Source organism: Cypionkella sp., from assembly GCF_028290025.1.
Taxonomy (GTDB): domain Bacteria; phylum Pseudomonadota; class Alphaproteobacteria; order Rhodobacterales; family Rhodobacteraceae; genus Cypionkella.
The window spans coordinates 1-56,314 of the sequence record NZ_JAQGKQ010000090.1; the positions used below are offsets into that span (position 1 = coordinate 1).

Consider the following 56,314-nt stretch of genomic DNA (forward strand, 5'->3'; position numbering starts at 1 on the left):
ATCAACCCGGCCATCGTCTCATCAAACAGCTTGTTCCAGGCGCTCGCGCCGACCACCGAAGCGTCGTGCAAGTATTTCTCCAGCTCATCCGACAACTGATGCGGGCGCATCGCGCGCATCCGTTCAAACACCGGATTGTAGCGGGCAAGGTCGGCGTTGGACGCTATCAGGCTTGCAAGCGCCCCATCTTCCAAGCGGTTGAATTCAAGGCTAAAAAACACCAAAGGCGTGGTGAAATTGGTAATGCTGTCCTGCACGTCGGCCATGAATTTGGCGCGCTCGGAATCCATGGTGTTTTGGTAATAGCGCAGCCCGGCATACGACCCGATCCGGCCTGCGATGATGTCGATTTTTTCGTAGTCATGCACGCAAATCAGCATCTCCGCCGCTGACAAGCCAACCAGTTTGCCCTCGTATTTGGTGGCAAAATCGGCGCAGGCGGTTTCGAGCCAAGCCATGTCGCGCTGCAACTCTGGCGCGTCTGGGCTGGGATAAAGATCGCTCAGATCCCAGTCGGGAAGATCGCCGAAGCTGTTCGATCCGATACGGGCGTCAAACACCGGGCGTTGTTGGCCGGGGCGGGGCAGGGCAAGCGACATAGCGACCTCATTGATTGTTATACGCATCTAGGGGTCAAAGCCGGGCTTGTGCAAGGTCACCCGCGTAAAGTTGTCCAAGGCGCTTTGCTTAATAATTAAGCGGCAAATCGCAGGCGAACCGAGCGGATGTGCGAAAATCTAAGCGCTTTCAATCTTCTGCCCTTTACGGCGCACATTCGGCAGCCTTTACTCACAGCAATCAGAGTAAAAAGGCGGCAAGGCATGACCCCTTATTTCAACGAAATGTTCCAGAATAACGCGGTGCGACCGCCCTATGCGGGGTTGGAGGGCTGGAGCGCGGACATGCCCGCCGATATCCGGTTGGCGAAACAGGCCGAGGCCGAAGCGTTGTTTCGCCGCATCGGTATCACCTTTGCGGTCTATGGTGAGGGCGGCGACCCGGACCGTTTGATCCCGTTCGATATGTTTCCGCGCGTGTTCACCGCCAATGAATGGGCCAAGCTGGAGCGTGGCATCAAACAGCGTGCCCGGGCGTTGAACTCGTTTCTGGTCGATGTTTATGGTCGCGGCGAGATCGTCCGCGCTGGCCTTATCCCCGCCAAACTGGTCTACCAAAACGACGCCTATGAGAAATCCGTCTGCGGTTTCATCCCACCGAAAGGCGTCTATTCGCATATCGTTGGCATTGATATCGTCCGCACCGGGCCGAGCGATTTTTACGTGCTGGAGGATAACTGCCGCACGCCTTCGGGCGTCAGCTATATGCTCGAATCGCGCGAGATGATGATGCGGATGTTCCCCGATCTGTTCCGCGAGAACCGCATTGAGCCGATCGACAGCTACCCCGACAAACTCCGCCGCACTCTGGCCTCGGTAGCCCCCGCGAAATGTGACCGCGAGCCGACCGTGGTGATCCTCACCCCCGGCCATTTCAACTCGGCGTATTACGAGCATTCGTTCCTCGCCGATCTGATGGGCGTCGAACTGGTTGAGGGGCAGGATTTGTTCGTCGATGGTGCCTTTGTCTACATGCGCACCACCGAAGGCCCGAAGCGCGTCGATGTGATCTACCGCCGTCTCGATGACGACTACATCGACCCTTTGTGCTTCCGCCCCGATTCAATGCTGGGCGTCGCGGGGCTGATGGATGTCTACCGTTCTGGCGGTGTCTCAATCTGCTCGGCTCCGGGCGCGGGCGTGGCCGATGATAAGGCGGTCTACACCTATGTGCCCGAGATGATCCGGTTTTACCTTGGCGAGGAACCGATCCTGAAGAACGTCCCCACTTGGAAATGCGGTGACGCGTCGGATCTGAAATATGTCAGCGAGAACTTGGCAGACCTCGTGGTGAAAGAAGTCCACGGCTCGGGCGGTTACGGTATGCTCGTCGGCCCGAAATCGACCAAGCAGCAGGTCGAAGATTTCCGCGCGCTGATCATGGCCGACCCGAACAACTACATCGCGCAGCCGACCTTGGCTTTGTCCACCACACCGACCTTTGTCGAAGAAGGCATCGCGCCGCGCCACGTCGATCTGCGGCCCTATTGCCTCGTCGGCGAACGTATCGAACTTGTCCCCGGTGGCCTGACCCGGGTGGCTTTGCGCGAGGGCTCTTTGGTGGTGAACTCAAGCCAAGGCGGCGGCGTCAAAGACACTTGGGTATTGGCGGAGTAAATCATGCTTTCAAGAACCGCCGACAACCTCTACTGGATCGCCCGCAATATGGAGCGTGCTGAAACCGCTGCCCGCCTGCTTGAAGTCGGGGCGCGGATATCGCTGCTGCCCTCGGCGCAAGGCTATCGCAACGATTGGGACAGCCTTTTGCGCGCCTCTGGCAATGCCAACGGCTATGTCGCGAAATACGGCGCGCCGATGCAATCCAAGATCGAATCCTATCTGTTTTTCGACCGCGATAACCCGAACTCGGTGGCGTCCTGCATCGTCAACGCCCGCGAAAACGCGCGCATCGTGCGCACGGCTTTGACCACGCAAGTTTGGGATGCGCTGAACACCGCGTTTCAGGAACTCCGCCAGATTGAGGCGCAAACCGGCTACCGCGAACTCTCGCGGCTGACCGATTGGGTGATGCGGCATACCGCGATGGTGCGCGGCGCTATTGATGCGACGCTGCTGCGCAATGACGGCTATAACGTGCTGAACATCGGCTATTATCTGGAGCGTGGCGACAGCACCGCCCGGCTGATGGATGTGAAATACTACGTGCTGCTGCCGCGCGCCGATTATGTTGGAAGCGGCCTAGACAACGATCAATGGATGATGCTGTTGCGCGCCATGTCGGCCAATCGGGCGTTCCACTGGGCTTATGGCGGTGAAATCACCTCGGGCAAAATCGCGCATTTCCTGATTTTGAACCCGCAATGCCCGCGCAGTTTGATCACTTGTGTTGCCGGGATGAACAACCATTTGATCCGGCTGGCAAAACATTACGGTCGTGAAACAGAGGCGCAGCCGGCAGCGGCCAAGTTGCTGACCGATCTGGAGAATCAGTCCACCGACCAGATTTTCGAGGAAGGTCTGCACGAGTTTCTCACCCGTTTTATTGGTGAAACCGCGACTTTGGGCGCGATCATCCACAACTCTTATCTTTCGGGGGACATGCAGTAATGTTGCTCAGTGTCGAACACGTTACGATGTATCGCTACGACCGCCCGGTGCGCGGCGTGGTGCAAAGCCATCGCTTGACGCCGTCGAAGTTTGACGGCCAGCAAACCCTGGATTGGTCGGTGACGATGACCGGAGGCACGCTTGGCAGCGCGTTTCGCGATGGTGCCGGCGATTGGGTGCAGGGCTGGACAGTCGCTGGCCCGGTCGATGAGATCGAGGTGCGGGTATCGGGCCGGGTGCTGACCACCGATCTCGCCGGTGTCTTGCGCGGCCACAAGGAACTGGTGCCACCGCAAGCCTATCTGCGCGACACCGAAGCCACCGAGGCCGATGCGGCTTTGCTGGAACTGGCGCAGATCGTGCTGACCGCCGAGTCGCCACTGTCGGGCTGTCACAACCTGTGCGACGCAATTTCCGATGCGATCGTTTACAGACCCGGCTCGACCAAGCCGCGCACCACCGCCGCACAGGCTTTGGCGCAGGGCGAGGGGGTTTGTCAGGACCACGCGCAGGCGCTTATCTCGGCAGCGAGGGCAGGCGGTATTCCCGCGCGCTATGTCTCGGGCTATCTGCAATCGGGCCAAGACGGCATGGACCACGAGGCCGCCCACGCTTGGGGAGAGCTTTATATCGCGGGTATCGGCTGGATTGGATTTGATCCGGCGAACCGCTGCTGCCCGGATGATCGCTATATTCGGATCGGATCGGGCCTTGATGCACAAGATGCAGCGCCGATTCGCGGCATTTCTCGCGGCTCGGGCTCGGAAATCTTGTCGGTCACGGTTGCGGTTCAGACTCAGGAGCAATAGACTCTTCGGACTGTGAATCGGAGTGAACCATGACCTATTGCGTCGGACTTTTGTTGAATGCAGGCATGGTGCTGCTGTCGGATACCCGCACCAATGCCGGGCTTGATAACATAGCAACCTATCGCAAAATGTTCCACTTTGAAGAACCGGGCGAACGGGTGATCTCTCTGACCACGGCGGGCTCTTTGTCGGTGACGCAAACCACCATCGCGCGGCTGCGTGAGGCGATTGACGATCCTGATGCGACCGAGGCGACCTCTATCATGAAAGCGCCGACCATGCTGAAGGTCGCGCTGATCATCGGCGATATGCTTTCAACGGTGCGTCAAGAGATTGATGAAAAGTTGTCAACGATGAAGCAGAGCGCATCTGCCAGCATGATTGTAGCGGCACAGCGGCGCGGCGGCCCGATGCGGCTGTTTCTGATCTACCCCGAAGGCAACTTTATTGAAGCCACCGAAGACACGCCATTTCTGCAAATTGGCGAACATAAATATGGCAAACCGATTCTGGACCGGGTGGTTAACCCCAACACGTCGCTGGCTGATGCCGAAAAGGCCGTGCTGCTGTCGATGGATTCGACTTTGCGCTCTAACCTGTCGGTGGGAATGCCGCTGGATTTGTGCGTCATTGAAAAAGACGCCTGCCGGGTCAGCCGCAAGCGCCGGATTGAGGCTGGCGATGATAGCTTCCGTCTGATGTCTGAAGCATGGTCAAAGGCATTGCGCGACGCATTCACCCAGATCACTTTGTAAAATTTGCAAATACGCAGTGAAAAAAACGCGGCAAATCAACTGGCCGCTTAATGGCTTATAAATGGCCGCTTTATGGGTCGTTCATTTCTGGTTAACTCTAGACTGGATCTGACCTCAGCGGTGCTTGGAAAACAGCGCCGCAGCCGTGTCAAAATACCGCCCCCGCGTCGCTGCACGCTCCATCATGACCTCATGCTCAGCACCGGGATACATGTCCAAAGTGCCGTTTTTCCAAACTGACATCCGGGCATGAATAGGCGCGGTATCAACGATTTTCTCTTGCGTTCCCAAGGCAGTAACCGCCGGAACCTCGGGCGAGGCCAGCAGCGTCAGCGCGTGACATTCCGTCAACGCCGCCTTCAACCAACCCAAACTCGGGCCGCCCAAACACAATTCAGGATGTGCCAAAGCCTGCTGGCGCATATAGCCCCACATCTCGGCATCGGTGGTCAGGGTGTTTGCGTTAAACGGAGCCGTTAAAACATAGGTCTTAGCCCCAGTTCCCGGCGCATATCGCCCATCAAACTTGAACCACCGCGACGCCGAAGTCAGCGCCGCAGCCATCGGGCGCATCCATGCGGCGATCAAAATTCCCCACATCGGCGCCGAAAAAGACGCCGCTTTTATCGGAGCCTTGTTGTTGATCAGCGCCCGCAATCCGATGCAGCCGCCCATCGAATGTGCCATCAGATAATACGGTTCCGGCAACCCCTTTGCGCGGGCGAAACCTACCATCTCATTGAAATCAAGCTGGTATTCGTCGAAGTGCCCAACATGCCCGCTCATCACATCGTCAAACACCCGATCAGCCAAACCCTGCCCACGCCAGTCAATCACCAACGTCGCAAAACCGCGCGCGCGCAGATCACCCGCCGCACGGCCATATTTCTCGACATATTCCGTCCGCCCCGGCAGCAGCAAAACCGTGCCCTGCGCGCCGTCATGGGTCCACACTCCAACCCGCAACCGCACACCATCCGCAGCCGTCAGCCAAAACGCCGCACCCCCCTCAGGCCCATCCGCAACGCTGTCGTAAAGCGGAGCGTCGTTCACGACATCGCCGCCCCAAGCTGCATCGCCAGCCCCATGCTACCGTCAACCGTCAGTTTTCCCGTCATAAAAGCGGTGGTCGGGTTCATGTCACCGGCCAACATCGCCTGAAAAACCTCAGGTTCTGCGGTCAATGTCACGTCAGAAGGCTCATCCCCCGCACGCACCCCATCCGGGTCCACCATGATTGAGCCTTCGCCCGTCAACACAAATTTCGCCACGCCATCAAAGCCGTTCGGCAGCTTTTTCGCCAAAGCCGCAACCGCCGTCGAGATCACATCGCTCATCATATTCTCCTTCGTGAACGGGCGGCACTGGAATTCCCCGCCCATTGCGTTACCCTACCTTTATGAAAGCGCATCATGGGTTACACAATCGTATCGTTGCGGCAATTCTGCTGGTTTTGCTGTCATGCCTGCCAGTCGCCGCCCAAACCGCCAAACTCGACGAGCTTTTTGCACGGTTGCAGAAGGCGGATGCGGCCGAGGCTGCGCAAATCGAATCTGATATCTGGATGGAGTGGTCGAAATCAGGCTCTCCGGCGATGGATTTGCTGTTGCAGCGTGGCAAAGACGCGATGGCGAACGGTCAACCCGATGTAGCGGTGGAGCATTTGACGGCTTTGATCGACCATGCGCCAGATTTCGCCGAAGCTTGGAATGCCCGCGCCACCGCTTATTATCAACTCGGTGAGTTTGGCCCGTCGCTTTCGGATTTGGGCCAAGTACTGACATTAAATCCGCGGCATTTTGGTGCGCTGTCTGGTTTGGGCTCCATCTTCGAGGAACTCGGCAAGCCCGCGCAGGCGCTTGAGGTTTACAAAGCGACGTTAAAGATTGACCCGCATGCGCCGGGGGTTGAGGAAGCTGTTTCTCGGCTCGAAACCGAGCTTCAGGGCAAAGACCTATAAGGCAGGGCCAGAGATATGACTGCTGCCGGACAGGTTACGGCGGTCCTTGGGCCGACGAATACCGGGAAAACTCATTACGCGATTGAGCGGATGCTGGGGCATCGCACCGGGGTAATTGGCCTGCCGCTGCGGCTGCTGGCGCGTGAGGTTTACGACCGGATCGTGGCGTCGCGCGGGCCATCGGTGGTGGCTTTGGTGACGGGTGAGGAGCGGATTGTGCCTGACCGCGCGCAGTATTGGGTCTGCACCGTGGAGGCGATGCCGCTGGATACCGGCGCGGATTTCGTCGCGGTGGATGAGATACAGCTTTGTGCGGACCCAGAGCGCGGGCATGTGTTTACCGACCGGCTTTTGCGCGCAAGGGGGCTGCATGAGACGCTGTTCATGGGAGCTGAAACCATGCGGCCTGCAATCGCGGGGCTGATCGAGGGCGTGCAGTTTATCAAGCGTGAGCGGTTTTCCGAACTGACTTACACTGGGTCAAAAAAGATCAGCCGGATGCCAGAACGCTCTGCAATCGTTGGGTTTTCAGTGGAGAACGTCTATGCGATTGCAGAGTTGATCCGTCGCACAAAGGGCGGTTGTGCGGTGGTGATGGGCGCGCTTAGCCCTCGGACGCGGAACGCTCAGGTGGCTTTGTATCAGAACGGCGATGTCGATTATCTGGTGGCGACCGATGCGATTGGCATGGGGCTAAACCTCGATATCAAGCACATCGCGTTTGCTGCGACCTCGAAGTTTGACGGGCGGCGGACGCGGGCTTTATATCCGCAGGAATTGGCGCAGATCGCGGGACGCGCGGGGCGCTATCAGGAAAACGGCACGTTTGGGGTGACGGGTGAGGTGCGGCCACTGGACGCGGAAACCGTCGAGGCGATCCAGGAACATCGCTTCGATCCGGTGCGCAAGCTGGAATGGCGCAATCACGATCTGGAGTTCGGCAGCGTCGATCGGCTGATCCGAAGTCTCGAGGCCCCGACGGAAAACAAATGGCTGGCCCGTGCGCGGGATGCTGACGATGTACTGGCGCTGAAATATCTGTCGGAACTGCCAGAGGTGAAGCAAAAGCTTAATACCCCGCAGCGCATCAAGCTTTTGTGGGAGGTTTGCCGTATCCCAGACTTTCGCAATGCGGCAGGCAATGAGCATTTCACCTTGCTGGCGCGGATTTTCGATTTCCTCACCGGTCGCGGTTTGGCGCAGACTCGCATCCCGTCGGATTGGCTGGAAAAAGCCATCGCGCGGATAGATAAAGCCGGCGGAAATATAGATACCATTTCGAAACGACTGGCCTATATCCGAACCTGGACCTATGTTGCGCAACGCAAAGGGTGGACCGATAACGAAAGCCATTGGCGCGCCGAGACGCGCGCTGTAGAAGACCGATTGTCAGACGCGCTACATGGCGCTTTGACGCAACGATTTGTTGACCGGCGCACGTCCGTGCTGTTGCGGCGGTTGAAGCAGAAGGAGACCCTCGTGGCCGAGGTGAATGACAAGGGCGAAGTGACGGTTGCAGGCGAGTTCGTCGGCCGTCTTGAGGGGTTCCGTTTCCGTCAGGATGCGACCACTTCCAATGAAGAGGCGGCAACGCTGCGGCAGGCTGCCTTCGCGGCGCTAAAGCCGGAATTCCATCTGCGGGCGGATCGTTTTTATAACGCACCGGACACCGAGCTGGACTTCACCGAGCAGGGGGGCCTGATGTGGGGCACTCAGGCGATGGGCAAGCTGATCAAGGGCGCTGAACCTGCGCGTCCCGGTGTTGAGGCGTTTGTCGATGAAGAAGCTGGGCCGGATGTCGCCGACAAAGTGCGCCGCCGCTTGCAGCATTTCATCGACCGTAAGGTCGCCGCGAACTTTGAGCCTTTGCTGGCGATGGGCCGCGATGAAACCCTGACCGGGTTGGCTCGCGGTTTTGCGTTCCGTCTGGCCGAAGGGCTGGGCGTGATCCCGCGTGAGAATATCGCCAATGAAGTCAAGGAATTGGATCAAGAAGCCCGTGGCGCGTTGCGCAAGCATGGCGTGCGGTTTGGTCAGTTCACCGTGTTCCTGCCTGCGCTGCTGAAGCCTGCGCCGACCCGATTGCGATTGGTCTTGTGGTCTTTGTGGAACGGCTTGGATGAGTTTCCTGAAAGCCCGCCTCCGGGTCTGGTGACAATTCCGAACCTGCCTGCTGTGCCGAAAATGCACTACACGCTGGCGGGCTATCACCCGGCAGGCGCGCGCGCGATCCGCATTGATATGCTGGAGCGTTTGGCGGACATTCTGCGCACCAAAGATAGTCGAGCAGGCTTTGAGGCGACGCCGGATATGCTGTCGATCACTGGCATGACGTTGGAGCAGTTCAACGATCTGATGGGTGGGTTAGGCTATAAAGGCGAGAAAGCTGAACGTCCCAAGGTTAAGGCGGCCCCGGTTCCGGTGGCGGTTGATCCTGACGCTCCTATTCAGCCTATCCCAGAGGGCGAATCGGCTTTTGTGCAGCCAGACCCGGTCGAGCCCGAAGCCGCGCCGGAGATGGAGTCGTTTTACACCTTCATTTGGGCACCAAAACCACGGCCGCGTCCAGAACGCCCGGCGCGCCCGGAACGTGCTCCTCGTCCAGATGCCCCGGCAGCAGAGCGTGGACCTCGTCCGGAACGTGGGCCTCGGCCTGATCGCGGCCCGAAGAAGGAAGGCGATGCTCCTGCCGCAGATCGTGGGCCTCGACCAGAACGCGCTCCGCGTGTTGAGGGTGACAAGCCAGCGCAGGCCGATCGTGGCCCGCGCCGCGAAGGAGAAAAGCGCGAAGGCTACAAGGGCAATAAACCGCATGGTGGCAAGCCCAATGACCGTGACAACAAGCCAAAAACCTACGAACAGCGGCCGCCGCGCGTTGAAAAGCCGATCGACCCCGACAATCCCTTCGCCGCTTTGATGGCGTTGAAGGCCAAGCTGTAGTCTTCGGGATCTGATTGGCCGGGCCGGGGGCAAAACCACAAAAAGATGTTCAGCCGAAACTTCGGCTGGACAAATGGCTTTTCGCGGCACGGTTTTTCAAAAACCGTGACCTCGCCGCCGAAGTGATCGAAAGCGGCCATCTGCGCTTGAACGGCCAACGCTGTCGCAAGCCGGGGCATAGCGTGATGGAAGGTGACACGCTGACCTTCTCGCAGGGCAGGGCGGTTCGGCTGATCCGTGTGCTGGCACTGTCTGAACGCCGTGGCCCAGCCCAAGAAGCGCAAACACTTTATCTCGATCTGGCACCAACTGCCGACGCCAATCTGAATGATCGGCTTGAATGATCGGCCCGGCTTTAGTACTCAGGCCACGCTGAATTAGGAGCGCCTGACCATGACCTATGTGGTGATCGACAACTGCATCGCCTGCAAATACACCGACTGCGTCGAAGTTTGCCCGGTGGACTGCTTCTACGAGGGCGAGAACATGCTGGTCATTCACCCCGATGAATGTATCGATTGTGGTGTGTGCGAGCCTGAATGTCCCGCCGATGCCATTCGCCCGGATACCGAGGCCGATATGGACGCTTGGGTGACGTTTAACCGCAAATACTCGGAAATGTGGCCGGTGATCGTCACCAAAAAAGATCCTTTGCCGGGCTACGAAGAACGTGACGGAGAAACTGGCAAGCGCGAGAAATATTTCTCGGAAGCGCCGGGGCAAGGGAACTAAAGCACTGGGTGATTCGAGCTGCTTCGATCACGAAACGGGTACAACACTGAATATTCAGCGATTCCATATGGTAATGCGCTTGGACTGGTCTGTTGTGACGGTTGGAATCAGTGCATTTTTGTGTTATACATAAGTTACAAATAAACACGGATGCCTGCATAATCCCAAAAGCTGACAGGTTGGGGTGAAATCTTGTAAGAAAACGAAGCCGTTTTGTCGGGGTGAATTCCCCGCGACGGTGGCTTTTTTCTACGGAACAGGGTCCTGCCGAGGAATCGACTGAATGACCAAATCCAAGAAGCCTGATTTTCGTCCTAACGAGTTCGTTGTCTACCCTGCGCATGGCGTTGGCAGGATTATCTCTATCGAAGAGCAAGAAATCGCCGGTTTTGTGTTGGAACTGTTCGTGATTTCGTTTGAGAAAGACAAGATGACGCTGCGGGTTCCGACCCATAAAGCGACCGATGTTGGCATGCGCTCGCTGTCGTCGCCGGATCTGGTGACCAAAGCCCTTGATACGCTCAAGGGTAAAGCGCGCGTTAAGCGGGCGATGTGGTCGCGTCGGGCACAGGAATATGAACAAAAGATCAACTCGGGCGATTTGATGGCGATTGCGGAAGTGGTGCGCGATTTGCATCGCAGCGATGACCAGCGCGAACAGTCCTATTCGGAACGTCAGCTTTATGAAGCGGCGTTGGAGCGTTTGACCCGTGAAGTTGCAGCCGTATCGGGTGTCGATGAAGCTGGCGCACAGAAAAAAGTTGGCGACGTTTTGGTTAGCCGCGCCGCCTGACGCTGCGCTTGTTCTGCGGCCAAATTTTAGCAAAAAGGCGGTCTTCGGGCCGCCTTTTCCATTGGTCGCTATTGGTCCGTTGGCTTAGCGGTAGGTTCTTCCATATCGGGAAACAGCATCGCTTGCAGCACCTCAGGCGGTTCCTCTGCAGCCATTGGCCTGACCTCGTGCAACTCCTCCATCATCGCGATTTCGAGATCACGGTCGAGTTGTTTGGCGCGCGCAATATAAGCGTCGTTCAGATGGGTGGGCTGACCCGGCACCCAAACTTCCGCCAAATCACGCATCGCTCCACGGTCAACGCGGAAATAGGCTTGGCTGACCTTGGCGGCCTCATACTCAGAAAACCCCATGTTTTCCAGTACATAGCGCCCGGCCCGGATGGAGCTGTCAAAGGTTTCGCGCACGATGTCATTGGCACCCGCCTGATACAACTCATAGACATGCACCCGGTCGCGGGCCCGCGCGACGATGTGAATATCCGGGCGCCGCGATCTGGCGTAGCGCACAATCCGCGTCGCAGTCTCGCGGTCATCCATCGCGATAACGATCACCTGCGCATCGGCCAAGCCCGCCGCATCCAACAGTTCTGGCCGCCCAGGATCGCCAAAAAAGCCCTTCACACCGAATTTTCGCATCGTTTCAATCGTGGTCATATCGTTGTCGAGCACCACCGTCGGGATGCCAGACGTGCGCACCAACCGATTGACCACCTGCCCAAACCGCCCGATTCCAGCGATGATTACCTGGCCCTTCTCGTCGATTTCATCGGGGGCATGATCGGGCGTACGATGGGCAAAGCGCGCGGTCAGCCAATCATAACCGATGAACAGCAATGGCGTCAGCAGCATCGACAGACTGATCACCAGCAGCCCCATTTGACCCGCCGCAAGCGGTAAGGCGCTTTCCGATCGCGCAATGCTGACGATCAGAAAACCAAACTCACCGCCCTGCGCCAAACTAAGCGCGAACAGCCAGCGATCATGCCGTTTTAGTTTGAACACCAAAGAAATCGCCAGCAGTATCAGCGCCTTCAGCAGCATCAGCCCCAGCGTTAGGCCCAGCACCAGCAGCGGCTCTCGCGCCAGCATTTTGAAGTTGATGCCGACTCCGACCGTCATAAAGAACAGCCCAAGCAGCAGGCCCTTGAACGGTTTGAGATCGGCCTCAAGCTGATGGCGAAACTCCGAGTTCGCCAGAACAACCCCCGCCACGAAGGTGCCCAAAGCTGGCGAGAGGCCGACCAGCATCATCAGAAAAGCGATACCCAGCACCATCAGAAGGCTGATGAACGTGCTCATTTCCGGCAGTTTCGCTGCATGGACAAAGCGGAATATCGGGCGGCTCAGATAATGACCCGCCAGTACAATGCCCGCGACAATCGCCAGCGTCAAAAGCCCGGCACCCCAGCCCGGCAACGATTGCACGGTGGTGATCAGCTGCGAAGTTGCGGCGTGTTCGACCACATCCTGCCTATTGATAACGCCGTAAACGTCGGAGGTCTGGCCGACCAGATCGGGCAGCGCGAGCAGCGGAATGATCGCCAACATTGGGATCACCGCCATATCTTGGGTCAGCAACACCGAGAACGCTGAACGGCCGCCTTGTGTGCGCATCAGGTTTTTTTCGGACAGCGTTTGCAGCACGATTGCGGTCGATGACAGCGAGGCCATCATGCCCAAAACAAACGCCACCGCAGGTGACATGCCGAACCAAATCAAGCCGATCGCGACGCTGCCCGTGGTCAACACCACCTGCGCGCCTCCCATGCCCAGCAGTTTATGCCGCATCTCCCACAACGATTTCGGCTCGAGTTCCAAACCGATCAGGAACAGCATCAACACAACGCCGAATTCGGCAAAATGCTGAAGATCGGCTGTTTCGGCGCCGGTCAGACCCAAGATCGGCCCCATCAAAATCCCGGCGGCCAGATAGCCCAGCACCGAGCCCAAGCCCAACCTTACCGCTAAAGGCACCACGCAAACCGCGGCACCAAGGTAGATTGATGCTTGCAGCAAAAAACTTTCCATCACGCACTTTCACGCTAACAGCGGCAAACCGCCCAGACATCTGGATCTTCGAATTTGATTTCGCACCAATGCGGCAGAAATGTCGTGGCCACATTGCAGCAATAAATCGAGGGGAAAAACCGCATCCTTGCGGCAAATACCTCAAACAATGATTCACAAGCAGCAGTTCCGCCTTGAATTTGGGCTACGCCAGCGAAGCACTTCGCGCGTTTAATTAGTAGATCAAAGCAACGCTTGGTCAGAACCGGATCGAGGCTTGGCGGAGTGATCAGCTTTTTGGCATCGCCAAAGCGACCAGACGTCCGCCTTTTTGATAGCGCACTTCGGTTGCGGTGATGGCAGCCACGCGCCCGCCGCCGTCAATGCTATCGCCGACACGCACCTTTTTGTAACGCCCAGCCGCGGTGCGGACCAAAGCATAACGCTTTGACTGCGTGCCATACACGCCGATCAGGTTCAGCTTGGAGAGGTTGATAGCGTTCTTAAACGTCGCCTGTTTGGCCACCGTGGCTTTGGTGGGAATTTTCGGCGCGGCAGACGCAATCTCTGGCTCACCGTCAGCCTCGGCACTGGTGTTTTTCTCGGGGGCGGCGGCCACCTTCGGCTTGGGCTCTGCGACGGGTTCGGGTTCTGGTTCTGGTTGGCGCGCAACTGCGGCTACGGCTGCCTCTACCGCGCGGCTCAGATCTCGAGGCCGCGTCGCAGGTTTGCGGCTGATCGCAACCGCGAGCTTTGATCCGCCACTGAGGGCGGCTTCCTGGTTGAGTTGCTCTGCTTGCGCAGCGAGCGATGCACCGGCCGAAGCTTGTTGGGCCTGCCGTCCAGCAGAAAGAATGCCTGGCGGACGAGCCGAGGGGCGCAGGCCCGCAAGCCGGCTATCAATAACCGGAGCCAGCGCGCCTTGATCCGTGCTGGCAGGGACAAGTCCTGCGGGACGGGTCTTTGGCTTTTTGCCAGCAAGGGCAGGGTCTGCCAATACCGGCGGTGCGGTGGCTGTCGGCAACGCAACCTCTGGCAGCGTGGGGTTCGTCACCGCGGGCTTGGCTGCCGCCGCCGCTGCAGCCACTGTCGCCGGGCGCTCGGTTGGCACCAACGCGGGTTTGCCGGCGCGCAATAAAACCCCTTCAGGGGTGATAATGCCTTCGGGCGTCGGTTTGATCGCACCGTTCGCCTCGAATTGATACACCGTGCCAAATGGTGGCGGTGATGGCTGGGCCGTGGGCAGTTGATCGCCTTGCGGCAGCGGCTGCTCAAGCGACAGCGGATCGGGCGATACAGGTGCCGCATCCGTCGAGGCCAAGAAAATCTCATCATCGGTGCCGGTAGTCGAGTTCACCGGCGGCGCTGTCTCGGCCGCAACATCCAAGGCGGGTGCCGGGGCAGGTTCAGGTACAGCGGCTGGCGCTGCCGCCTCAGTGGCAGGCTCAGCCATGGCATCCGCCACCTGATCGGCCGCATCCGCCGCATCGGGGGAAGGCACGATATCTTCGACCGGGGCCGCTCCGGGGTCGCTTACCGAGGCTGTGTCGGACAATTCGGCAGGGTCTTGCATATCCGCCAGCATTTCGTCGTTCGCGTCAGGAATATCGGTGGCATCTGTGCCCTCGCTATCGGCAGCACCAACCTCAACCGGTTGATCGCCGCCAATGTTCCATGCGCCCATCGAATAAGATGACCATGCCGCGATCATCGCGAGCAAGAACAACAGCACGACGGTCAGCACAAGGCCAAGATAGCGCGGCTTGCCCTTTACGGGTTCGCGAGGCGCAAAACCACCGGGGCTTCGCGCAGTAGCCGGACGCGGAGGCTGCGGATTGGCGGCAGAGTTGGCTCCGGTACTTTCCGTCGATTTCAGCGGCGGCAATGCGGAAGGAATAGCCACCTTGCTGCGTGGCTTTACCGCGCCATTGCTGGGTGGGGTTGCAAAATTCGACAGGCCGCGCAAGCCGGGTTTGCCGGATTTAGCTGGTTTAACAGCCGCCTCTGGCCGTTGGAGGCCGGGGCGCTGCATAGCGGACGGTTGCATAGCAGAAGAAGCCTGCATATCGCCGGATTGCATCCCCGCCAGCGGCTTTGCTGCGGACGGGCGCTGCGCAGCAGCTTTTGCCGCTCCCAAGGCTGGTGCTTTGCCCGCAAGCAGATCGTTGCCCTGTCGACGGCTAGAGAACGCGCCTAAGGCAGCAGCTGAAGGCAGTGGAGGCAGATCCTCGGCAATGGCCGGATCAATTACCCGTGCGGCTTTTGCCGAAAGCGCGGCGCGGATTGCACCGGCACCCTGCGGCTCGGCTTCTTCCAGATCATTGCTGTCATCATCGCCGCTCTCATCGGCAACATCCAAGGCCATTGGCGCTTCGTCAGCCTCGGGTTGCAACGGCTTTGCAGACTCGGGCGGGGCAGGTCGTGGCAACACGGGCTGAGCTATTGGGGCCGAAAGCGTATCCGCCAACGCAGCGATCAGAGCGCTATCGTCTTCGGGGCCCACATCGCCGCGTTGCGCTTCGATAAAAGTAGGAAGCGCGGGCTTGGCTATTCCGTCTGGTGTGGCGGCTTCAGGGGACGCTGCCGCGATTTCAGCTGCAAGCCCCGGATCAGGCGTGAAATTACGCGCTGCAGGACGCAGCTCTGGTTGGGCCGCTACCGTATCGGCTTCGCGCATTTCCGCTGCCGCGAGAATATCTTCCGGTTCTGACGATAGCGTGCCCGCGTAAAAAGGCGTCGGCTCAGGCTCGGGAGTAAAAGGCGGCGCTGGCTTTGGCTCGTAAGCAGGCTGAGGCTCGTAAACAGGCTCTGGCTCGTAAGCAGGCTCTGGCTCGTGAGCAGGCTGCGCCTCGTAAGCAGGCTGCGCCTCTGCATCCAGCGGTAAAGTGAGCCCGGTAGCGGCGTCAGGTGTGTCAAAGGCTTCCGGCGCTGTTTCAACCTCGAACTCGGCGACCGGCGCGTCTTCCAACACAAACTCAGGCTGCGGGTCGGCTTGGAAAGTTGTTGCGAATTCAGCCTCGGGCTCGGCAACTGACCGCACAGCGGTGTGCGAACCACGCGAGGCCATCATCACCGGCATCGTATCGCGCTCAACCTCACTGTCATCAGAGACCAGCGATGGTGCCATTGCCGAAAGCCCAAACCACGGCTCGCCGTCAAACGTTCCGTCCTCTGGTGAGGCTACAAAGGCGATCGGGTTCAAGCGATGTTCGGCTGCAAAGCCCTCCGCCTCAGCCAAGGTTTCCTTGGCAATCACTGCGACCTGAACCTCTGGCCCGGTGCCGCTATAGTCGAAGGCCAGGTCGGCGACTTCGTAAGGGGTGCGCCCTTGAAGGGCTGCCGTAACCTGGGCGTGCCGCGACGCCGCATCCGGCCCCGGCGCATGCACGGTCAGGTACAAAACTTGTTCGTTCGGGATGACGACTTTGGTCTCAAGCCCGCGCGGCGAGAGGCCAAGCGCGGTCGCCCGCAGATAGCCCAACGCTTCGGTCAGATCAGGTGTATCAAGCGGAACAGCACCAACAAGCTGCCAACCGCTTCCAGAGCGGTGCAGCAAGCTGATGGTTTCATCGCGGAAGTCGAGTGCAAAAGCTGGTTTCATTTCACGGGTCTAGCACAAGGGGGGCACCGCAGGAAACGCGCCTCGCACGGTTTTGACCTTCCTATAGCAGCTTTTTGCCGAAGGAAAGAAAAAGCCAAGACGCCACCAAGGAATGCCTTGCGGCGCGCGTCATATCAATACAGCTAAGGCGCATAACTTTTGGAGGTTCCCATGCGTGTTATTAATTCTCTGTTTCTATCTGCTGCCCTCGCACTGCCACTCGCGGCCCCAGCATTTGCCGATAACGTGATCACCGTCACGGGTGAAGCCACCGTGCAAGTGACGCCCGACATGGCGACAATCTCGCTTGGCGTCACCACCGATGGTGCGTCGGCTGCCGAGGCTATGGCTGCCAATTCTAAAGCGCTGCAAGCCGTGATCGACCGGCTGAAATCGGCAGGGATTGAGGACCGCGATCTGCAGACCTCCAACCTGTCGTTGAACCCAAATTGGATCGGTTACGATTCGGGCCAAACTCCGAAAATCGCGGGCTACGTGGCGTCGAACATGCTGAGCGTGCGGGTGCGGGCTTTGGATACGTTAGGCTCCGTGCTGGATGCCAGCATCACCGATGGCGCGAATGCGCTGAACGGCATCACCTTTGATCTCGCAGCGCCACGCCCGGCGCAGGACGAGGCCCGTAAAGCCGCCATTGCCGACGCCAAGGCCCGCGCCGAATTGCTGACTTCGGCCGCCGGTGTGAAGTTGGGCAAGATCGAGTCGATCACGGAAAGCGCAGGCTATGGTGCGCCGACGCCGATGTTCCGCGATGAGAAAGCTGCCGCTGCGGTGCCAGTCGCCTCGGGTCAGATCGGAATGTCCGCCGCTGTGACGATCACCTATGAGATCGTCGAGTAACTTCTTAGTTTCATCTGTCCTTAAATATCCCCGCCGGAGGCATCCGACATTGGCTGAATGAATCTCCGGCGGAAGTATTTCAAATCGACAAGCCCAGAGGAATATCCCTCTGGGCTTGTTCATTCTACGAGGTCGCTTCCGTCAGGGCTTGATCCAGATCGGCAATGATATCCTTCACGTCCTCAATCCCAATCGAAAGCCGCACCACGTTCGGGGCCGCGCCGGCGCGAATTTGCGCCTCCTCCGCCAACTGGCGGTGGGTGGTCGAGGCTGGGTGGATGATCAGGCTGCGGGTATCGCCAAGGTTGGCGACATGGCTGAACAGTTTCACGCTATCCACCAGCTTTACGCAGGCGTCATAGCCGCCCTTCACCGCGAAGGTGAACAACGCACCTGCACCTTTTGGCGTGATCGACTCGGCGCGTTTGCGGTAGGGCGAGGAATGCAGGCCCGCGTAGGTCACAAACTCTACGCGGGGGTCTTGCTCCAGATACTCCGCGACGACGATGGCGTTTTCGACATGGCGCTGCATCCGCAGGCCGAGGGTTTCGATCCCCATCAGGGTGTAATGCGCGCCTTGCGGGTTCATCGTCATACCCAGATCGCGCAGGCCGACGGCGATGGAGTGGAAAGTGAAGGCCATCGGGCCCAAGGCGGCGTGGAAGGTGAGGCCGTGATAGGCGGGTTCGGGTTGGCTGAGGCTGGGGAATTTATCCGATGCCGACCAGTCGAACTTGCCTGAGTCTACGACGACCCCGCCCGTCACCGTGCCGTTGCCGGTCAGGTATTTGGTGGCGGAGTGGACGACCAAAGTAGCGCCGTGCTCGATGGGTTTGCACAGGTAGGGGGTGGCGGTGGTGTTGTCGACGATCAGGGGGATGCCCGCTTGATCGGCAATGCGGGCCAATGCGTCGAGGTCGCTGACATAGCCACCGGGGTTGGCGATGGTCTCGCAGAAGATCGCGCGGGTGTTTTCGTCAATGGCGTGCTCGACGGCGAGCAGGTCTTCGGTATCGACAAATTTCGCCGACCAGCCGAAGCGTTTGATGGTTTGGCTGAACTGGGTGATCGTGCCGCCGTAGAGGCGTGACGAGGCGACGATGTTCAGGCCCGGGCCCATTAATGGGAACAGCGCCATGATTTGGGCTGCGTGACCGGACGAGCAGGCGACGGCTCCGGCTCCGCCTTCTAGCGCGGCCACTCGGTTGGCGAGGGCTGAGACGGTGGGGTTTGTCAGGCGAGAATAGATGTAGCCGACCTCTTGCAGGTTGAAGAGTTTCGCTGCGTGATCGGCGTCTCGGAAAACGTAGGCGGTGGTTTGGTAGATCGGGACTTGCCGCGCCCCGGTGGCTGGGTCGGGTGCAGTGCCTGCGTGGATGGCAAGGGTGTCGAAGCCTAGGGGTGCGGTCATAGTATCCTCCCGTGGATGAATGGGCGCAGGGTAGGCTCGCCGCGAGAGTCGGGCAACGGGAAAGAACGAGGGCTGCCCGCGTGTGGACTGTTTGGAAAATTGTTAGTTATCAAGGGGGGCTTTTGGAAGTTAAGGGTTTGTTAGGGGTTTGGGGCGGGTGGTTTTGGTTTTTGGGATGGCGATCTGGTATGTGATGGAGGCTTTGGTTGTGGGGTGGATGCCTCCGGCGGGGATATTTTTGCCAAGGCGAAATGGTTAGGGAGTGATCGTGCCGGAGGCTTTCGTGTTGCTGTCAGAGCCTCCGGCGGGAGTATTTTTGCCGATGTGAATTGTTAAGGGCGCAATAGTTTGGTGAGGGCTGCGATCAGGGTTTCGGTGCCTGCCATTGTGGTCAGGTTGCCGGGGGAGAGGCGGAGGGTTTGGCTGCGGGCGTCGGTGGTGATGCCTTGGGCGCGTAAGGTGTTGACGATTTCGGCGGCTTTGTGGGTTTCGGGCAGGCGCAACATGATCGAGCCGCCGCGTTTGTCGGGGTGCCTTGGGCTAAGCAGGGTAAGGTTTAGCGCGTCGGCGGCCTCAATGATGCGGGCGGTGAGTTGGCGGTTGTGGGCCAAGAGCGCGCTTTGGTCTTGGGTGGCGTGCCAATCCAAGGCGGGCAGGCTCCCGAGCGCCGCCATCGTGCCGGGGGTGCCGTTGTCATAGCGGCGGATGTCGGGGGCGTATTCGAACGCGGTGATATCCCAGTTGAACGGGTTGGCTTGCGAAAACCAGCCGCGCAACTCGGGGTGGCAATGCGGGGTGAGGCGCGGGCTGACGTAGAGGATGCCTGCTCCGGGGGTGCCGCACATCCATTTGAGGGAGGTGGAGACGGTGAAATCGACCTCGGGTGCCATCACGTCACAGGGGATCAGGCCAGCGGCTTGGGTGATGTCGGTGCCGATCAGCGACCCCATGCGGCGGCCGTGGGCGACCATGCGTTTGAGGTCGATGCGGTGCGAGGTGAGGGACGATACCCACGTCAGCAGGGCGAGGCCGACGTCGGGAGTCCAAGCCTCAATGAAGTCGTCATCCTCGACGTATCCCATGCCCTGACGGAGTGGGACGGTGTGCAGGGTGAAGCCATATTTCTCGGCCATACCGTTCAGCAGGAAGTGGTTGGAGGGGAAGCAATCGGCCCCAACCAGCACTTTGCGGCCCTTCAGATGGCTTTCCGGCAGCGAGGTCAGCAGCGCATGGAAGGCGGCGGTGACGTTTTCGGTGGCGGTGATCGACTGCGGCGGAGCGTTCAGGATGGAGCGCCAGCGGTCGATGAAATCTGCGCGTTTGCCAAGCGCGTAAGCCCATTGGCTATCATCGGGCTTGCCCCACACGCCCGCAAATTCGGTCATGGCGGCGGCGAGATCGGCGGCCTTGCCGGGATACATGCCGATGGAATGGTAGAGAAAATAGGTATCGGACATATAGTTCACCGGATGAGGAAGGGGGCGGGGGCGTAGCGGGGTTTTAAGGCGTCGGGCGCTTTGGCTGCGAGGCTTTGCAGGGTGGCGAGGATTGTTTCGGTGGTGTGAAAACTTAAGGATTCGAACGGGCCGCGCGGGAAGTTGAGGCCGAGCCTCAAAGCCGTGTCGATGCCTTCGGGCGTGGTGCCGCCTTCATCCAGCAGCCAAGCGGCCTCATTGATCAGTGTGGACTCGATACGCAGTGCGATTTCTGGGTTAGGTTTCGGAGTGGTCTGCGCGGGGTAGACGAAGCCTTGGCCGGATTTGCGGCCTAAGTTTCCGCTGGCGACTTGGCCTTTCAGAGCTGCGAAGACATGATAACGCGGATGATTTTGCATGGCGGTTGATAGGCCCTCGGTCGCGGCCAGGTTTATATCCGCTCCGATCAAGTCGATCAACGCGAAGGGGCCGAGGCGGTATCCGGCGGCCATCATCGCGGCGTCTATTTCCTCGGCCTCGTGGCCTTCGGCAAGCAGGGCAAGGGCTTCGCCGTAATAGGGGCGGGCGCAGCGGTTGACGATGAAGCCGGGGCGGTCGGGGCATTGGATCACTGTTTTGCCAGCGGCTTCGGCGATCTCGCGGGCAAGGCTGAGGGCCGCAGTGGAGGTGCCTGCGTGGGGAGCGAGTTCGACCAGTTTCATCGCGGTGGGCGGGTTGAAGAAGTGCAGCGCGAGGATGCGGTTGGGCGTGGTCGCGGTGCTCGCGATGGTGGCGACGGGGATGGAAGAGGTGTTGGTGGCGAGGATTGTGCTGGCGGGAATGATGGCTTCGAGCTCGGCAAATAGGGCTTGTTTGGCGTCGGGACGCTCGGCGATGGCTTCGATGATGAGGGTGCAGGCGGTGAACTCGGTTAGGGTTTCAGCGATCTGCAAGTTGGCTAGGGTGGCGTCGCGGGCTTGCTCGGTGAGTTTTCCAGCGGTGATGCGGGCCGTTAGGGCTTGCCCCATGCGCTCGCGGGCGCTGGCGCGGGCCGGGGCGTGGGCGTCGGTGGCGATGGTGCGAAAGCCTGCACTGGCAAAGACTTGCGCGATCCCTAGGCCCATGGTGCCGAGGCCGATGATACCTATGGTGGGGTGCATTATGCGCCTGTGAAGCTGGGTTTACGTTTTTCGCGAAAGGCGGCGATGCCTTCGGCTTTGTCTTTGGTGTCCATCAGCGCCTCAAAATTTGCGCGCTCCACGGTGAAGGCGAGGGTGGCTTCGTCTCCGGCTACGAGGGCTGCTTTGGCGGCTTGTAGGGCGAGCGGCGCGCGCTGGGCGAGTTTAGTGGTGAGGGCGACGGCGTCGGGCAGGGCAGAGCCTGTGGCGAGATAGGCGGCGATGCCCCATTGGTGGGCGGTCTCAGCGTCGATGATTTCGCCCGTCAGGATCATGCGGCTGGCGCGGGCACGGCCTGCAAGGGCGAGCAGGCGCTGGGTGCCGCCTGCGCCGGGGATCAGCCCGAGGTTGGTTTCGGGCAGGCCGAGTTTGGCGGTCTCACCTAGGATGATGAGGTCGGCCATCAGGGCAAGTTCCAAGCCACCGCCCAATGCGAAGCCGTCGATGGCGGCTATCAGCGGTTTGGGGAAGGCTCGGACGGTTGCCCAGTGGGCTTTGCGGGGGTCGGTTGCGGCTTGCGCGCTCGTTTTGGTGGCGATTTCGGTGATGTCGGCTCCGGCGGCGAAATTGCCATCATTGCCGGAGATGAGGACGGCACGGATGTTCTGGTCGGTGGCGGCTTGGGTCAAAGCATCGGCCAGCGCCGCCAAAGTCGCGGTGTTCAGCGCGTTTTTCACCGCAGGGCGGTTCAGCTCAATATGCAGCCAGAACGGGTGCTGGGTGATCGTCAGATTTTCCATGACAGCACTATGCGGGGTGGGCGGGAAAATTCAAGCTAGAAATTTCAAGCTTGAAATTGTTTTGTCATGGTGGCAGGCTGAGGCAAACGTCTTGGCGGGCCAAAACGTATTGGAGGGGTTTTCGATGAAGGTTCTGTGTTTGGGCGGCGGTCCGGCGGGTCTGTATTTTGCGATCTCTATGAAGTTGCGCGATGCCTCCCACGAAGTCGTGGTGATGGAGCGTAACAAGGCCAATGACACCTTCGGCTGGGGCGTGGTGTTGTCGGATGATGCGCTGGGGCGGATGGCTAAGAACGATCCGGTTTCAACGCAGGCCATTCGCGATCAATTCGCCTATTGGGACGATATTGCGGTGGTGCATAACGGCGTGCGCACGGTGTCGGGCGGGCATGGTTTCGCGGGTATTGGGCGCAAAGCGATGTTGGTGCTGCTGCAAGCGCGGGCGCGGGAATTGGGCGTCGATCTGCGATTTGAGACCGAGTTCAAGTCGGCGGAGGAGTATCGTCGCGAATACGATCTGGTGGTGGCGACGGACGGGATTAACTCGCTGGTTAGGCGCGAATATGCTGAGGTGTTCCAACCCGATATTGATGTGAGGAAGTGCAAGTTTGTTTGGCTCGGCACCCATGCCAAGTTCGATGATGCGTTCAGCTTTATCTTCGAAAAGACCGAATACGGCTGGGTCTGGGCGCATGTTTACCAGTTTGACAAGGATACCGCGACCTTCATCGTCGAGTGCAGCCCTGACACGTGGGAGCTGTGGGGCTTTGAGGAGATGTCGAAAGAGGAAACCGTTGAGACTTGCCGGAAGATCTTTGAGAAGCATCTCGGCGGCCATGATCTGATGTCGAACGCGGCGCATTTGCGCGGCTCAGCGGTGTGGATGCAGTTCCCGCGGGTGATCTGTGCGCAGTGGTATCACGAGAATGTCGTGCTGATGGGCGATGCGGCGGCGACGGGGCATTTCTCAATCGGGTCCGGAAGCCGCTTGGCGTTTGATAGCGCGATTGCTTTGGCGGAGTATTTGCACTCGGAGCCGACCATGCAGGCGGCGTTTGAACGCTATCAGGCAGAGCGGCGGGTGGAAGTTTTGCGACTGCAATCGGCGGCGCGCAATAGCCTTGAGTGGTTTGAGGAGGTCGAGCGTTATCTCGATATGCCCGCGCCGCAGTTCGCTTATTCGCTGCTGACCCGTTCGCAGCGCATCAGCCATGAAAATCTGCGGATGCGCGATCCGGCTTGGTTGCGCTCTGCTGAGGATTGGTTTGCGGCGCAATATGGTGGGCAGCCGGGCCGTGCGCCGATGTTTACGCCTTTCCAACTGCGTGGGCTAACGCTGGAAAACCGCATTGTGGTGTCGCCGATGGCGCAGTATCGCGCGGTGGAAGGTGTGCCCGGGGATTGGCATTTCGTCCACTATGCCGAGCGGGCAAAGGGTGGCGCTGGGCTGGTTTATACCGAGATGACTTGCGTGTCGGCGAATGGCCGGATCACGCCGGGTTGCACCGGGCTTTACACGCCGAAGCACGAACTCGCGTGGAAAAAGATCAACGATTTCATCCATGCCGAAACGAAGGCGAAGACCTGCTGCCAGATCGGGCACTCGGGGCGCAAGGGCTCAACACAAGTGGGTTGGGCCGATGCCGATGCGCCGCTGGTGTCGGGGAATTGGCCGTTGCTGAGTGCGTCGGCGATCCCGTGGCAGCCGGGCAATGCCACGCCGAAAGCCATGGACCGCGATGATATGGACAGCGTTTTGCGCCAGTTCATCAAGGCGACTGAGATGGCCGAGGGCGCGGATTTCGACATGATCGAGCTGCACGCGGCGCATGGTTATCTGATCTCGTCGTTCATCTCGCCGTTGTCGAATGTGCGGACCGATGAATACGGCGGCAGCTTGGAAAATCGGATGCGCTACCCGCTGGAAGTGTTCCGCGAAATGCGGCGCTATTGGCCGGGGCATAAACCGATGGCGGTGCGTATTTCGGCGCATGACTGGGCAGAGGGTGGCGTGACGCCTGCGGAGGCTGTGCTGATCGCGCAAATGTTCGCAGCGGAAGGTGCTGATATTATTGACGTATCGGCGGGGCAAACCTCGACTGAGGCGAAACCGGTTTATGGCCGGATGTTCCAGACGCCGTTCAGCGACCGCATCAAGAATGAAGCTGGTTTGGCGACGATGGCGGTGGGCAACATCACCGAAGCCGATCAGGTGAACCAGATTTTGCTGGCGGGGCGGGCGGATTTGGTCTGCTTGGCACGGGCGCATTTGGCTGACCCGTATTGGACTTTGCATCAATCGGTGGCGCTCGGCGATACTGGCACCACATGGCCAAAACCGTATTATGCGGGCCGTGATCAGGCGCAGCGTTTGGTGCAAAAATCAGAAGGCACAATACGAGTATGACGCTGGCTGGCAAACGTGTGCTGATCACTGGCGGAGGCTCCGGCGCGGGCGAAAACCTCGCGCTGGGCTTTGCGCAGGCTGGGGCCGAAGTGGTGATCGCGGGGCGCCGCTTGGATGCGTTGCAGGCAGTTGTGTCGCGCGCGCTGGGGATACGGGCGGTGCAGGCGGATGTGACGGATGAAGCCTCGGTGCGGGCGATGTTTTTGGCTGCGGGACCATGTGATGTGGTGATCGCCAACGCCGGGGCTGCGGATTCCACGGTGATGGCGAAAACCTCGCTGGCACAGTGGAATGCGATGATTGCGGTGAACCTGACGGGGGTGTTTTTGACGCTGCGCGATGGGCTGAACCAAATGCCGGGGTGGGGGCGGCTGATTTCGGTAGCTTCGACTGCGGGGCTGAAGGGCTATGCCAAGGTCGCACCCTATGCTGCGGCAAAGCATGGTGTGATTGGGCTAACGCGTTCATTGGCCTTGGAAATTGCTAAGCGTCCGGTGACGGTGAATGCGATTTGCCCGGGGTTTCTGGATACGCCGATGACCGATCATTCGGTGGAGGTGATTGCCGAGAAGACCGGGAAAACTTTGGAGGAAGCCCGGGCGGTTTTGGCCGGATTGAACCCGCAGGGGCGGTTGATTGCGCCTTCGGAAGTCACTGCGATGGCTTTGTTTCTCTGCGGGCCGGGCTCTGAAGGCATCAACGGGCAGGCGTTAACCATTGCCGGGGGTGAGTTGTGAGTGAGCTGTCAAAACGTCGGCTGAAAATGTGGATCAGGATGCTCGGGGTGACGCGGGCCTCGGAAAGCCATCTGCGTGAGTTTTTGCGGCTGAAGCACGACACCACTTTGCCGCGTTTTGACGTGCTGGCGGCGCTGTATCGCAAGCGCGATGGCGTGACGATGAGCGAGTTGTCGCGAATGCTGCTGGTTTCAAACGGCAATGCGACGGCGGTGGTGGATCGGCTGGAAAAAGACGGCCTCGTGCTGCGCACCCAAAGCGATCAGGACCGCCGCACGGTGTTCGTGGCGCTGACGCCGCAGGGTTTGGCGAACTTTGAAGGGCTGGCAAGCGACCATGAGCGCGCCGTGGACCGGCTGTTTGGCGGGCTGACCGAAGCGGATTTGGACAGTCTGACCGAGATTTTGAAAAGGATGGGTAAGGCATGAAACTCGCGGATTTTAAGCCTGCGCATTTCCTGTGGGAGGTTTCGGACCGGGTGGCGGTGCTGCGGCTGAACCGGCCTGATCGCAAGAACCCGCTGACGTTTGACAGCTACGCCGAGTTGCGCGACCTGTTCCGCGATCTGGTTTATGCGGATGATGTCGATGTGGTGGTGTTTGCGTCGAACGGCGGCAATTTCTGTTCGGGCGGCGATGTGCATGAGATCATCGGGCCGCTGATCGGGCTGCCGATGAAGGATTTGCTGGCGTTCACCCGGATGACCGGGGATCTTGTCAAGGCGATGATTTCATGCGGAAAACCGGTGATTGCGGCGGTGGATGGCGTGGCAGTTGGGGCAGGGGCGATCATCGCTATGGCCGCCGATCTGCGGCTCGCGACGCCGGAAGCCAAATGCGCGTTCCTGTTCACGCGGGTCGGTCTGGCGGGCTGCGATATGGGCGCTTGTGCGATGCTGCCGCGGATTATCGGGCAGGGTCGGGCGGCGGAACTTTTGTATACCGGGCGCGTGATGACGGCGCTTGAGGGCGAGCGTTGGGGGTTTTGGAACGCTTTGCATCAGGCCGATGCGCTGGAGGCCGAGGCGATGGTTTTGGCACGGCGCTTGGCGGCGGGACCGACCTTTGCGCATAGCGTGACCAAGGCGCAGCTGTTGCAGGAATGGGATATGGGGCTGATGGCTGCGATTGAAGCCGAAGCGCAGGCTCAGGCGATCTGTATGCAGACACGCGATTTTGAGCGGGCGTATCGGGCGTTCGTGGCAAAGGAAAAGCCGGTTTTCGCGGGGGATTAAGGCGCTTGCTTGCGAGCCCCGGGGCGCTGCCGCGGACCCTGGGATGTTTAAGCGCAGAGGATGAGCCGTGTCAGATCAAAGCTTCCTAAGCTGGCCGTTTTTTGAGGATCGTCACCGGGCATTGGCGACGGCTTTAGAGGCTTGGGCTTCGGTGCATCTGCCCGTCGATCACACCGACGTCGATGCGGCTTGCCGGGGGCTGGTAGCGATGCTTGGCGCGGGCGGTTGGTTGCAACATTCGGGCGCGGGTGCGGGCGAAAAGCTGGATGTGCGCAGCTTGTGTCTGATCCGTGAGACTTTGGCGCGGCATGATGGCTTGGCGGATTTTTCCTTTGCGATGCAGGGGCTTGGCATGGGGGCGGTGTCGCTGTTTGGCAGTGACGTGCAACGCGAATGGTTGGGGCGGACGCGGGCGGGGACGGCCATTTCGGGGTTTGCGCTGACCGAGCCTATGTCGGGTTCTGATGTGGCTGCTACGGCGACGACGGCTGTGCGCGGGCAGGGCGGTTGGGTGCTGAACGGCGAGAAAACCTATATCTCGAACGGCGGGATTGCCGATGTTTATGTGATTATTGCGCGGACAGGTGAGGCTCCGGGCGCGAAAGGGTTGTCGGCGTTTTTGCTGCCAGCGGATACCCCGGGGCTGTCTGTGGTGGAGCGGATTGAGGTGATCGCACCGCATCCGCTCGCGCATTTGGCTTTGCGCGATGTGATCTTGCCGGATACCGCGCTGATCGGGCGGGCGGGCGATGGTTTCAAGATCGCGATGTCGGTGCTGGATGTGTTTCGATCAACCGTTGGCGCGGCGGCTTTGGGCTTTGCGCGTCGGGCGCTGGATGAGGCTTTAACGCGGGTGAAATCTCGGCGGATTCAAGGGGCGGCGCTGGCTGAACTGCAGATGGTGCAGGGGCATCTCGCGGATATGGCGTTGCAGGTCGATGCGAGCGCCTTGCTGATTTACCGGGCGGCTTGGGTGAAGGATCAGGGCGCGGCTCGGGTCAGTCGTGAGGCGGCTATGGCGAAGTTATACGCGACGGAAGCGGCGCAGAAGGTGATCGACATGGCTGTGCAATTGCATGGCGGCGACGGGGTGCGGCATGGCTTCGCGGTTGAGGCTTTATACCGCGAAATCAGGGCGTTGCGGATATATGAGGGCGCGTCTGATGTGCAGCGCATCGTGATCGCTCGGAGCATTTTGGGATGAGTTATACGCGGCTGATCCAGATCGAGTTCAACCACTGCGACCCTGCAGGCATTGTGTTTTATCCACGTTATTTTGAGATGACCAACTCGGTGGTTGAGAACTTTTTCAACGATGTGGTGGGGCGCAGTTTTGCCTCGATGCATCGCGGTGCGCAGAACGGCGTGCCCACGGTTTCGCTTGCTGCGGAGTTTGCAGCGCCCTCGCGGCTTGGCGATAAAGTGTTGTTTTCGCTGGTCATTGAAAAGCTGGGCCGGTCCTCGGTGGCTTTGAAAATTGAGGGCCATATGGCTGAGGAACTGCGGCTGCGGGTGGCGCTGACGCTGGTATGGATTGACGGCATGAAATCGGCAGCTTGGCCTGATGCGATGCGGCAACGTTTGACGGAATATATGGAGGAGGCGGCATGAGCCATGAGGTTTTGCACCCGAAAAACTGGAAGGCCGCGCGGGGATATTCCAATGGCATGGCCGCTTCGGGGCGGATGGTTTTCACGGGTGGGCTAATAGGCTGGAACGCCGATCAGGAGTTTGAAACCGACGATTTCGTCGGCCAAGTTGAAGCGGCGTTGCGAGGCATAGTCGAGGTTCTCGCCTGCGCCGGGGGCAAGCCGGAGCATCTTGTACGTTTGACCTGGTATGTGACAGACAAGCAAGAGTATTTGAGCAATCTCAAAGGCTTGGGAGAAGTTTATAAAGCGGTGATCGGGCGGCATTATCCGGCGATGGCGCTGGTTCAAGTGGTGGCTTTGGTTGAAGACCGCGCGAAAGTTGAGATTGAGGCGACGGCTGTTATACCGGAGGGCGTGTGATGGCTGAGGTGTCAAAGCGCGCACAACAACTCGGGCCGTCGGGCCACAGCGATACCTTCACCCGGGATCGTTTACCGCCTGCCGATCAGCAGCCAGATTTCTTGCTGGATGGCTTTGACTACCCAGATTACCTGAATGTCGGCGTCGAGTTGACCGATAAAATGGTCGAAAAGGGCTTTGGTGATCATACCGCTTTGATAGGCAACGGGCGGCAGCGCACTTATAAGGAACTCACCGATTGGTCCAATCGGTTGGCTCATGTGCTGGTTGAAGATTACGGTGTAAAGCCCGGTAATCGCGTGCTAATTCGGTCAGCCAACAATCCAGCAATGGTGGCGTGCTGGCTGGCTGCGACCAAGGCGGGGGCGGTGGTGGTTAACACCATGCCGATGCTGCGGGCGGGTGAGCTGGCGCAGATTGTTGATAAAGCCGAGATCGCTTTGGCTTTGTGCGATACGCGATTGATGGAGGAACTGGTGGCTTGCGCCAAGACCTCGGGCTTTTTGAAAACCGTGGTTGGGTTTGATGGCACGGCGAACCATGATGCGGAACTTGATCGCGCGGCTTTGTCGAAATCTGTGCGGTTTACCCCGCCACCCGTCGGGCGCGATGACGTGGCGCTAATCGGATTTACCAGCGGCACCACTGGCGAGCCGAAGGGCGCGATGGCGTTTCACCGCGATATCCTCATCATTGCAGACGGTTACGCCAAAGAGGTGCTGAACGTCACGCCAGGGGACGTTTTCGTAGGCTCGCCACCGCTTGCGTTCACCTTCGGGTTGGGCGGGCTCGCAGTGTTTCCGTTACGGTTTGGCGCTGCGGCGGCTTTGTTGGAGCAAGCAACGCCCGCCAATATGATCGAGCTGATCAAGACCCATAAAGCCACGGTGTGTTTCACGGCCCCGACGGCATATCGGGTGATGTTGAAGGCGGTGGCGGAAGGCGCGGATTTGTCTTCATTGCGGGCGGCGGTCAGCGCGGGCGAAACTCTGCCCGCCCCGGTTTACGACGAATGGATTGCCAAGACTGGTAAGCCGATGCTCGATGGCATCGGGGCCACCGAAATGCTGCATATTTTCCTGACCAATCGGTTTGACGATCACCGTCCGGGGTGCACAGGGCGTCCTGTCACCGGCTATGAAGCGCGCGTTGTTGGGCCGGATATGGCGGAATTGCCGGCTGGAGAGGTCGGGCGTTTGGCGGTGCGCGGGCCGACCGGCTGCCGCTACTTGGCAGATGTGCGCCAAGAGAAATACGTACGAGACGGCTGGAACCTGACCGGGGACAGCTTTTGGATGGATGACGAGGGCCGGTTTCACTTCGCGGCACGCTCAGACGATATGATTATCTCGGCTGGATATAATATCGCCGGGCCGGAAGTCGAGGCAGCGCTTTTGGCGCATCCTGATGTGCTGGAATGTGCGGTGATCGGACGGGCAGATGAGGAGCGTGGCCAAATCGTTGAAGCGCATGTGGTGCTGACGCAGGGCTGTGTTGGCGATGCGCTGATGATCAGGGCGCTGCAAGACCATGTGAAGCGGGTGATCGCGCCGTATAAATATCCTCGCAACGTGGTGTTTGTAGCGGCGCTGCCGAAGACACAGACCGGTAAGATCCAGCGATTTCGCCTGCGCGACGGCGGTTGACGAGCGGCGGCGCTAATGCACTGCGGCCGTGCGGATGATCGGCCATCCGGGGCGCGACGGGGTGGGTGCTGGGCTTTGCGCCGCCTGTTCTATACTGGCGCAAAGGCTGATCTCGCGGGCTTTAAGCCGCGCGACCGCGGCGCGGATTTCAGATAACTCATCGGCAGGGCTAAGGTTTTGCATCGAAATTCCTCGTGACGGCATTGATCTCGGATCATGCGGTTAGAAGATTAATGATCGGTTGCGATCAATGCCTGCGCAGCAAAAACAGACGCGCGCGCAGCCAGCGGCACCCAATCAATGCTGATTTTGGCGGCAGCGAAGCCGCTGAAGCGACACCAGCGCATCACATTCGGAGGCTTGTTGCGATGGGGCGTTGCTCTGTTGGATCAGATGTGGCAAGAGGAAAGAGACGCAAACTAGACTGGTGAGTTTAGACAGATGAGCGATTTTTCTGCCCGCCGCGTGATGATGGTCGACACCCAAGTCCGCCCTTCTGATGTCACGAAATTTCCGATCATCGAGGCTATGCTTTCGGTGCCACGCGAAGCCTATGTGCCGCTTGCCAAGGCGGAGGCTGCTTATGTCGGGGAAAACCTTGATATTGGTGGTCGGGTGATGGTGGAGGCCCGCACTTTGGCGAAGATATTGGATGCGCTTGACGTGCAGCCAACCGACCGCGCTTTGTATGTTGCGGGCGGATTGGGGTATGGCGCGGCTGTGCTTGCGCGGATGCTGACCTCGGTCGTGCTTTTGGAAACTGAGGCATTGGCTGCAGCGGCGCAGGCCAGTTTGGCGGCACAGGCTGTGTCGAACGTAACGGTGGTGAGCGGCCCGCTAGAGACAGGCGCTCCGGGCTCTTACGATGTTATCATAGTTGAAGGCGGCGTGCAGGACGTGCCCGAGGCTTTGCTAGCGCAATTGGCCGAAGGTGGCCGGATTGCCGCGATTTTCATGCAGGGCGCGTTGGGCTTGGTGAAAATTGGCCATAAAAACGATGGTCGGGTAAACTGGCGGTTCTCGTTCAACGCCACGGCTCCGGTGCTGGCTGGCTTTGCGAAAGCTCCGGCCTTTGCGCTTTAACAAATTAGCTGTACCTTAGGTGTGACGACCGGCCGGACTTGGCCGCTTACAACAAGCGCAAAATGCGCAGCTACATAATTATATGAGGTCGTAATGCAGAAGTTTTGGGCAGTAGTGTCGGTGACAGCAGCAATGGTGGCGGCACCTGTCGCACAGGCTGAGACTTTGGCGGATGCGCTGATCTCGGCGTATAAGACTTCACATTTGCTGGACAGAAACCAAGCGGTGTTGCGGGCGGCGGACGAAGATGCGGCGGTGGCTTTGGCGCAGCTGCGTCCGGTGATCACCTTTGCGACGCAGGCGAGTTGGACCAAGCTGGACAACGCTTTTAGTCGCCCGGTGTTCGGGCCCCCGATCGGACCTTTGTATACCGAGTCGACCGATGCTTCGGCGGCCCTTACGGCGTCGTTCCTGATTTATGCCGGTGGGCGCGGCCAGATGGCGTTCGAAGTGGCGAAGGAAAGCGTGCTCTCAACTCGCGCGGCTTTGGTCAACCTTGAGCAACAAGTCTTGCTGGATGCGGTTTCGGCCTATGTTGATGTGCGTTTGCAGGCGGAGATCGTGGCGTTGCGCCAATCCAACGTGCGGCTGATTTCGCAAGAACTGCAGGCTGCGCGTGACCGTTTTGAGGTCGGCGAAGTGACGCTGACGGATGTGTCGCTCGCCGAAGCGCGCAGGGCTGCTGCGCAATCCGGGTTAGCTGCGGCGGAAGGTGCGCTGGAAGTGGCGCGCGAGCGTTACAAGGCGGCGATTGGGCACTACCCGAACAATCTTCAGGGTCTGCCGCGGTTACCGAAAGCGCCGAACTCTGAAGAAGCCGCGAAAGCCATTGCTGTGCGCAATCATCCGGTGATCAACCAAGCCGGGCATGAAGTGAGGATCGCTGACATCCGGGTTAAAATTGCCGAGGCGGCGTTCCTGCCGACCGTGAGCAGTTCGGTATCGGTGACGGAAGATTGGCTGTCGGGTGAGGGCAACGCTGTTGCTGGCATCACCTTCAGCGATACGATTTATCAGGGCGGTGAACGTTCGGCGCTGTATCGCCGCGCGCTTTCCAGCAAGGAAGCCTCTGCGGCGGGACAGTTGCAAGCCGTGGTCGACGTAACCGAAGCTGTCGGGCAGGCTTGGTCGAATGTGATCGTGCAACAAGCCTCGATCCAAGCGGGCAGTTTGCAAGTGGTAGCGGCGCAAAAAGCTTTTGAAGGTGTGCGCGAAGAAGCAACTTTAGGCGCGCGTACCACGCTTGATGTGCTGAACGCCGAGCAAGAATTGCTGAACGCACGCGCCGACAAGCTACAATCCGAGGCCAGCCGTTATGTTGGCATTTATCAACTGCTTTCCAGCATGGGCCAGTTGACCGCCGAACAGCTGAACCTTGGCATTACGACCTATGACCCAGATGCGTATTATAACGCCGTCAAGAAAGCACCGCTGACTTCGACGCGCGGCAAACGGCTGGACAATATCTTGAAAAAGATTGCCAAGTAAACTGACAGGTCTTTGACGTCGCCTGACTGCAAGCTTATGAGAATATCGTTACCCTGTCGGGGATCTCTACAAATGAATAAAAAACGGCCTCTGCCCGGATGCGGTGCAGGGGTCGTTTTCATTAAACTTAGACCTGTTGGGTCGGCTAAATCATACCGATAAATGCGCCTGTTCCTTGTCTTGCGTGGCTTGTGCGGATACACTGACCGCTACAGTTGGGTTCGCGAAGCGTAGGACAGCACCATGGCAGAGGCGTTGAGTTCGACCGAGATTGAAGATGTGCTGTCGTCTATCCGTCGGCTGGTGTCAGACGATACGCGCCAAGCGCCGCGCGCAGGTAGCGCAGCCCCGATCGCCGATAAATTAATTCTCACCCCGGCGTTACGGGTGGTACAAAGCGCCCGCGTGCCAGTCAGCGATGGTACGGCAAGCACGGCGAAGGTGAGCAACGCTGCGGCGGCTGGCACGGTTCGGGCTAAGGACGTCAGAGCAAACCCGCCTCCAACCGATACCGCGCCACTGCCGATGTTTGTCGCAGCCCTGCGCAGCAAAATGGCAGAGGATGCGCCCGCCACAAGTCTGGGCAGCGTTGTCGCCAGCGTCAGCGCGGCCGTAGATGCAGCCCCGGAAGACTGGGAGGCTGAAACTGGCGATGCGGCACCCCAACATGCGACCGTAGCCGACATTGCCTGGGAGCTTGACGAGGCCGACGCTTATATACTGCACCCGGATGAAAACATCGCCGAAGACACTCCCGAGCCCGAAGATCGTGCTGACGATCAGGCGGCGGGTGGTGACGCTCCGGCAGCCTGGGCGCAACAGGAAGACAGCGGCCAAGATGACGAGATGTTGCAAGATATCGCCCCGGTTATCGACGAACCGGACTCTCTGCAAGGCACGGTAGAGCCCGATCCGCTCTGGGCTGATGCCGCCGAAGCCAGTGTGATCGCGGCCTTGGCAGAGCCCGATACGCGCTCTGCTGAATTGGCAGCAGAAGAAGATTTTGAGCTGGGCATGCGCTTTGATGAAGACGTGCTGCGCGAACTGGTGCGCGATATGTTGCGCGAAGAACTGGCAGGCAAAATGGGCGAACGGATCACCCGCAATATCCGCAAGCTGGTCCGCGCCGAGATTGCACGGGCGTTGGCCACGCAAGATTTTAGCTGACAGCAGCTGCAGACGGGCAGTGCGCCGTACATTCTGACTTACTAAAAAACGCGCCCAAAAGGCGCGTTTTTCTATTCCATTTAGCGAAGTTACCTGACTGCTAAGACTTACGCGGCCTCGGCATGTTCTAACTCTAGCGCGTGGCGGCGCTCAGATTCTTCGCGCGACAGTGCCACCGAAGTGCGCACGCCTTTTGAGACAAATTCCATCAGCCCTTTGACAACACGCTCATTCGGGTCGATCCCGGCGCAGGACAAAACTTCACGGCCGTCCCGCGACCGCGCCCAACGCGCAATCTGATCCGGGCCGTTGCCGTATTTCTTGTCATCTGCAATGGCATCATCCAAAGCAGCCAAAACCACCGCCGCAAAAAGTTTGCGCGCCCGTTGGCCTTGCTCAAAGTTGAAGGCTGTGCTGTCAACCGTACCTAACATCACATCGTCCTTTTTTCTTACTCTTGTATTTCCGTAACTTCCGCGCTTGTAACGTTTTGATTACGATTCGGGGCTTCAACTTTCGCATATCTGTCATGCGTATGTAGCATGGCTTGAGAAAGTTTATACTGTATCTAGTCGCCTTGCTCGCAACCCAGACCCGATATATAGGGTGATCTCAAATCTCTTCAACCTTTTGACAAGGTTTTAACACAAATGCCTAAAATTAACGGAAATGAAATCAAACCGGGCTTCATCGTGGAACACGACGGCGGCCTGTGGGCTGCGGTTAAGGTCAACCATGTAAAACCGGGCAAGGGCGGCGCTTTCGCCCAAGTTGAGCTGAAGAACCTGCGCGATGGCCGCAAGTTGAACGAGCGGTTCCGTTCGGAAGACAAGGTAGAGCGCGTTGAGTTAGAGAACAAAGACCAGCAGTTTTTGTATGAGACCGACGGGCGCTTGGTTTTCATGGATTCCGAGACCTACGAGCAGGTAGAGATTGATGCGGAATTGCTCGGCGACCGCCGGGCGTTCCTGCAAGATGGCATGATGGCGACGGTGAACTATTTCGGCGAAGAACCACTGAACGTCACATTGCCGCAAAAAGTGCGCTGTAAAGTGGTCGATACCGAGCCGGTGCAAAAGGGCCAGACTGCGACGAGCAGTTTCAAGCCTGCCATCCTTGACAACGGCGTGCGGATTATGATCCCGCCGTTCATCGGGCCGGACGAAGATATCATCGTGCATACCGAACTGATGGAATATTCGGAACGCGCTTAAGATTGGCGCGATTTTGACAATATTAGGGCCGTCCCGTGTGGGCGGCCTTTCATTTGGAGGCAGGCGATGGACGTGGTGTTGCAGGCGGTGCGGGCAGCGGCGAAGGCGGCGGTTCTGCCGAGGTTTCGCAGTTTGGGCGCAGGGGATGTGGCGCAGAAAACCGATTTTGCCGATCTGGTAACGGTTGCTGATACCGAAGCCGAGGCGATGATTGTCGCAAGTTTGGCGCAGTCTTGGCCTGAGGCGCGGGTGCTGGGGGAAGAGGGTGTGGCCGCTGATCCTAGCCTTCGTGCAGCTATGGCGGGGTCCGGGTGGCAGGTGATCGTCGATCCGGTTGATGGCACTTGGAACTTCGCCAAGGGGATTGCGACATTTGGTATGATCGCCGTGGCGGTGCAAGATGGCGTGACGCGCTATGGCTTGCTGTATGATCCGCTTCTGGACGATTGGATTGAGGTGACGGCGGGTGGCCCTGCGCGATTTGTACAGTCGGATGGGCGGGCACAGGTGTTGGCTGTGTCTAGGGTAAGCGACCCCGCCCAGATGTGCGGCTTCATCCCGGTGGGGTTATTTGCGCCGGATCGAAAGCGCGCGGCAGTGTTGGCGGGGCTTGGCTATGGTCGCGTCACCAGCCTGCGCTGCTCGTGCCATGAGTACCGGCTGATGGCGCAGGGGCATGTGGAATTTGTAATCTCGGGCCCAGAGCCGCATCCGTGGGACCATGCGGCGGGGGTGCTGGCGGTGCAAGCGGCGGGCGGTGTGGCGCGGTTTCTGGGTGGCGCGGAGTATGATCTGGCGCGCAGGGCGGGGGTGTTGGTGGTCGCCAATTCGGAAGCGACGTGGAGCCGGGTGGCGCGGGATTATGCGGCGCTGGCGGGATGATCCAGCAACGTTGCGCCTGAGGCATCTGGAGAATCGCTCCGCGGGGGATATTTTTGCAGAGAGGATGACCTTGAGGCAGGGTTTCACATCGAGATTTTGGCGGTGCCTGCGGTGAGGTTGTCGGCGCGATCAAAGCGCAGGTAAGCGATGGCGCGGTTGCCTGATTGGGTGAAAAGGGTACCTGCGGGTTTGTCGCCTTGCAGGATCGGGGTGCCTGCCGGGGCCGCGCCCTCGATGGTGACTGTGACCAGACCCTTTTTCAATTCGGTTTTGTGCTTCATCCGGGCGGTGACTTCTTGGCCGACATAGCAGCCTTTGCGGAAATCGACGCCGTGTAGACGCTCAAACCCGGATTCGAGCAGGTAGCTGTCGTCGGGGATCAACTCTATTCCGGTCTCGGGGATGCAATGCGCGACGCGAATGGCGTCCCAGTCAATCTCGGGCGGACCACCCGGCGCACCATAGCCGCGCCAGCCGAGGGCAGGGTGGCGAGGGTCGGCGATGGCTCCGGGAGGTGCTGCGCCAAGCCCGCGCGATACGGTCAGCGATGCGGCGGCGAACTGCACATCGGCGCGCAGGCGGTACATCGAGAGACGGCGGATGGTGGCTTCTGCGATGCTGTCTTTGATGTCGAGCAGCAGGCGGTCGCCTTGTGCCACCAGAAGGAAATCGGCAAGATATTTGCCCTGCGGCGTCAGCAAAGCCGCCCAAACCGCCCCATCACCGCGCCCAAGTGGCAATACGTCATTGCTGACCATGCCTTGCAGAAAGCTCAGACGATCCGCCCCGGTGACGGTATAGACGCGGCGGTCGGCGGCGGTTTCGCCCAACATTTTTCAGTCCTTAAATTGCAGGCGGTATAGCCCGGCATAAACCCCGCCCAGAGTTAGCAGTTGGTCATGCGTTCCGGTTTCAACAACCCTGCCTTTGTCTATCACTACGATTTTGTCGGCATCGCGCACCGTGGCAAGCCGGTGTGCGATCACCAAAGTCGTGCGGCCTTGGCTGCCCATGGCCAGCGCCTCGGCCACAATGGACTCGGATTGCGCATCCAGGGCTGAGGTTGCTTCATCCAGCAGCAGCACTGGCGCATCTTGCACCAAAGCCCGCGCAATTGCGACGCGCTGCCGCTGACCGCCCGACAAAGCCGAGCCACGCGGGCCAACCGGGGTTTGCAAACCGTTCGGCAGGGCAGGCAAGAAGTCGGCGACATGCGCGGCATGCAATGCGGCATCCAGTGCCGCCGGGGCGATGTTGCGGCCAAGCGCGATATTCTCGGCGAGCGTTTCATCGAACAGCGCGGAATCTTGGGTGACTGTGGCAAACAGCCCGCGCTGATCGGCGAGCGACAGGCCGGAAGCCGCAACGCCACCAATTAAGATGACGCCGCTGCCGGGTTCCAACAATCCGGTCAGCAGGTGGAACACTGTGCTTTTACCGGCACCAGACGAACCGACCAGCGCCGTGGTGCGGCCAGCCTCAGCCGTGAACGACAGCCCGCGCAGCACGGGTTGATCGCCATGCGCAAAGTTGACGTCCTCAAAGCGGATTTCTGGCGCGCCAGGGGCGGGCACAGCGATGCTGACGACGGGGCGGGGATAGGCGGGGCGCGCATCAAACAGCGCGTAGATGCGTTCGAGACTGGCGGCGGCGATCTGCCAAGTGCCTGCCATTTCGCCCAATCGACGCAGGGGTTGAAAGGTTAGCGACATCGCGGTGAAGAAGGACATGAAATCGCCGGTGGTGCGCTGGCCGGACGAAATCTCATTGCCTGCCATCAGCAGCACCGCGAAAAACCCAAGCCCTGTCACCAGATCAATCATCCCCGGCATCAGGCTGCGGCCAAACACCGAACGCACCTCGGCGCGGCGGATCGAAGTCAGCACGGCGCGGAAACGCTTGGTTTGATAGTCTTCCATCCGGTTCAGCTTTACGGCGGTGATGCCGTGGAAAATCTCATCAAGCCGCGTGGCGCGCTGGCCCGCTTGATTGCGCAGCTCTTTCGATTTGCGCCGCACGTAGCGTTGCAACAACGAGGCGGGCAGGATCAGCAACGGCGCGCCAATCAGCGCGGCAAGCGTCCATTGCGGATCAATCGACACTGCCACTGCCAGCAAAACCACAAGCCCCAGCAAGTCACGGCCGACGCCAGTGACCAAAGTGCTCCAAATCCCTTGCACCGCGTTGGTGTCGCCCTGCACGCGTTCAATCAGCACGCCGGGAGGGTTGGTTTGGAAGAAAGGCGCATCCAGCGTCAGGATATGGCGCAGCAGGTCGGATTGCATCGCCGCCGATACCCGCTGCGAAATCGACCAAATCAATGTGCGTGATATAACCACGGTGAAGGCACGCGCCGCGAACAGGCCGAAGATCGCAAAGCCGACGCCATAAAGTGCGGCTTCTCCGCCGGGAGTGAACACCACATCGAACAGCGGTTTCAGCAGGTAGGACAAAGCACCAAGCGCGCTGCCCTCGACGATCATCAGCAGCAAACAGGCGAGGATGCCCAAAGTGTGCTTATGGATGTAACCGCGCCAGAAGCGTCGGAACAGGTTTGGGTTCGGCAGGCTGACTTTCGGCAAGCTGGGGTCTGGCAATTCGGCATTCGAAAGGTCGGATTCTGCCAGACCGCTATTCGGCAGGCCGTCATGCGGCAGGCCGTTACTCGGCAGACTGTTACTCGGCAGACTGGGGCTGGCGGGGGGCAAAACGAGCACCTTCAGTTGCGATTGGCTGGTTTGGTCTAACTTGCGCGGGCGGTGAGGGCAAGCGTGGCTGGTCTTGGTTGCCGGATCAGTGGCCACTGGCGATTGACGAAGCTTGGGGCCGCAGATAGCCATATGAGGTTTGTAATTGGAGCCTGACATGACCCTAGCCAACGGCCGTCCTTACCTTGCGATTCCCGGACCCTCGGTGATGCCCGACCGGGTGTTGGCGGCGATGCACCGGGCGGCGCCGAATATCTATGAGGGCGGCTTGTATGATCTGGTGGCGTCACTCTGGCCAGATCTGAAGACGGTGGCGGGGACGAAAGGCTCGGTGGCGGCTTATATCGGCAATGGTCATGCGATTTGGGAGGCCGCCAACGCGAATATGTTCTCGCGCGGGGAAAAGGCGTTGGTGCTGGCGACGGGGCAGTTTGGGCTGAGTTGGGCCAATTCGGCGCGCGCGATGGGGATTGAGGTGGAGGTGCTGGATTTCGGCAGATCCGCGCCGGTCGATATGGCGCGGGTGGAGGCTGTGTTGCGGGCCGATAAGGCGGGGCGGATCAAGGCGGTTTTGACGACGCAGGTGGATACCGCCTCGACAATCCGCACCGATGTGGCGGCGTTGCGGGCGGTGATGGATCAGGCTGGGCATGGGGCATTGCTGGCGGTGGATTGCATCGCCTCGCTCGGCTGCGATGAATACCGGATGGATGATTGGGGCGTCGATGTCACGGTGGCCGCCAGCCAAAAGGGGCTGATGACGCCGCCGGGGATGGGGTTCGTCTGGTTTTCCGATAAGGCGCGGGCGCGCACGTTGGGGGCGGATTTGCGCACGCCTTATTGGGATTGGACGCCGCGGGCGGATGCGGAGGAGTTTTGGCAGCTTTGGAATGGCACCGCGCCGACGCATCATTTGTATGGGCTGCGCGAGGCTTTGACGATGATCTTGGACGAGGGCCTGCCTGCGGTCTGGGCGCGGCATGATTGTTTGGCCCGGACGGTTTGGGCGGCGTTTGATTGTTGGTCGGCGGGGCACGCGGCGATTGCGATGAATGTGGCGGACCCCAAAGATCGGGGGCGGTCGGTGACGGCGGCTCGGTTTGGAGCACCTCACGCGACGCGGCTGCGGCAGTGGTGCGAGCATCGGGCGGGGGTGACTTTGGGGATCGGGCTTGGGATGGCTTTGAGTTCAGAGCCAGCTTACCACGGGTTTTTGCGGGTGGCGCATATGGGGCATGTGAACGCTCATATGACTTTGGGGGCGCTGGCGGTGATGGAGGCAGGGATGATCGCTTTGGATATTCCGCATGGGCCGGGGGCGCTTGGCGCGGCGGCTGGCGTGGTGGCTGCGGGGGCTGGGGTTTGAAGTGGCCACGCGTGGCGGGATTTGGCCCTAGCAATATCAAGGGGTTATGGGGTGGGTGTTAAGCGAATTTTAACGATTGGCGCTCAAGGGTGGGGCGATCTCGGCCCCCATCGAGGGGGCTCTCAATCGCGCTGCCGGGGTTTGATTTGCGGCGGGGCTTGGGCGTTGTTTGGATTTAGCTGGCGTGGTTAGAATGCTGAAAACGGCTGGAGGATATGTTGATGGATCAAGATAATGCGCCGCATCTTGCGTCGTGCCACTGCGGAGCTGTGCAGTTTCGGGTTCAGTTGAGTGACGGCTTTAACACGATCCGCCGTTGCACCTGCTCGTATTGTCGGATGCGCGGGGCCGTCACCGCGACGGCGCGGGAAGGTGGCATTGTGTTTGTGCAAGGTGAGGACAACCTGAGCTTTTACCAGTTCAACACCCACACCGCGCAGCATTATTTCTGCAAGACCTGCGGCATCTACACCCATCATCGCAGGCGTTCCAATCCGAAGGAATTTGGTATCAACGTCGCCTGTCTCGCCGGGGTGTCGCCGTTTGATTTTCCAGAAGTGCTGGTGATGGATGGGGTGGTGCATCCGTTGGACGGTGATGGTCGGGATCGGGTGGCAGGGGTGCTGCGGTTTTCGGCGGGTTAATCGGGGGCGAGATGGCGGCACTGAGTTACATCATTTGCGGCACGCCGCGCAGTGGCAGCACTATGCTGTGCGATATGCTGACTGCCACCGGCGTGGCGGGGGCACCGGATTCGTTTTTTATGAGTGAGGTTGATCCAGTCTGGGCTGCGGTTTGGGGATTGCCTTCGCGGGGTGGGTCGAGCCGTGAGGTCTATGCCGCAAGCTATCTGCGGGCGGCGATTAAGGCTGGGACAGGCGAAACTGCGGTGTTTGGCTTGCGGCTGATGCAAAAGGATTTGGCTGATTTATTGCGGATGATTGCAGTGGTTTATCTTAGTGAGCCGTCGGACGCTGCGCGGCTGCGGGCGGCATTTGGCGAGGTGCGATATATCCATTTGAGCCGCGAAGATAAGCTGGCGCAGGCGGTGTCGTGAGTCAAGGCTGAGCAGACCGGGTTGTGGCATATCGGGCCTGACGGGCCGGAATTGGAACGGCTGCACCCGCCCGCAGCACCGCAGTATGATTTTGCGCGGATCAGGTCGGTGCTGGCGGAGTTGCAGCGGTTTGATGCGGATTGGCTGCGCTGGTTTGAGGCGGAGGGGATCGCGCCGCTGCGGGTGCGTTATGAGGATTTGGCGGCTGATCCGTTGGTGCAGGTCGCGCGGATTTGTGCGGCGTTGGGGCTGGTGATGCCTGAAAACGGCGAGTTGAAGCCGGGGGTTGCGAAGTTGGCGGACGCGGTGAGCGCGGGCTGGATTGAGCGGTATCGGTTGGAGCTGCGCTCTAGCACCTCATCGGTCAGCGCAAGGTAATCTATCAAGCCTCGAGGCTTACCGATCTTTGCCATCTTTGAGAGATGAGGTTTGAGTGGTCGTTCGGGGCGGCCTCGGCCCCCATCGAGGGGGCGCTTGGCCGCGCTGCCGGGAGTTGCATTTCGGCGGGAGTGTGCGGGGTTATGTGCGCCTCCGGCGGGAATATTTGGGCCAATGTGAAATTGGGAGGCTGGATCTATGGAAGTCTTGAATTAAATTAACGGGTTACTTGGTAATATTAATGTCGGCTGGCAACGTCTTACGGTTGCTCGATGGCGTCGGGTGTGGCGCGGGTGCGCTCGGTTAGGGTGATGTAGAGCGCGCAGGCGATCAGGACGGCGACGCCTAGGAAGGTGAGTGCATCGGGGAAATCGCCGAAGAAATACCAGCCGACGGCGGTGGCGATGATCATCTCAGTATAGGCCAGCGGGGCGAGCAACGAGGCTTCGGAATAGTCATAAGCGCGCACGATCAGATAGTGGCCGAAGGTGGCGATGGTGCCTAATCCTGCGAACATCAGCCATTGTGTAGGGGTGGGGTGGTGCCAGATCAGCGGCATGGTCAGGGTCATAAACGCAGCGCCGATGACGTTGGTTTGGAAGGTGGTGACCATCGCCGGGGCTTGGCCGGAGATTTTTCGCGTCATCACGAAGTAAATCGCGAGGAAGGTTCCTGCGGCGAGGGCGAGCAGGCTACCGGGGTTGAGGGCGACAAAACCGGGGCGGATGATGATTAATGTGCCGATGAAACCGACGGCGACGGCGGCCCAGCGGTTGCGGCCAACGCTCTCTTTCAGCACCAGCGCAGATAGCACGGTGACGACCAGCGGTTGCACGAAAAAGATCGCCAGCGCGTCGGCGATCGGCAGGTATTTCAGCGACAGGAAAAAGCAGAACGTCGCGAGGATCAGGAAGCCGGCGCGAAAGCTGTGGTAGGCCGGGCGTTTTGGGATCAGGCCGCGCGGGCCGTTGTGGGAAAGCGCGAAGGGCAGGGCGACGAGGGCTCCGATCGTCAGACGGGCCCAGACGATTTGCAGCACCGGCACGTTTTGCTGGCCGAGGAACTTGGCTAACACGTCGATGAAGGGCAGGCTCGCCATCGCGCCGAGCATGAAGGCGACGCCGATCAGCGGGGCTGCGGCGGTTTTGCTTGCGGTGGTGCGGGCGGTTGGCATCTGCGATCCTGCTGCGACTTGGCTTTGCATAGGGCGGGCGCAAGGGGCGGTCCAGCGCGTTTGCGACATTTACGGGCGCAGGCTGCGGCGATTTGGCAGGGCGAGTGCTGCAATTACAGGCAGATGTGATGCGTTATGGCAGTGCAAGTGGCTTTCGCGCTTCATCTTGCTCTGCGCGCTGCTATGATGGTGAGGCAGATTGTTACAGCAGGCCCATCATGCTCCATGCCCCGCGCCGCCCCGTTGTGGGGATTATCGGCAACGCTCATCTGATGAACGACCGTTATGAGGTTCATGCCGCCGGGCATATCAACTCTGAGGCGGTGGCAGAGGTTGCGGGCTGCGTGCCGCTGATCGTGCCTGCGGACCCGCGCTTTGTGTCGGTCGCCGATCTGATGGCGGTGTGCGATGGGTTTTTGCTGACCGGGGGCCGCCCGAATGTGCATCCTGACGAGTATGGCGAGGCGGAAACCCCGGCGCATGGCGCGTTTGACCGTGGCCGCGATGCGATCACGCTGCCGCTGATCCGGGCATGTGTCGAAAGCGGGCAGCCGTTTTTCGGGGTATGCCGGGGATTTCAAGAGGTCAACGTCGCGATGGGCGGCTCGCTTTATCCGGAAATCCGCGATCTGCCCGGGCGCACGAACCATCGGATGCCGCCGGATGGCACGATGGAGGAGGTGTTTGCGCATCGCCATGTGGTGAAGTTTACCGAAGGCGGGGTGTTTGCGCGGCTGATGGGGGCGTCTGAAGTGATGACCAACACGCTGCATGGGCAGGGCGTGGCGCGGGCGGGGGCGCGGATCGTGATTGACGGCGTGGCACCGGATGGCACGCCGGAGGCGCTTTATGTCAAGGATGCGCCGGGGTTCACGCTGTCAGTGCAGTGGCATCCGGAGTGGAACGCCGCGAATGATCCGGTGTCGCGACCGTTGTTCACTGCGTTTGGCGATGCGGTGCGGGCTTGGGCGGTTGGGGCTTGTGCGGTGCGGGGCTGAGCGGGCGGGCGTTGATTGCGATTGCGATACATCAAGGCGGTGGTGCGCGTGTCGCGTAGACTGAACTCTCCGACAGGAGAGCGGTATGAAAATATTCGTAGGTTACGCCAGCACTGAGGGTCAAACCCGCAAGATCTGCCGTTTTGTCGCCGATCATCTGGTCGATGTCGGACACAGCGTCGAGTTGTTGGATGTTGATGCGGCGGAGGGGCTGGATATGGCGCGATTCGATCGGGTGATATTGGCCGGATCGCTGCATTTGAAGCGGTTTCAAAGCAGTCTCGATGGCTTTGTGCGGGCCAATGCGGCGGTGCTGGCCGCGCTTCCGTCATTGTTCTTGGCGGTGTCGCTGGCGGCGGCGGGCGATGATGCCGAAGATTGGCAGGGTTTGCGCGAATGTATGGCGCAGTTTTGTGCCGACGTGCGGTGGCAGCCTGCGCGGGTCGAGCACGTTGCCGGAGCGTTTCGCTTTACCGAATATGACTTCTTTAAATCACTGGCGATGCGTTATGTGGCGCGGCAGCGGGGGCAGGTTGTGGACCCACATGCTGATCGTGAATACACCGACTGGGCGGCGCTGGCGGCCGCCTTGGACGATTGGCTGGGCGGGTCTGCGTGAAGGCTTGAAGCGCGAGGGGCATTCGCTATTGTGCGCGGTGCACAGCAGGGGAGGCAGCACAATGAAACGCTCGCGTATCAATGAGATCATGGCCGGGGCGCAGGAGCTGATCGGGCAATATGGCTTCGTTTTGCCGCCGTTTGCGAATTGGTCTCCGGCGGAGTTCAAGACGAAAAGACCAATTGCGTCTCGGGTGATTGAGGGGCGCTGCGGGTGGGATGTTACCGACTACGGGCAGGGTCGGTTTGATGAGATGGGGCTGTTTTTGTTCACGCTGCGCAATGGCTCTCTGGCAGATCTGCAACGTGGCGGCGGCATGTGTTATGCCGAGAAGCTGTTGATTTCGCGGCAGGATCAGCTTTCGCCAATGCACACGCATGTGATTAAAGCCGAGGATATTATCAACCGCGGCGGGGCCACTTTGATTGTCGAGTTGTATGGCTCGGATGATCAGGGCAACTGGGCGGCCGATAAGGGCGGGCTGGTGCGCTGCGATGGGATTGAGCGGGCGTATAAGCCCGGCGACAAGCTGCGGCTGGCGCCGGGTGAATCTGTGACGCTGATGCCGGGGGATTGGCATGCGTTTTGGGGTGAGGGCGGCGATGTGCTGATCGGCGAAGTCTCGACCGTGAACGACGATGTTACCGACAATATCTTCCGTGAGCCGATTGGGCGGTTTGCGGATATTGAGGAAGACGCAGCGCCTACGCATCTGCTGGTCAGCGATTACGATAAGTGGCTGTGACGCAGGACCGCGATTGAGCAGCTGCGATTAAGCAGGTACTGAGATTAAGCAGATACTTCCATTAAGCATGAAAAAACCCGCCTCAGTTTGAGGCGGGTTTTTGCGTTTAAAGCTGCGTCGCCGCTTAGGATTGCGGGCAGACACCGTTCACCAATGGCGCAGAACATACGGCAGGTTCTGCCGGAGCGGTTGCCGCCGGTTCAGGTGTCACGGCAGGAACCGTAGCTGCTGGTGCTGTCGCAACAGGCGCGGTGGTCGCCGGAGCAGGTGCGACAGGAGCAGCCGTGATCGGGGCCGCCGTCACCGGAGCCATGGTTTCAGCCGGAGCAGTGGTTGCGTCCGGTGCCATGGTTGCCGCAGGAGAAGTTGAGGCGGGAGCCATTGTGTCGGCGGGTGCAGTCGTTGTCGGTGCCATGGTATCGGCCGGCAAAGTGGTGGTCGGTGCCATGGCATCAACAGGCGCTGCAGGCAAAGTCGTGGTGCCCGGCAACACGGTCGGGATGGCGCTTGGCACCGGGGATACAGCCTCAACAGGTGCGGGCTTTTTCTTCTTCGGTGCGGGTGGCGGCAGTTTCAGCTTGTCGGGGTAGGTGCCATCGGCGTTAAGCACCACGACCTTCGCGCCGTCTTGCACGCGGTTATACAGGTCCATCACGTCTTGGTTGATCATGCGGATACAGCCCGACGAGGCGTTTTTGCCGATCGAGAACCATTCTGGCGTGCCGTGAATCCGGTAGCCGTAATCGACGCCATTGGTGGTCAGATACAAAGCGCGCGCGCCAAGCGGGTTGGTCGGGCCGCCGGGCTGGCCTTTTTCCCATTTGGCAAGCTCTGGGTGGCGCTCAATCATTTCTGGCGGTGGCGTCCATTTTGGCCAATGCGTGCGGCTGGTGATATTGGCAACACCCGCCCATTGGAAGCCGGCTTTACCGACCGCGATGCCATAACGCAAAGCGGTGTTTTTGCCGTTGATATAATAGAGGTGGCGCTCAGCCGGGTTGATGATGATGGTGCCAACCGCTTCGTCGCTGGCAAAATCGACCTGCTGCACCTGAAATTCAGCCGGGACTTTCTCCACCGGGACCGTTGGGATGGCGATGCCATCATCGGTGACGCCCATATAGTGCAGGGCGTTATCGGTTGGGATCGGGGCTTGCGCCACGCCGGGGGTTGCCCCGTCCAAAGCCGCACCCGGCACACAAGCCGCGAGGGTCAGCGACAAAGCTGTCGCCGCCAGTAGTTTAACCGTCAAAAAGCGCATCCGTCTGCCCATCACAAAAGGGGGGGCAGTGGAGTGCCGCCCAGATTCTCTTGTAAAGACGCTAGTGGAGGCTAAAAGCAAGGTCAAAGCCCCAAATACGCAATCGTCACCTAATCACAACGTCGTGCGCGGCTCATTTTGTCAAAATCTCATGCGGATCGCGGGCTTAGCGGGTTGCATTCGCCTAGCCGATAGTGTGCAGGCGCGTCAAAGTTTCTTGTTGGGGCGCGTTAGGAGCATGTTGCACCCTGATAAGGAGTGCTGCGTGTAGGTACTAAAGCGTCGTGCGCAGGTGCCAAAGCTCGGGGAACAGCTCAACATCCAGCATCCGGCGCAGATAGCTTACGCCGCCAGTGCCGCCTGTGCCGCGCTTCAGGCCGATTACCCGCTCCACCGTGGTGACATGGTTAAAGCGCCAGCGGCGGAAGTAATCTTCAAAATCCACCAGCTTTTCGGCGAGCTCATAAGCTTGCCAATACTGCGTCGGGTCGCGGTATACGGTTTCCCAAACCAGCTGCACGCCCTCATGCACCGCCCAAGGCTGGCGCAGATCGCGGTTCAGCACGTCTTCGGGCACCGGCAATCCTGCGCGGGCGAGGTGGCGCAGGGCTTCATCGTATAGGCTTGGGCGGGCGAGTTCGGCTTCCAGCAGGGCGGTCAGATCGGCGCGGTGGGCGTGGGGTTTCAGCATGGCGAGGTTGCGGTTGCCGACGGAGTATTCGATCAGGCGATATTGCCAGGATTGGAAGCCTGAAGACTGCCCAAGCCCCTCGCGGAAGGTGGTGTAATCCGACGGCGTCATGGTGCGCAAAACGTCCCAAGCGTTGTTCAGCTGCTCAAATATCCGGCTGATGCGGGCGAGCATCTTGAACGCCTCGGGCGCACGATCAGTCGCGATGGCTTGGCGGGCGGCGTTCAACTCGTGCAGGGCGAGCTTCATCCAGAGCTCCGAGGTTTGGTGCTGGATGATGAACAACATCTCATCATGCGCCGGGGTGAGTTGGCGTTGGGCCGATAGGATCTGGTCGATGTGAAGATAATCGCCGTAGGACATCCGGCCATCGAACGACATTTGCGCGCCCTCGGTGGCCGGGTTGTAGGCGGTGGTGGCGTGCATCGGGCAGCCGGATTGTTCGGCGGCGGAGGTCTCGGCGTTTGTTTTAGGATGGTTGGTCATATCATTCTCTCCTGTCATGGGGTTTCGCCCAAATGGGGCGTCAGGCGCAGGAATGAGTTTCGCGGTTGAGGACGGAAAGATTGCCGATGGTGCGCCACTGGGCGATCCATCCGGCGGGGCGGCAAAGGGCTGTGCTGGTGGCTTTCACATTGGTCAAAATATCCCCGCCGGAGGCATCCGACATTGGCCGGGGAGCCTCCGGCGGGGATATTTCAGCACAGAGGATGACGCGAAGCCGCATCAGGTGACTTTCGCGCGGGTTTTGTATTCGGGGCGGTCCCAGAGGTTGTTTTGCATGATATCGGCGATGATCTTCACGGCGTTATCAACGTCTTGGGCGTCGATGAACAAGGGCGTGAAGCCGCAGCGGATGATATCGGGGGCGCGGAAATCGCCAATCACGCCGCGGGCGATCATCGCTTGCATGATGGCGTAGCCTTCGGGGTGGCGGAAGCTGACTTGGCTGCCGCGCTCCTGATGGTTGCGCGGGGTCGCGAGGCTTAGCGTCGGGCAGGCGGCTTCAATGCCTGCGATGTATTGGTCTTGCAGCTTAAGCGAGGCTTGGCGAAGGGCGGCCATATCCACGGTGTCCCAGATATCCAGCGAGGCTTCCAAGGCGGCCAGTTGCAGGATTGGCGGGGTGCCGACGCGCATCCGCTCGGCTCCGGTGGCGGGGCGGTAATCGAGATCGAAGGCGAAGGGGGCGGCGTGGCCTTGCCAACCAGACAGCGCCGGGCGGGCGACCTCAGCATGGCGGGGGGCGACATAGATGAACGCAGGGCCGCCGGGGCCGGAGTTCAGATATTTATAGGTGCAGCCGACGGCGAAATCGGCGTTGCATTGGCTCAGTTCGACTTGGAACGCGCCTGCGGAGTGTGCCAGATCCCAGATCGTCAGCGCGCCGTGTTGGTGGGCGCGGGCGGTGATCGCGGCCATGTCGTGACGCCGACCCGTGCGGTAATCAACCTCGGTGATCAGGGTGACGGCGACGCTGTCGTCGATGGCGTCCAGAATATCCTCGGGGGCGACGGTTTTCAGGGTGTAGCCATTGCCAAGCGTGCGGCAGAGACCCTCGGCCATATACAGATCAGACGGGAAGTTGCCGGTATCGGAGAGGATAATTTTGCGGGTCGGGTTCATCTCAAGGCACGACGCGAGCGCCTGATAGACCTTGATCGACAGCGTATCGCCCATCACCACATGACCAGCCTCCGCGCCGATCAGCCGCGCGATGCGATCGCCGACGCGCATCGGTTTGTCCATCCACGCGGCTTTGTTCCAAGCAGTGATCAGCATCGCGCCCCATTCCGCTTCAACCGTCTGAGCCACCCGCGCGGCGGCGGTCAGCGGCAAAGGCCCGAGCGAATTGCCGTCAAGATAGATCATGCCTGCGGGCAGATGAAACTGGGCTTTGGTGGCGGCAAAATCGGTCATAGGGCCTCGGTTTCGGGCAGGGGAGGGTTTGCGTTGCTGGAAGCAATAGCTGCGGCGGGATAAAATTTCAAGTTTGAAATTGTTTCGATTCTCGGGAAGGGCTGCGAAGCTGCGCAATGTTTGCGCTATCAGGTGAGGGGCAGCGTAGCATGTTGAAAAGGCGGTGATATCTTGGGCGGGAAAATCGTCTCGCTGCGCGCTTTGCTGTGGAATATTCGCCTTGTGGTGGTCGATTCCACGCGTCTGGCTGTTGAAGCCGACAGGTTTTTAGCCAAAAGCGGCAATCAGCCGTTGAACTATCGGTCTGCAATGTTAAGCCTCATGGGGGATTTGGCGGTCACGGTTGCTCCTTGAACCGCCCAAACGCGGGGGAATACATTGAAAATAGGTGCGTTGAGCGAGATTTATGCGGGCGAGAACCGGGTGGCGATGACACCGGAATCCGCGCTGCAACTGGTGAAACTGGGCCACGCTTGTGTCATTCAGGCCGGGGCGGGGACGCGGGCGGGGTTTTCGGACGCGCTTTATACATCGGCCGGGGTAGAGGTTTTGCCGGATGCGGCGGCGGTGATTGCGGCGGCTGACGTACTGGTCAAAGTGCGCGGGCCGGAAGTGGCTGAGGCCGAGGCTTTGCGCGACGGGCAAACGCTGATCTCGATGTTCTGGCCGGCGCAGAACCCGGACTTGCTGGAGATCGTCAAGGCATGCGGTGCGACCGTGGTGGCGATGGACATGGTGCCGCGCATCAGCCGCGCGCAGAAAATGGACGCGCTGTCGTCGATGGCGAATATCGCGGGCTATCGTGCGGTGATCGAGGCGGGCTCGAACTTCGGGCGGTTTTTCACCGGCCAAGTCACAGCGGCGGGCAAGGTTCCGCCCGCGAAAGTGCTGGTTGTGGGCGCTGGCGTGGCGGGGCTTGCAGCGATTGGCACCTCGGTCAGTCTTGGCGCGATTGTCTATGCGTTCGACGTGCGCCCCGAAGTTGCCGAGCAGATCGAGTCGATGGGCGCGAGTTTCGTGTATCTAGAGTTCGACGCCAGCGAATTGCCCGATGGTGCAGCGACGGGCGGTTATGCGGCGCCCTCGACCCCGGCGTTTCAGGCCAAGCAGCTGGCCAAGTTCCGCGAATTGGCACCTGAAATTGATATCGTCATCACCACCGCTTTGATCCCCGGACGGCCCGCGCCGAAGCTGTGGACCGCCGATATGGTGTCGATGATGAAGCCGGGTTCGGTGGTGGTGGACCTTGCCGCCGAGCGTGGTGGCAACTGCGATCTGACGGTGATGGATCAGAAGATCGTCAGCGATAATGGCGTGACGATTGTTGGCTATACCGATTTCCCAAGCCGGATGGCAGCGCAGGCATCTACGCTTTACTCTAACAATATCAGGCATATGCTGGCCGATCTTACACCAAAGAAAGACGGTGTGATTGATCACAATATGGGCGATGACGTGATCCGTGGCGCGACTGTCGCCAAGGCGCATGAGATCACCTATCCGCCGCCGCCGCCGAAGATCGCGGCGATTGCGGTGCAGAAGCCGAAGGAGAAGGTGAAGGAACTGACTCCGGTTGAGAAACGCGCGGCAGAGGTCGCGGCGTTTAAGCATCAGACCCGCAATCAGGTGGGGATGCTGGTGATCGGTGGCGGGCTGATCTTGCTCGCCGGGCTTTATGCACCTGCTGCGTTCATGTCGCATTTTATCGTATTTGTGCTGTCGGTTTATGTCGGCGTGCAGGTAATCTGGAACGTCTCGCACAGCCTGCACACGCCGCTGATGGCGATCACCAATGCGATTTCGTCGATCATCATCTTGGGCGCGCTGATGCAAATCGGCTCGGGCAGTTGGCTGGTGACAGTGCTTGGCGCTTTGGCGGTGTTCATGGCGGGGATCAACATTTTTGGTGGCTTTATGGTCACAAGGCGCATGCTTGCCATGTTCCAAAAGTCGTAGGGGAGCGCGCAGATGGAATATGGATTCACCACGGCGGCCTATGTGGTCGCAGCCGTTTTGTTCATTCAGTCGCTCGGCGGGCTTTCGGGGCAGGAAAGCGCCAAGCGCGCGGTTTGGTATGGTATTGTCGGCATGGCGCTGGCGGTTGCGGCGACGCTTTATGGGCCGGGGGCGAGTAACTGGCTGATTTCGCTGGTTATGATCGCGGCGGGCGGTGCGATTGGCTGGGTTGTCGCCCAGCGCGTGCAGATGACAGAAATGCCGCAACTGGTGGCGGCGATGCATTCGCTTGTCGGTCTGGCTGCGGTGTTCATCGGATACAATACGCATATTGAGATGGTGCGGGTGGCGGGCATGGACGAGGCCGCGCGTGCAGCTTTGAACGGTTTTGCCGCCGTGATCGCGCATAAATCCGGCGTCGAGGTGTCGATCCTGCGGGTTGAGACTTTCCTTGGCGTGTTCATTGGCGCGGTGACGTTTACCGGATCGGTGATTGCGTTTGGTAAGCTTGCGGGCAAGGTTGACGGTAAGGCGAAGAAGCTGCCGGGCGGGCATCTGCTGAACGCCACGGCGGCGATTGTGTCGCTGGTTTTGCTGGTGGTTTATCTGCAAACCGGGTCAAGCTTGGCGCTGCTGGGGATGACTTTGGCTGCCTTGTTCATCGGCTATCACCTGATCCTGGGCATCGGCGGCGCGGATATGCCGGTGGTGGTGTCGATGCTGAACAGCTATTCCGGCTGGGCGGCGGCGGCGATTGGTTTCTCGCTGTCGAATGATTTGCTGATCGTTGTCGGCGCGCTGGTGGGATCTTCGGGGGCGATCCTGTCGTATATCATGTGTAAAGCTATGAACCGGTCGTTTATTTCGGTGATCTTGGGCGGCTTTGGTGGCACCACCGGGCCGGCGATGGAGGTCACGGGCGAGCAGGTGGCGATTGATGCCGATGGCGTCGCCGCGCTGTTGAACGACGCCGATAGCATCATCATCATTCCGGGCTACGGCATGGCGGTGGCGCAGGCGCAGCAATCGGTGTCGGAACTGACGCGGAAGTTGCGGGCGGCGGGCAAGAATGTGCGCTTTGCGATCCATCCGGTTGCGGGGCGGTTGCCGGGGCATATGAACGTGCTGTTGGCCGAGGCGAAGGTTCCTTATGATATCGTGCTGGAGATGGACGAGATCAACGACGACTTCCCATCGACCGATGTGGCGATCGTTATTGGCTCGAATGACATCGTTAATCCGGCAGCGCAGGAAGATCCGAATAGCCCGATTGCGGGGATGCCGGTGTTGGAGTGCTGGAAGGCCAAGCAGGTTATCGTGTCTAAGCGTGGGCAGGGAACGGGGTATTCTGGCATTGAGAACCCGTTGTTTTACAAAGAGAATACCCGGATGTTCTATGGCGATGCGAAGAAATCTTTGGATGCGTTGCTGCCGCTGATTGAATGAATAGGCGCGGGGAAGCACCTTCCCTGCCGTTGTCATACGACAAGACCCCGGCCGAAACGCCGGGGTTTTGCTTTTCTGCAACAGCGCCAGTGCATACCCCGGTATGCGTTGAAAACTCTGGTCATCGCGGCGCGGACATTGCCTGATCGGGTCATATATCCTGACCTGAGGCGATGATGACTGACGACCACCCCCTGCGCTATGCTTTGGTTAATGAATTACATGCCCGACCGTTTCCGGCGCTGAGCGCGCCCTCTATGGCGGCTTATATCGCGATTAAGGAACCGATTGCGGCGCACAGCCGGGATCGGGCTGCGGATCGGGCGCATTTACTGGCGCTGCTCGATCGCTATGGCTCGGCGCATCCGCAACCAGAGGCGACGCATTTCTCGGGCTTTTTGGGGCGGGCGGATTTGAAATGGGAAAGCCATACCGAGTTCGTGACCTATTCGGCGTTCACGCCCGGTCTGTCTGCGCGGGCGTTTGACCCGTCAGAGATGGAGGTTTTTGCCGATGCGTGGCTCGCGGATGCGCCGGGCAAGCGGCTGGCGGCGGTGCTGGTCCGGGTTGAGGTGATGGAAGACGAGGCCGCGATGCTCGCCAAGCTGGAGGACTGGTTTGTGCCGGAAAGCCTTGCGGTGGCGCGGGTTGTGGACGGCGCCGCTGTGATCGCGGGCGATTTCAGGATTGATCCGGCGGGCAACATGCGGTTCGCGGTGTTCGTGCAGCCTGAAACTGGCGCGCGCAGGGTGGGGCGGATTGTGCAACGGTTGTGCGAGATTGAGACTTATCGCGCCATGTCGATGCTGGGCTTGATGCGCGCGCGGGGGCTGACGGAGCGGCTGAACGCGCTCGACCCTCGTCTGTCGGCGCTGGTGTCCGGCTTGGATGGCGTATCGCGGCCTGCGGAGGCAGCTTTGCATGAATTGCTGGCGATTTCGGCGGAGTTGGAAAGCCTCGCGGTGCAGCATTCGTTCAGGTTTGGTGCTACGGGCGCGTATGAAGCCATTGTGAACCAGCGGATTTTGGCACTGCGCGAGGAGCGTGTGCAGGGGCGGCAGACCTTTGGCGAGTTTATGATGCGGCGCTATGATCCGGCGATGCGGACGGTGAAATCTGCCGAAGCGCGGCTGCGGTCGATGGCGGAACGCGCGCAGCGGGCGGCGGAATTGTTGCGCACCCGGGTTGATGTCGAACGCCAAGCGCAGAACCAGATGCTGCTGGAAAGCATGGACCGACGTGCCGATATGGCCCTGCGGTTGCAGCATACGGTTGAGGGGCTGTCGGTGGTGGCGATCAGCTATTACGCGGTATCGCTGGCGGCTTATATCGCCGATCCGGTGATTGAACGGCTTGGCGTTTCCAAGGGGGTGGGTATGGCTGCGCTGACGCCGCTGGTGGTGCTGGCAGTGTGGGGGGCGTTGCGGCGGATCAAGGCGCGGATGCTTTGATCCTACACGCTGATCTCACCGCAAAGATTGCGGCTTAGGGCGGCGTTGCGTTTGGGTTTCGGCAGGCTTAAAACATGCGAAAGCTTGGCATAGGCGGCCTCGGGCGTCATATCACCGCCGTCGATCACCCCGGTTTCAACCAGCAGATTACCGGCGGCATAGCTGCCCAAGCTCACGCCGCCTTCGGGGCACTGGCTGACCGCGATGATCGGCGTGGCTTTGCTTTGGGCGTGTGCCAAGGCTTTGCGCAGGGCAGGGCTGTCGGGGATGGTGCCCGTGCCAAACACCCGCAGCACCACGGCGTCTAACGTCATCAGCGCGTGGCACAGCATGGCTTCGGATTGACCGGGGGCCATGCTGAGAATACCGATCTCGGCGGGCAAATAGGGTGTGAGCCGCAAGGTCGGGCTGGTTTGCCGGGGCGGCATGGTGCCGGGGCTGGCGGTGAAAGCATCGAGCGCATTGCTGTCGGTTTTGCGCAGCCTCGCACCGTGTAACAGTTGGCCCGCAAACTGCACCCAGACGCCGGGTTGGGCGGTCTCAACGGCTTTCAGCGCGCCCGAAAGGTTCTGCAAAGCGTCAGATTGCGGATGGCTTAGGATGCGCATCGACCCCGTCAGGATCACCGGGCGACGCAAGCCTGCCAAGGCAAAGCACAGGGCGGCTGCGGTGAACGCCAAAGTATCAGTGCCGTGGGTGACAATGAAGCCGTTGTAATCGCTGTGATTATCGGCAATCGCTTGGGCGATGCGGCTCCAGTCGGCGGGGGTGATCTGGGCAGAATCAATCAGCGGCAGCAACGGCAGCAGCTTTACCTTCGGCACACCGATGCTGTGCAGTGCAGCCTCTATCACGCCCTCAGCCGGGGCATAGCCCGCCGCCGTTTGCACCATACCGATGGTGCCGCCCGTGTGGATTACCAGAAGTTTCATGCCCGCTCAACGTCCCCGGATGCGCGGGTCCAAAGCATCGCGCAGACCGTCGCCGATATAGTTCACCGACAGCACCGTCAACGAGATAGCAAGCCCGGGCCAGATCACCCGCTCAGGATAGACCTGCATATAGGACAGGCCATCATAGAGCAGACGGCCCCAAGTCGGGAAATCGGGCGGGAAGCCGAGGCCAAGGAACGAGAGCACGGATTCGGTGATGATCGCTTCGGCAATCCCGAGCGTCGCCGCCACCATAACCGGCGAGACCACATTCGGTAGGATATGCCGCGTGATGATCCGCCGTGACGCCGAACCAATCGAGCGGGCGGCCAGCACGTATTCGCGTTCCTTCAGCGCCAACACCTCGCCCCGCACGATCCGGGCGGCTTGCATCCAAGAGGTGATGCCGATGGCGAACACGATCAGGGTGAACGCGCCGAGTTCCGGCCCGAGGATGCTCGCCGTGCGGTCGCGGAACAGCATCATAATGACCAGCAGTAGGGGGACCAGGGGCAGGGCGAGAAACATATCCGTCAGCCGCATCAGCGGGCCGTCGAGGCGACGGTAATAGCCTGCGAGCACACCGATCAGCGTGCCGAAAACGATGGCGATCATCATGGCGACGAAACCCACGGCTAGGCTAACTTTCCCCGCTTGGATCATCCGTTGCAGCATATCGCGGCCCAAATGATCGCTGCCCAATGGGAAGCGCAACGATGGGCCTTTGTTCTTCGACTTGATCGCCTCAACCACCGTCAGCTTTTCGGGGTGCCAAAGGTAGGGGCCGATTACCACGGCGAGGATCAGCAAAGACAGCACCACAAGACCGAACACCGCGCCCTTGTGGCTGCGGAATTGCGCCCAAATCGCGCGGGCGGCGCTTTCGGGTTTCGGGATGACGATTGCGGCCTCAGTCATAGCGAATCCTCGGGTCAAGCAGGCCGTAAAGCACATCGGCGATCAGGTTGAAGGTGACGATCAACACGGCGAAGATGAAGGCGAGGGTTTGCACCATCGGCAGATCGCTGGCGTGGATAGCGCCGATCAGGGCCGCCCCAATGCCGTTCACCCCGAACAGATTTTCGGTGATGATAGCGCCTCCGAAAATCGACGGGATACCGAGCGCGATCACCGTTACCACCGGGATCATCGAGTTGCGCAGCACGTGTTTCAGCACCACCACCCGCTCGGTCAAACCCTTAGCGCGGGCGGTGCGGACGTAATCCATCCCCATGTTATCGAGCATAGATGAGCGCATATAGCGGCTGATCACGGCGGCATTGGCGAGGCCCAGCGTCATCACTGGCATCGCCATTTGCTGCAACTGTTTGACGAAACTCGCCCAATCGGTGACAT

General features: G+C 59.9%; 52 protein-coding genes and 2 pseudogenes (1 of these 54 cut by a window edge). 33 read left to right on the forward strand and 21 right to left on the reverse strand.

Going from position 1 to position 56,314, the window contains the following annotated elements; translation table 11 throughout:
• Nucleotides 1-599 (reverse strand): annotated as a pseudogene (locus JWS10_RS15650) (oligoendopeptidase F); the annotation flags it as partial.
• A gap of 222 nt (nt 600-821) precedes the next feature.
• Between JWS10_RS15650 and JWS10_RS15655 the strand changes: the two are divergent.
• Genes JWS10_RS15655 through JWS10_RS15670 form a run of 4 tightly spaced genes read left to right on the forward strand, consistent with a single transcriptional unit; the run spans nt 822 to nt 4,749 of the window.
• Entirely contained in the window at nt 822-2,234 is a 1,413-nt protein-coding gene (locus JWS10_RS15655) for a circularly permuted type 2 ATP-grasp protein (protein ID WP_299508797.1), read from the forward strand.
• A gap of 3 nt (nt 2,235-2,237) precedes the next feature.
• Nucleotides 2,238-3,185 carry an alpha-E domain-containing protein gene (locus JWS10_RS15660; RefSeq protein WP_299473207.1) on the forward strand — a complete coding sequence of 316 codons (948 nt, stop codon included), beginning with the start codon at nt 2,238-2,240 and terminating at the stop codon, nt 3,183-3,185.
• On the forward strand, nt 3,185-3,994 hold the full coding sequence (locus JWS10_RS15665; protein ID WP_299508798.1) for a transglutaminase family protein: 810 nt from the start codon (nt 3,185-3,187) through the stop codon (nt 3,992-3,994). Before JWS10_RS15660 ends, JWS10_RS15665 begins: the two co-directional genes overlap by 1 nt.
• A gap of 29 nt (nt 3,995-4,023) precedes the next feature.
• Nucleotides 4,024-4,749, forward strand: a complete 726-nt coding sequence (locus tag JWS10_RS15670) for a proteasome-type protease (protein ID WP_299473212.1) — start codon at nt 4,024-4,026, stop codon at nt 4,747-4,749.
• 114 nt (nt 4,750-4,863) lie between these two features.
• On the opposite strand, the gene JWS10_RS15675 is transcribed toward JWS10_RS15670, so the two are convergent.
• Both JWS10_RS15675 and JWS10_RS15680 read right to left on the reverse strand, forming a co-directional pair.
• Nucleotides 4,864-5,802 carry an alpha/beta hydrolase gene (locus tag JWS10_RS15675; RefSeq protein WP_299508799.1) on the reverse strand — a complete coding sequence of 313 codons (939 nt, stop codon included), beginning with the start codon at nt 5,800-5,802 and terminating at the stop codon, nt 4,864-4,866.
• Nucleotides 5,799-6,086: an SCP2 sterol-binding domain-containing protein gene (locus tag JWS10_RS15680; RefSeq protein ID WP_299508800.1), complete on the reverse strand. Its 288-nt coding sequence runs from the start codon at nt 6,084-6,086 to the stop codon at nt 5,799-5,801. Before JWS10_RS15680 ends, JWS10_RS15675 begins: the two co-directional genes overlap by 4 nt.
• A gap of 62 nt (nt 6,087-6,148) precedes the next feature.
• Here JWS10_RS15680 and JWS10_RS15685 point away from each other — a divergent pair, with 62 nt between their 5' ends.
• The 5 genes from JWS10_RS15685 (at nt 6,149) to JWS10_RS15705 (ending at nt 11,174) form a co-directional block, all read left to right on the forward strand.
• A complete protein-coding gene (locus JWS10_RS15685; protein WP_299508801.1) occupies nt 6,149-6,709 on the forward strand; it encodes a tetratricopeptide repeat protein in 561 nt (186 codons plus the stop codon).
• 15 nt (nt 6,710-6,724) lie between these two features.
• The gene (locus JWS10_RS15690; protein ID WP_299508802.1) at nt 6,725-9,649 is read left to right on the forward strand and encodes a helicase-related protein; all 2,925 of its coding nucleotides are present in this window, start codon (nt 6,725-6,727) and stop codon (nt 9,647-9,649) included.
• Nucleotides 9,650-9,663: 14 nt separating this feature from the next.
• Nucleotides 9,664-9,993: an RNA-binding S4 domain-containing protein gene (locus JWS10_RS15695; protein WP_299473224.1), complete on the forward strand. Its 330-nt coding sequence runs from the start codon at nt 9,664-9,666 to the stop codon at nt 9,991-9,993.
• A 49-nt stretch (nt 9,994-10,042) separates the two neighbouring features.
• Nucleotides 10,043-10,381 (forward strand): ferredoxin FdxA, encoded by a 339-nt coding sequence (gene fdxA, locus JWS10_RS15700; RefSeq protein WP_299473227.1) that lies wholly within the window; start codon nt 10,043-10,045, stop codon nt 10,379-10,381.
• A gap of 283 nt (nt 10,382-10,664) precedes the next feature.
• On the forward strand, nt 10,665-11,174 hold the full coding sequence (locus JWS10_RS15705) for a CarD family transcriptional regulator (protein WP_299473230.1): 510 nt from the start codon (nt 10,665-10,667) through the stop codon (nt 11,172-11,174).
• 68 nt (nt 11,175-11,242) lie between these two features.
• Here the strand turns inward: JWS10_RS15705 and JWS10_RS15710 are convergent, their stop codons facing one another.
• Together JWS10_RS15710 and JWS10_RS15715 are read right to left on the reverse strand one after the other, a co-directional pair.
• On the reverse strand, nt 11,243-13,204 hold the full coding sequence (locus tag JWS10_RS15710) for a cation:proton antiporter (RefSeq protein ID WP_299508803.1): 1,962 nt from the start codon (nt 13,202-13,204) through the stop codon (nt 11,243-11,245).
• A 268-nt stretch (nt 13,205-13,472) separates the two neighbouring features.
• Complete coding sequence (locus JWS10_RS15715; RefSeq protein ID WP_299508804.1) at nt 13,473-16,784, reverse strand: hypothetical protein; 3,312 nt, start codon at nt 16,782-16,784, stop codon at nt 13,473-13,475.
• A 171-nt stretch (nt 16,785-16,955) separates the two neighbouring features.
• Between JWS10_RS15715 and JWS10_RS15720 the strand changes: the two genes are divergently transcribed.
• Nucleotides 16,956-17,642, forward strand: a complete 687-nt coding sequence (locus tag JWS10_RS15720) for an SIMPL domain-containing protein (RefSeq protein WP_299481291.1) — start codon at nt 16,956-16,958, stop codon at nt 17,640-17,642.
• 124 nt (nt 17,643-17,766) lie between these two features.
• Here JWS10_RS15720 and JWS10_RS15725 read toward each other — a convergent pair whose 3' ends face one another.
• From JWS10_RS15725 to JWS10_RS15740, 4 genes are all read right to left on the reverse strand, one after another.
• Entirely contained in the window at nt 17,767-19,053 is a 1,287-nt protein-coding gene (locus JWS10_RS15725; protein ID WP_299508805.1) for an O-acetylhomoserine aminocarboxypropyltransferase/cysteine synthase family protein, read from the reverse strand.
• Between the two features lie 332 nt (nt 19,054-19,385).
• Nucleotides 19,386-20,510 (reverse strand): aminotransferase class V-fold PLP-dependent enzyme, encoded by a 1,125-nt coding sequence (locus JWS10_RS15730; RefSeq protein ID WP_299508806.1) that lies wholly within the window; start codon nt 20,508-20,510, stop codon nt 19,386-19,388.
• A gap of 5 nt (nt 20,511-20,515) precedes the next feature.
• Nucleotides 20,516-21,628, reverse strand: coding sequence for a 3-hydroxyacyl-CoA dehydrogenase NAD-binding domain-containing protein (locus JWS10_RS15735; protein ID WP_299508807.1), 1,113 nt, complete (start codon nt 21,626-21,628; stop codon nt 20,516-20,518).
• Complete coding sequence (locus JWS10_RS15740) at nt 21,628-22,386, reverse strand: enoyl-CoA hydratase-related protein (RefSeq protein ID WP_299508808.1); 759 nt, start codon at nt 22,384-22,386, stop codon at nt 21,628-21,630. Before JWS10_RS15740 ends, JWS10_RS15735 begins: the two co-directional genes overlap by 1 nt.
• A gap of 124 nt (nt 22,387-22,510) precedes the next feature.
• Here JWS10_RS15740 and JWS10_RS15745 point away from each other — a divergent pair, with 124 nt between their 5' ends.
• The 8 genes from JWS10_RS15745 to JWS10_RS15780 all read left to right on the forward strand — a co-directional run bounded on the left by JWS10_RS15745 (nt 22,511) and on the right by JWS10_RS15780 (nt 30,422).
• A complete protein-coding gene (locus tag JWS10_RS15745; protein WP_299508809.1) occupies nt 22,511-24,793 on the forward strand; it encodes a bifunctional salicylyl-CoA 5-hydroxylase/oxidoreductase in 2,283 nt (760 codons plus the stop codon).
• Nucleotides 24,790-25,530: an SDR family NAD(P)-dependent oxidoreductase gene (locus JWS10_RS15750; protein ID WP_299508810.1), complete on the forward strand. Its 741-nt coding sequence runs from the start codon at nt 24,790-24,792 to the stop codon at nt 25,528-25,530. Before JWS10_RS15745 ends, JWS10_RS15750 begins: the two co-directional genes overlap by 4 nt.
• Nucleotides 25,527-25,958: a MarR family transcriptional regulator gene (locus tag JWS10_RS15755; protein WP_299482205.1), complete on the forward strand. Its 432-nt coding sequence runs from the start codon at nt 25,527-25,529 to the stop codon at nt 25,956-25,958. Before JWS10_RS15750 ends, JWS10_RS15755 begins: the two co-directional genes overlap by 4 nt.
• Nucleotides 25,955-26,764 carry an enoyl-CoA hydratase family protein gene (locus JWS10_RS15760; RefSeq protein ID WP_299508811.1) on the forward strand — a complete coding sequence of 270 codons (810 nt, stop codon included), beginning with the start codon at nt 25,955-25,957 and terminating at the stop codon, nt 26,762-26,764. The genes JWS10_RS15755 and JWS10_RS15760 overlap by 4 nt, the downstream gene beginning before the upstream one ends.
• Before the next feature lie 67 nt (nt 26,765-26,831).
• Nucleotides 26,832-27,968, forward strand: a complete 1,137-nt coding sequence (locus JWS10_RS15765) for an acyl-CoA dehydrogenase family protein (RefSeq protein WP_299508812.1) — start codon at nt 26,832-26,834, stop codon at nt 27,966-27,968.
• On the forward strand, nt 27,965-28,375 hold the full coding sequence (locus JWS10_RS15770) for a thioesterase family protein (protein WP_299508813.1): 411 nt from the start codon (nt 27,965-27,967) through the stop codon (nt 28,373-28,375). The genes JWS10_RS15765 and JWS10_RS15770 overlap by 4 nt, the downstream gene beginning before the upstream one ends.
• On the forward strand, nt 28,372-28,776 hold the full coding sequence (locus JWS10_RS15775; protein WP_299508814.1) for a RidA family protein: 405 nt from the start codon (nt 28,372-28,374) through the stop codon (nt 28,774-28,776). The genes JWS10_RS15770 and JWS10_RS15775 overlap by 4 nt, the downstream gene beginning before the upstream one ends.
• Nucleotides 28,776-30,422: an AMP-binding protein gene (locus tag JWS10_RS15780; protein ID WP_299508815.1), complete on the forward strand. Its 1,647-nt coding sequence runs from the start codon at nt 28,776-28,778 to the stop codon at nt 30,420-30,422. Before JWS10_RS15775 ends, JWS10_RS15780 begins: the two co-directional genes overlap by 1 nt.
• 12 nt (nt 30,423-30,434) lie before the next feature.
• Here JWS10_RS15780 and JWS10_RS15785 read toward each other — a convergent pair whose 3' ends face one another.
• A complete protein-coding gene (locus JWS10_RS15785) occupies nt 30,435-30,605 on the reverse strand; it encodes a hypothetical protein (protein ID WP_299482223.1) in 171 nt (56 codons plus the stop codon).
• A gap of 258 nt (nt 30,606-30,863) precedes the next feature.
• Here JWS10_RS15785 and JWS10_RS15790 point away from each other — a divergent pair, with 258 nt between their 5' ends.
• The 3 genes from JWS10_RS15790 (at nt 30,864) to JWS10_RS15800 (ending at nt 34,160) form a co-directional block, all read left to right on the forward strand.
• Nucleotides 30,864-31,505 carry a protein-L-isoaspartate O-methyltransferase gene (locus JWS10_RS15790; RefSeq protein WP_299508816.1) on the forward strand — a complete coding sequence of 214 codons (642 nt, stop codon included), beginning with the start codon at nt 30,864-30,866 and terminating at the stop codon, nt 31,503-31,505.
• A 93-nt stretch (nt 31,506-31,598) separates the two neighbouring features.
• The gene (locus JWS10_RS15795) at nt 31,599-32,993 is read left to right on the forward strand and encodes a TolC family outer membrane protein (RefSeq protein ID WP_299508817.1); all 1,395 of its coding nucleotides are present in this window, start codon (nt 31,599-31,601) and stop codon (nt 32,991-32,993) included.
• Between the two features lie 243 nt (nt 32,994-33,236).
• Complete coding sequence (locus tag JWS10_RS15800; protein ID WP_299508818.1) at nt 33,237-34,160, forward strand: hypothetical protein; 924 nt, start codon at nt 33,237-33,239, stop codon at nt 34,158-34,160.
• 107 nt (nt 34,161-34,267) lie between these two features.
• Here JWS10_RS15800 and JWS10_RS15805 read toward each other — a convergent pair whose 3' ends face one another.
• The gene (locus tag JWS10_RS15805; RefSeq protein WP_299482235.1) at nt 34,268-34,594 is read right to left on the reverse strand and encodes a DUF6280 family protein; all 327 of its coding nucleotides are present in this window, start codon (nt 34,592-34,594) and stop codon (nt 34,268-34,270) included.
• A gap of 216 nt (nt 34,595-34,810) precedes the next feature.
• Here JWS10_RS15805 and efp point away from each other — a divergent pair, with 216 nt between their 5' ends.
• Nucleotides 34,811-35,374 (forward strand): elongation factor P, encoded by a 564-nt coding sequence (gene efp, locus JWS10_RS15810; protein WP_299482238.1) that lies wholly within the window; start codon nt 34,811-34,813, stop codon nt 35,372-35,374.
• 66 nt (nt 35,375-35,440) lie between these two features.
• A complete protein-coding gene (locus tag JWS10_RS15815) occupies nt 35,441-36,256 on the forward strand; it encodes an inositol monophosphatase (protein WP_299508819.1) in 816 nt (271 codons plus the stop codon).
• An 83-nt stretch (nt 36,257-36,339) separates the two neighbouring features.
• On the opposite strand, the gene JWS10_RS15820 is transcribed toward JWS10_RS15815, so the two are convergent.
• Nucleotides 36,340-37,089, reverse strand: coding sequence for a folate-binding protein (locus tag JWS10_RS15820; protein WP_299508820.1), 750 nt, complete (start codon nt 37,087-37,089; stop codon nt 36,340-36,342).
• Nucleotides 37,090-37,092: 3 nt separating this feature from the next.
• Nucleotides 37,093-38,853, reverse strand: coding sequence for an ABC transporter ATP-binding protein (locus tag JWS10_RS15825; protein ID WP_299508837.1), 1,761 nt, complete (start codon nt 38,851-38,853; stop codon nt 37,093-37,095).
• 268 nt (nt 38,854-39,121) lie between these two features.
• Between JWS10_RS15825 and JWS10_RS15830 the strand changes: the two genes are divergently transcribed.
• From JWS10_RS15830 to JWS10_RS15840, 3 genes and pseudogenes are all read left to right on the forward strand, one after another.
• Nucleotides 39,122-40,330: an aminotransferase class V-fold PLP-dependent enzyme gene (locus JWS10_RS15830; protein ID WP_299508821.1), complete on the forward strand. Its 1,209-nt coding sequence runs from the start codon at nt 39,122-39,124 to the stop codon at nt 40,328-40,330.
• A gap of 221 nt (nt 40,331-40,551) precedes the next feature.
• Nucleotides 40,552-40,974, forward strand: coding sequence for a GFA family protein (locus JWS10_RS15835; protein WP_299508822.1), 423 nt, complete (start codon nt 40,552-40,554; stop codon nt 40,972-40,974).
• Between the two features lie 74 nt (nt 40,975-41,048).
• Nucleotides 41,049-41,666: pseudogene (locus JWS10_RS15840) on the forward strand (Stf0 family sulfotransferase); the annotation flags it as partial.
• 358 nt (nt 41,667-42,024) lie between these two features.
• On the opposite strand, the gene JWS10_RS15845 reads toward JWS10_RS15840, so the two are convergent.
• Entirely contained in the window at nt 42,025-42,939 is a 915-nt protein-coding gene (locus JWS10_RS15845) for a DMT family transporter (RefSeq protein ID WP_299508823.1), read from the reverse strand.
• A 218-nt stretch (nt 42,940-43,157) separates the two neighbouring features.
• Between JWS10_RS15845 and JWS10_RS15850 the strand changes: the two genes are divergently transcribed.
• From JWS10_RS15850 to JWS10_RS15860, 3 genes are all read left to right on the forward strand, one after another.
• Nucleotides 43,158-43,937 carry a gamma-glutamyl-gamma-aminobutyrate hydrolase family protein gene (locus JWS10_RS15850; RefSeq protein ID WP_299508824.1) on the forward strand — a complete coding sequence of 260 codons (780 nt, stop codon included), beginning with the start codon at nt 43,158-43,160 and terminating at the stop codon, nt 43,935-43,937.
• Between the two features lie 85 nt (nt 43,938-44,022).
• The gene (locus JWS10_RS15855) at nt 44,023-44,556 is read left to right on the forward strand and encodes a flavodoxin domain-containing protein (protein WP_299508825.1); all 534 of its coding nucleotides are present in this window, start codon (nt 44,023-44,025) and stop codon (nt 44,554-44,556) included.
• Between the two features lie 61 nt (nt 44,557-44,617).
• The gene (locus tag JWS10_RS15860; protein WP_299508826.1) at nt 44,618-45,301 is read left to right on the forward strand and encodes a D-lyxose/D-mannose family sugar isomerase; all 684 of its coding nucleotides are present in this window, start codon (nt 44,618-44,620) and stop codon (nt 45,299-45,301) included.
• Nucleotides 45,302-45,425: 124 nt separating this feature from the next.
• On the opposite strand, the gene JWS10_RS15865 is transcribed toward JWS10_RS15860, so the two are convergent.
• From JWS10_RS15865 to kynU, 4 genes are all read right to left on the reverse strand, one after another.
• Entirely contained in the window at nt 45,426-46,562 is a 1,137-nt protein-coding gene (locus JWS10_RS15865) for a L,D-transpeptidase family protein (RefSeq protein WP_299508827.1), read from the reverse strand.
• A gap of 274 nt (nt 46,563-46,836) precedes the next feature.
• Nucleotides 46,837-47,679: a tryptophan 2,3-dioxygenase gene (gene kynA, locus JWS10_RS15870; RefSeq protein ID WP_299508838.1), complete on the reverse strand. Its 843-nt coding sequence runs from the start codon at nt 47,677-47,679 to the stop codon at nt 46,837-46,839.
• A 100-nt stretch (nt 47,680-47,779) separates the two neighbouring features.
• Entirely contained in the window at nt 47,780-47,923 is a 144-nt protein-coding gene (locus JWS10_RS15875) for a hypothetical protein (protein WP_299482174.1), read from the reverse strand.
• Between the two features lie 56 nt (nt 47,924-47,979).
• Nucleotides 47,980-49,173, reverse strand: a complete 1,194-nt coding sequence (kynU, locus tag JWS10_RS15880; RefSeq protein ID WP_299508828.1) for a kynureninase — start codon at nt 49,171-49,173, stop codon at nt 47,980-47,982.
• A 171-nt stretch (nt 49,174-49,344) separates the two neighbouring features.
• On the opposite strand from kynU, the gene JWS10_RS15885 reads away from it, so the two are divergent.
• The 4 genes from JWS10_RS15885 (at nt 49,345) to JWS10_RS15900 (ending at nt 54,026) form a co-directional block, all read left to right on the forward strand.
• Complete coding sequence (locus tag JWS10_RS15885) at nt 49,345-49,527, forward strand: hypothetical protein (RefSeq protein WP_299508829.1); 183 nt, start codon at nt 49,345-49,347, stop codon at nt 49,525-49,527.
• Nucleotides 49,528-49,551: 24 nt separating this feature from the next.
• Nucleotides 49,552-51,129 carry a Re/Si-specific NAD(P)(+) transhydrogenase subunit alpha gene (locus JWS10_RS15890; RefSeq protein WP_299508830.1) on the forward strand — a complete coding sequence of 526 codons (1,578 nt, stop codon included), beginning with the start codon at nt 49,552-49,554 and terminating at the stop codon, nt 51,127-51,129.
• 12 nt (nt 51,130-51,141) lie between these two features.
• Nucleotides 51,142-52,575, forward strand: coding sequence for an NAD(P)(+) transhydrogenase (Re/Si-specific) subunit beta (locus tag JWS10_RS15895; RefSeq protein ID WP_299508831.1), 1,434 nt, complete (start codon nt 51,142-51,144; stop codon nt 52,573-52,575).
• 176 nt (nt 52,576-52,751) lie between these two features.
• Nucleotides 52,752-54,026: a DUF3422 family protein gene (locus JWS10_RS15900; RefSeq protein ID WP_299508832.1), complete on the forward strand. Its 1,275-nt coding sequence runs from the start codon at nt 52,752-52,754 to the stop codon at nt 54,024-54,026.
• A gap of 2 nt (nt 54,027-54,028) precedes the next feature.
• On the opposite strand, the gene JWS10_RS15905 is transcribed toward JWS10_RS15900, so the two are convergent.
• The 3 genes in view from JWS10_RS15905 to JWS10_RS15915 are tightly spaced (at most 6 nt apart) and all read right to left on the reverse strand, a layout consistent with a single transcriptional unit that may run on beyond the window.
• The gene (locus JWS10_RS15905; RefSeq protein WP_299508833.1) at nt 54,029-54,958 is read right to left on the reverse strand and encodes an asparaginase; all 930 of its coding nucleotides are present in this window, start codon (nt 54,956-54,958) and stop codon (nt 54,029-54,031) included.
• A 6-nt stretch (nt 54,959-54,964) separates the two neighbouring features.
• Nucleotides 54,965-55,876, reverse strand: coding sequence for an ABC transporter permease (locus tag JWS10_RS15910; RefSeq protein WP_299508834.1), 912 nt, complete (start codon nt 55,874-55,876; stop codon nt 54,965-54,967).
• Nucleotides 55,869-56,314: the 3' end of an ABC transporter permease gene (locus tag JWS10_RS15915; protein WP_299508835.1), read on the reverse strand. The gene runs 562 nt beyond the window's last position; only the last 446 of its 1,008 coding nucleotides appear in the window; its start codon lies beyond the right edge, outside the window; its stop codon occupies nt 55,869-55,871. Before JWS10_RS15915 ends, JWS10_RS15910 begins: the two co-directional genes overlap by 8 nt.

Bases quoted from the DNA above. Each gene is read 5' to 3' on its own strand.
- JWS10_RS15715 (WP_299508804.1), bottom strand. From the start codon at position 16,784: ATGAAACCAGCTTTTGCACTCGACTTCCGCGATGAAACCATCAGCTTG.
- JWS10_RS15855 (WP_299508825.1), top strand. From the start codon at position 44,023: ATGAAAATATTCGTAGGTTACGCCAGCACTGAGGGTCAAACCCGCAAG.
- JWS10_RS15750 (WP_299508810.1), top strand. From the start codon at position 24,790: ATGACGCTGGCTGGCAAACGTGTGCTGATCACTGGCGGAGGCTCCGGC.
- JWS10_RS15670 (WP_299473212.1), top strand. From the start codon at position 4,024: ATGACCTATTGCGTCGGACTTTTGTTGAATGCAGGCATGGTGCTGCTG.
- JWS10_RS15780 (WP_299508815.1), top strand. From the start codon at position 28,776: ATGGCTGAGGTGTCAAAGCGCGCACAACAACTCGGGCCGTCGGGCCAC.
- JWS10_RS15735 (WP_299508807.1), bottom strand. From the start codon at position 21,628: ATGCACCCCACCATAGGTATCATCGGCCTCGGCACCATGGGCCTAGGG.
- JWS10_RS15770 (WP_299508813.1), top strand. From the start codon at position 27,965: ATGAGTTATACGCGGCTGATCCAGATCGAGTTCAACCACTGCGACCCT.
- JWS10_RS15865 (WP_299508827.1), bottom strand. From the start codon at position 46,562: ATGCGCTTTTTGACGGTTAAACTACTGGCGGCGACAGCTTTGTCGCTG.
- JWS10_RS15845 (WP_299508823.1), bottom strand. From the start codon at position 42,939: ATGCCAACCGCCCGCACCACCGCAAGCAAAACCGCCGCAGCCCCGCTG.
- efp (WP_299482238.1), top strand. From the start codon at position 34,811: ATGCCTAAAATTAACGGAAATGAAATCAAACCGGGCTTCATCGTGGAA.
- JWS10_RS15680 (WP_299508800.1), bottom strand. From the start codon at position 6,086: ATGAGCGATGTGATCTCGACGGCGGTTGCGGCTTTGGCGAAAAAGCTG.
- JWS10_RS15800 (WP_299508818.1), top strand. From the start codon at position 33,237: ATGGCAGAGGCGTTGAGTTCGACCGAGATTGAAGATGTGCTGTCGTCT.
- JWS10_RS15660 (WP_299473207.1), top strand. From the start codon at position 2,238: ATGCTTTCAAGAACCGCCGACAACCTCTACTGGATCGCCCGCAATATG.
- JWS10_RS15875 (WP_299482174.1), bottom strand. From the start codon at position 47,923: ATGTCGGATGCCTCCGGCGGGGATATTTTGACCAATGTGAAAGCCACC.
- JWS10_RS15665 (WP_299508798.1), top strand. From the start codon at position 3,185: ATGTTGCTCAGTGTCGAACACGTTACGATGTATCGCTACGACCGCCCG.
- JWS10_RS15835 (WP_299508822.1), top strand. From the start codon at position 40,552: ATGGATCAAGATAATGCGCCGCATCTTGCGTCGTGCCACTGCGGAGCT.
- JWS10_RS15805 (WP_299482235.1), bottom strand. From the start codon at position 34,594: ATGTTAGGTACGGTTGACAGCACAGCCTTCAACTTTGAGCAAGGCCAA.
- JWS10_RS15730 (WP_299508806.1), bottom strand. From the start codon at position 20,510: ATGTCCGATACCTATTTTCTCTACCATTCCATCGGCATGTATCCCGGC.
- JWS10_RS15795 (WP_299508817.1), top strand. From the start codon at position 31,599: ATGCAGAAGTTTTGGGCAGTAGTGTCGGTGACAGCAGCAATGGTGGCG.
- JWS10_RS15720 (WP_299481291.1), top strand. From the start codon at position 16,956: ATGCGTGTTATTAATTCTCTGTTTCTATCTGCTGCCCTCGCACTGCCA.
- JWS10_RS15905 (WP_299508833.1), bottom strand. From the start codon at position 54,958: ATGAAACTTCTGGTAATCCACACGGGCGGCACCATCGGTATGGTGCAA.
- JWS10_RS15710 (WP_299508803.1), bottom strand. From the start codon at position 13,204: ATGGAAAGTTTTTTGCTGCAAGCATCAATCTACCTTGGTGCCGCGGTT.
- kynA (WP_299508838.1), bottom strand. From the start codon at position 47,679: ATGCACGCCACCACCGCCTACAACCCGGCCACCGAGGGCGCGCAAATG.
- JWS10_RS15725 (WP_299508805.1), bottom strand. From the start codon at position 19,053: ATGACCGCACCCCTAGGCTTCGACACCCTTGCCATCCACGCAGGCACT.
- fdxA (WP_299473227.1), top strand. From the start codon at position 10,043: ATGACCTATGTGGTGATCGACAACTGCATCGCCTGCAAATACACCGAC.
- JWS10_RS15815 (WP_299508819.1), top strand. From the start codon at position 35,441: ATGGACGTGGTGTTGCAGGCGGTGCGGGCAGCGGCGAAGGCGGCGGTT.
- JWS10_RS15685 (WP_299508801.1), top strand. From the start codon at position 6,149: ATGAAAGCGCATCATGGGTTACACAATCGTATCGTTGCGGCAATTCTG.
- JWS10_RS15785 (WP_299482223.1), bottom strand. From the start codon at position 30,605: ATGCAAAACCTTAGCCCTGCCGATGAGTTATCTGAAATCCGCGCCGCG.
- JWS10_RS15760 (WP_299508811.1), top strand. From the start codon at position 25,955: ATGAAACTCGCGGATTTTAAGCCTGCGCATTTCCTGTGGGAGGTTTCG.
- kynU (WP_299508828.1), bottom strand. From the start codon at position 49,173: ATGACCGATTTTGCCGCCACCAAAGCCCAGTTTCATCTGCCCGCAGGC.
- JWS10_RS15740 (WP_299508808.1), bottom strand. From the start codon at position 22,386: ATGGAAAATCTGACGATCACCCAGCACCCGTTCTGGCTGCATATTGAG.
- JWS10_RS15830 (WP_299508821.1), top strand. From the start codon at position 39,122: ATGACCCTAGCCAACGGCCGTCCTTACCTTGCGATTCCCGGACCCTCG.
- JWS10_RS15860 (WP_299508826.1), top strand. From the start codon at position 44,618: ATGAAACGCTCGCGTATCAATGAGATCATGGCCGGGGCGCAGGAGCTG.
- JWS10_RS15655 (WP_299508797.1), top strand. From the start codon at position 822: ATGACCCCTTATTTCAACGAAATGTTCCAGAATAACGCGGTGCGACCG.
- JWS10_RS15900 (WP_299508832.1), top strand. From the start codon at position 52,752: ATGACTGACGACCACCCCCTGCGCTATGCTTTGGTTAATGAATTACAT.
- JWS10_RS15745 (WP_299508809.1), top strand. From the start codon at position 22,511: ATGAAGGTTCTGTGTTTGGGCGGCGGTCCGGCGGGTCTGTATTTTGCG.
- JWS10_RS15910 (WP_299508834.1), bottom strand. From the start codon at position 55,876: ATGACTGAGGCCGCAATCGTCATCCCGAAACCCGAAAGCGCCGCCCGC.
- JWS10_RS15895 (WP_299508831.1), top strand. From the start codon at position 51,142: ATGGAATATGGATTCACCACGGCGGCCTATGTGGTCGCAGCCGTTTTG.
- JWS10_RS15690 (WP_299508802.1), top strand. From the start codon at position 6,725: ATGACTGCTGCCGGACAGGTTACGGCGGTCCTTGGGCCGACGAATACC.
- JWS10_RS15790 (WP_299508816.1), top strand. From the start codon at position 30,864: ATGAGCGATTTTTCTGCCCGCCGCGTGATGATGGTCGACACCCAAGTC.
- JWS10_RS15820 (WP_299508820.1), bottom strand. From the start codon at position 37,089: ATGTTGGGCGAAACCGCCGCCGACCGCCGCGTCTATACCGTCACCGGG.
- JWS10_RS15775 (WP_299508814.1), top strand. From the start codon at position 28,372: ATGAGCCATGAGGTTTTGCACCCGAAAAACTGGAAGGCCGCGCGGGGA.
- JWS10_RS15850 (WP_299508824.1), top strand. From the start codon at position 43,158: ATGCTCCATGCCCCGCGCCGCCCCGTTGTGGGGATTATCGGCAACGCT.
- JWS10_RS15705 (WP_299473230.1), top strand. From the start codon at position 10,665: ATGACCAAATCCAAGAAGCCTGATTTTCGTCCTAACGAGTTCGTTGTC.